Annotated in this window: 47 protein-coding genes (2 of these 47 only partly in view); 20 read left to right on the top strand and 27 right to left on the bottom strand. The window is 34.2% G+C overall.

What is annotated here, in order from left to right; translation table 11 throughout:
* Positions 1 to 838: the 5' portion of a tetratricopeptide repeat protein gene (locus GQ40_RS08590; RefSeq protein WP_156115558.1), read on the bottom strand. 371 nt of this gene lie to the left of the window's left edge; only the first 838 of its 1,209 coding nucleotides appear in the window; it begins with the start codon at positions 836 to 838; its stop codon lies beyond the left edge, outside the window.
* Between the two features lie 36 nt (positions 839 to 874).
* On the opposite strand from GQ40_RS08590, the gene GQ40_RS08585 reads away from it, so the two are divergent.
* On the top strand, positions 875 to 1,531 hold the full coding sequence (locus tag GQ40_RS08585) for a TrmH family RNA methyltransferase (protein ID WP_047547542.1): 657 nt from the start codon (positions 875 to 877) through the stop codon (positions 1,529 to 1,531).
* A 15-nt stretch (positions 1,532 to 1,546) separates the two neighbouring features.
* On the opposite strand, the gene GQ40_RS08580 is transcribed toward GQ40_RS08585, so the two are convergent.
* The 5 genes from GQ40_RS08580 to GQ40_RS08560 all read right to left on the bottom strand — a co-directional run bounded on the left by GQ40_RS08580 (position 1,547) and on the right by GQ40_RS08560 (position 6,460).
* On the bottom strand, positions 1,547 to 2,347 hold the full coding sequence (locus GQ40_RS08580) for a carboxypeptidase-like regulatory domain-containing protein (protein WP_047547541.1): 801 nt from the start codon (positions 2,345 to 2,347) through the stop codon (positions 1,547 to 1,549).
* Positions 2,348 to 2,474: 127 nt separating this feature from the next.
* Positions 2,475 to 4,361 carry a DEAD/DEAH box helicase gene (locus GQ40_RS08575; RefSeq protein WP_047551743.1) on the bottom strand — a complete coding sequence of 629 codons (1,887 nt, stop codon included), beginning with the start codon at positions 4,359 to 4,361 and terminating at the stop codon, positions 2,475 to 2,477.
* Positions 4,362 to 4,721: 360 nt separating this feature from the next.
* Positions 4,722 to 5,213: a hypothetical protein gene (locus tag GQ40_RS08570; RefSeq protein WP_047551740.1), complete on the bottom strand. Its 492-nt coding sequence runs from the start codon at positions 5,211 to 5,213 to the stop codon at positions 4,722 to 4,724.
* A 19-nt stretch (positions 5,214 to 5,232) separates the two neighbouring features.
* Positions 5,233 to 5,691, bottom strand: a complete 459-nt coding sequence (locus GQ40_RS08565; RefSeq protein WP_047547539.1) for a DUF1772 domain-containing protein — start codon at positions 5,689 to 5,691, stop codon at positions 5,233 to 5,235.
* Between the two features lie 4 nt (positions 5,692 to 5,695).
* Positions 5,696 to 6,460 carry an SDR family oxidoreductase gene (locus GQ40_RS08560; RefSeq protein WP_047547537.1) on the bottom strand — a complete coding sequence of 255 codons (765 nt, stop codon included), beginning with the start codon at positions 6,458 to 6,460 and terminating at the stop codon, positions 5,696 to 5,698.
* A 110-nt stretch (positions 6,461 to 6,570) separates the two neighbouring features.
* Between GQ40_RS08560 and GQ40_RS08555 the strand changes: the two genes are divergently transcribed.
* The 3 genes from GQ40_RS08555 to GQ40_RS08545 all read left to right on the top strand — a co-directional run bounded on the left by GQ40_RS08555 (position 6,571) and on the right by GQ40_RS08545 (position 9,680).
* Entirely contained in the window at positions 6,571 to 6,972 is a 402-nt protein-coding gene (locus GQ40_RS08555; RefSeq protein WP_047547535.1) for a winged helix-turn-helix transcriptional regulator, read from the top strand.
* 745 nt (positions 6,973 to 7,717) lie between these two features.
* Positions 7,718 to 8,536, top strand: coding sequence for a hypothetical protein (locus tag GQ40_RS08550; RefSeq protein WP_156115557.1), 819 nt, complete (start codon positions 7,718 to 7,720; stop codon positions 8,534 to 8,536).
* Positions 8,537 to 8,648: 112 nt separating this feature from the next.
* Positions 8,649 to 9,680, top strand: a complete 1,032-nt coding sequence (locus tag GQ40_RS08545) for a transporter substrate-binding domain-containing protein (RefSeq protein ID WP_231565559.1) — start codon at positions 8,649 to 8,651, stop codon at positions 9,678 to 9,680.
* 239 nt (positions 9,681 to 9,919) lie between these two features.
* Here the strand turns inward: GQ40_RS08545 and GQ40_RS08540 are convergent, their stop codons facing one another.
* Both GQ40_RS08540 and GQ40_RS08535 read right to left on the bottom strand, forming a co-directional pair.
* Positions 9,920 to 11,041, bottom strand: a complete 1,122-nt coding sequence (locus tag GQ40_RS08540; protein ID WP_047547530.1) for a PepSY-associated TM helix domain-containing protein — start codon at positions 11,039 to 11,041, stop codon at positions 9,920 to 9,922.
* A 56-nt stretch (positions 11,042 to 11,097) separates the two neighbouring features.
* Positions 11,098 to 13,521 carry a TonB-dependent receptor gene (locus GQ40_RS08535; protein WP_047547528.1) on the bottom strand — a complete coding sequence of 808 codons (2,424 nt, stop codon included), beginning with the start codon at positions 13,519 to 13,521 and terminating at the stop codon, positions 11,098 to 11,100.
* Between the two features lie 564 nt (positions 13,522 to 14,085).
* Between GQ40_RS08535 and GQ40_RS08530 the strand changes: the two genes are divergently transcribed.
* Positions 14,086 to 14,583, top strand: a complete 498-nt coding sequence (locus GQ40_RS08530; protein WP_047547525.1) for a hypothetical protein — start codon at positions 14,086 to 14,088, stop codon at positions 14,581 to 14,583.
* Positions 14,584 to 14,651: 68 nt separating this feature from the next.
* Here GQ40_RS08530 and GQ40_RS08525 read toward each other — a convergent pair whose 3' ends face one another.
* The 5 genes from GQ40_RS08525 to GQ40_RS08505 form a co-directional block, all read right to left on the bottom strand.
* A complete protein-coding gene (locus tag GQ40_RS08525; protein ID WP_047547523.1) occupies positions 14,652 to 15,527 on the bottom strand; it encodes a hypothetical protein in 876 nt (291 codons plus the stop codon).
* A gap of 35 nt (positions 15,528 to 15,562) precedes the next feature.
* A complete protein-coding gene (locus tag GQ40_RS08520; RefSeq protein ID WP_047547521.1) occupies positions 15,563 to 16,678 on the bottom strand; it encodes a DUF2914 domain-containing protein in 1,116 nt (371 codons plus the stop codon).
* Between the two features lie 128 nt (positions 16,679 to 16,806).
* Positions 16,807 to 17,379, bottom strand: a complete 573-nt coding sequence (locus GQ40_RS08515) for a non-canonical purine NTP diphosphatase (protein ID WP_047547513.1) — start codon at positions 17,377 to 17,379, stop codon at positions 16,807 to 16,809.
* Between the two features lie 92 nt (positions 17,380 to 17,471).
* Positions 17,472 to 18,503, bottom strand: coding sequence for a hypothetical protein (locus GQ40_RS08510; RefSeq protein ID WP_047547510.1), 1,032 nt, complete (start codon positions 18,501 to 18,503; stop codon positions 17,472 to 17,474).
* Positions 18,504 to 18,625: 122 nt separating this feature from the next.
* Positions 18,626 to 19,939 carry a hypothetical protein gene (locus GQ40_RS08505; protein ID WP_047547504.1) on the bottom strand — a complete coding sequence of 438 codons (1,314 nt, stop codon included), beginning with the start codon at positions 19,937 to 19,939 and terminating at the stop codon, positions 18,626 to 18,628.
* 484 nt (positions 19,940 to 20,423) lie between these two features.
* On the opposite strand from GQ40_RS08505, the gene hpf reads away from it, so the two are divergent.
* Positions 20,424 to 20,723 carry a ribosome hibernation-promoting factor, HPF/YfiA family gene (gene hpf, locus GQ40_RS08500; RefSeq protein WP_047547502.1) on the top strand — a complete coding sequence of 100 codons (300 nt, stop codon included), beginning with the start codon at positions 20,424 to 20,426 and terminating at the stop codon, positions 20,721 to 20,723.
* A gap of 4 nt (positions 20,724 to 20,727) precedes the next feature.
* Here the strand turns inward: hpf and rlmH are convergent, their stop codons facing one another.
* Positions 20,728 to 21,201, bottom strand: coding sequence for a 23S rRNA (pseudouridine(1915)-N(3))-methyltransferase RlmH (rlmH, locus tag GQ40_RS08495; RefSeq protein WP_047547496.1), 474 nt, complete (start codon positions 21,199 to 21,201; stop codon positions 20,728 to 20,730).
* Positions 21,202 to 21,389: 188 nt separating this feature from the next.
* Between rlmH and nadC the strand changes: the two genes are divergently transcribed.
* From nadC to GQ40_RS08480, 3 genes are read left to right on the top strand one after another with little or no spacing between them, the layout of a single operon-like run.
* Positions 21,390 to 22,250: a carboxylating nicotinate-nucleotide diphosphorylase gene (nadC, locus tag GQ40_RS08490; protein ID WP_047547495.1), complete on the top strand. Its 861-nt coding sequence runs from the start codon at positions 21,390 to 21,392 to the stop codon at positions 22,248 to 22,250.
* A gap of 46 nt (positions 22,251 to 22,296) precedes the next feature.
* Positions 22,297 to 23,271 carry a YihY/virulence factor BrkB family protein gene (locus tag GQ40_RS08485; RefSeq protein WP_316931468.1) on the top strand — a complete coding sequence of 325 codons (975 nt, stop codon included), beginning with the start codon at positions 22,297 to 22,299 and terminating at the stop codon, positions 23,269 to 23,271.
* Positions 23,264 to 23,686 carry a DUF2147 domain-containing protein gene (locus GQ40_RS08480; RefSeq protein WP_047551733.1) on the top strand — a complete coding sequence of 141 codons (423 nt, stop codon included), beginning with the start codon at positions 23,264 to 23,266 and terminating at the stop codon, positions 23,684 to 23,686. Before GQ40_RS08485 ends, GQ40_RS08480 begins: the two co-directional genes overlap by 8 nt.
* On the opposite strand, the gene GQ40_RS08475 is transcribed toward GQ40_RS08480, so the two are convergent.
* The gene (locus GQ40_RS08475; protein ID WP_047547494.1) at positions 23,683 to 24,417 is read right to left on the bottom strand and encodes a LytR/AlgR family response regulator transcription factor; all 735 of its coding nucleotides are present in this window, start codon (positions 24,415 to 24,417) and stop codon (positions 23,683 to 23,685) included. The genes GQ40_RS08480 and GQ40_RS08475 overlap by 4 nt on opposite strands.
* Before the next feature lies 1 nt (position 24,418).
* A complete protein-coding gene (locus tag GQ40_RS08470) occupies positions 24,419 to 26,170 on the bottom strand; it encodes a histidine kinase (RefSeq protein ID WP_197052661.1) in 1,752 nt (583 codons plus the stop codon).
* Positions 26,171 to 26,365: 195 nt separating this feature from the next.
* On the opposite strand from GQ40_RS08470, the gene GQ40_RS08465 reads away from it, so the two are divergent.
* The 5 genes from GQ40_RS08465 to priA all read left to right on the top strand — a co-directional run bounded on the left by GQ40_RS08465 (position 26,366) and on the right by priA (position 32,028).
* Entirely contained in the window at positions 26,366 to 27,505 is a 1,140-nt protein-coding gene (locus GQ40_RS08465; RefSeq protein ID WP_047547492.1) for a T9SS type A sorting domain-containing protein, read from the top strand.
* A gap of 69 nt (positions 27,506 to 27,574) precedes the next feature.
* Positions 27,575 to 28,108: a hypothetical protein gene (locus tag GQ40_RS08460; RefSeq protein WP_047547491.1), complete on the top strand. Its 534-nt coding sequence runs from the start codon at positions 27,575 to 27,577 to the stop codon at positions 28,106 to 28,108.
* A 53-nt stretch (positions 28,109 to 28,161) separates the two neighbouring features.
* Positions 28,162 to 28,611 (top strand): hypothetical protein, encoded by a 450-nt coding sequence (locus GQ40_RS08455; RefSeq protein WP_047547489.1) that lies wholly within the window; start codon positions 28,162 to 28,164, stop codon positions 28,609 to 28,611.
* A 12-nt stretch (positions 28,612 to 28,623) separates the two neighbouring features.
* Entirely contained in the window at positions 28,624 to 29,502 is an 879-nt protein-coding gene (locus tag GQ40_RS08450) for a hypothetical protein (protein WP_047547488.1), read from the top strand.
* Between the two features lie 72 nt (positions 29,503 to 29,574).
* Positions 29,575 to 32,028 (top strand): primosomal protein N', encoded by a 2,454-nt coding sequence (priA, locus tag GQ40_RS08445; RefSeq protein WP_047547487.1) that lies wholly within the window; start codon positions 29,575 to 29,577, stop codon positions 32,026 to 32,028.
* A 152-nt stretch (positions 32,029 to 32,180) separates the two neighbouring features.
* Here the strand turns inward: priA and GQ40_RS08440 are convergent, their stop codons facing one another.
* On the bottom strand, positions 32,181 to 32,876 hold the full coding sequence (locus GQ40_RS08440) for a LytR/AlgR family response regulator transcription factor (protein ID WP_047547486.1): 696 nt from the start codon (positions 32,874 to 32,876) through the stop codon (positions 32,181 to 32,183).
* A gap of 200 nt (positions 32,877 to 33,076) precedes the next feature.
* Here GQ40_RS08440 and rpsF point away from each other — a divergent pair, with 200 nt between their 5' ends.
* The 4 genes from rpsF to GQ40_RS08420 all read left to right on the top strand — a co-directional run bounded on the left by rpsF (position 33,077) and on the right by GQ40_RS08420 (position 34,824).
* The gene (rpsF, locus tag GQ40_RS08435) at positions 33,077 to 33,415 is read left to right on the top strand and encodes a 30S ribosomal protein S6 (RefSeq protein WP_047547485.1); all 339 of its coding nucleotides are present in this window, start codon (positions 33,077 to 33,079) and stop codon (positions 33,413 to 33,415) included.
* Entirely contained in the window at positions 33,415 to 33,714 is a 300-nt protein-coding gene (rpsR, locus tag GQ40_RS08430) for a 30S ribosomal protein S18 (RefSeq protein ID WP_197052702.1), read from the top strand. The genes rpsF and rpsR overlap by 1 nt, the downstream gene beginning before the upstream one ends.
* 13 nt (positions 33,715 to 33,727) lie before the next feature.
* On the top strand, positions 33,728 to 34,189 hold the full coding sequence (gene rplI, locus GQ40_RS08425; protein ID WP_047547479.1) for a 50S ribosomal protein L9: 462 nt from the start codon (positions 33,728 to 33,730) through the stop codon (positions 34,187 to 34,189).
* A 161-nt stretch (positions 34,190 to 34,350) separates the two neighbouring features.
* Positions 34,351 to 34,824, top strand: coding sequence for a DUF6495 family protein (locus GQ40_RS08420; RefSeq protein ID WP_047547477.1), 474 nt, complete (start codon positions 34,351 to 34,353; stop codon positions 34,822 to 34,824).
* Positions 34,825 to 34,939: 115 nt separating this feature from the next.
* Here GQ40_RS08420 and GQ40_RS08415 read toward each other — a convergent pair whose 3' ends face one another.
* Positions 34,940 to 35,848: a GyrI-like domain-containing protein gene (locus GQ40_RS08415; RefSeq protein ID WP_047547475.1), complete on the bottom strand. Its 909-nt coding sequence runs from the start codon at positions 35,846 to 35,848 to the stop codon at positions 34,940 to 34,942.
* 21 nt (positions 35,849 to 35,869) lie between these two features.
* The gene (locus GQ40_RS08410) at positions 35,870 to 37,108 is read right to left on the bottom strand and encodes an ABC transporter permease (protein WP_047547473.1); all 1,239 of its coding nucleotides are present in this window, start codon (positions 37,106 to 37,108) and stop codon (positions 35,870 to 35,872) included.
* 192 nt (positions 37,109 to 37,300) lie between these two features.
* Between GQ40_RS08410 and hisS the strand changes: the two genes are divergently transcribed.
* Entirely contained in the window at positions 37,301 to 38,671 is a 1,371-nt protein-coding gene (gene hisS, locus GQ40_RS08405; protein WP_047547471.1) for a histidine--tRNA ligase, read from the top strand.
* A 104-nt stretch (positions 38,672 to 38,775) separates the two neighbouring features.
* On the opposite strand, the gene GQ40_RS08400 is transcribed toward hisS, so the two are convergent.
* Complete coding sequence (locus GQ40_RS08400; protein ID WP_081990192.1) at positions 38,776 to 44,805, bottom strand: LamG-like jellyroll fold domain-containing protein; 6,030 nt, start codon at positions 44,803 to 44,805, stop codon at positions 38,776 to 38,778.
* Positions 44,806 to 45,133: 328 nt separating this feature from the next.
* On the opposite strand from GQ40_RS08400, the gene GQ40_RS08395 reads away from it, so the two are divergent.
* Positions 45,134 to 45,568 (top strand): hypothetical protein, encoded by a 435-nt coding sequence (locus GQ40_RS08395; RefSeq protein ID WP_047547469.1) that lies wholly within the window; start codon positions 45,134 to 45,136, stop codon positions 45,566 to 45,568.
* 154 nt (positions 45,569 to 45,722) lie between these two features.
* On the opposite strand, the gene GQ40_RS08390 is transcribed toward GQ40_RS08395, so the two are convergent.
* The 7 genes from GQ40_RS08390 to GQ40_RS08360 all read right to left on the bottom strand — a co-directional run.
* A complete protein-coding gene (locus GQ40_RS08390) occupies positions 45,723 to 47,765 on the bottom strand; it encodes a T9SS type A sorting domain-containing protein (protein WP_047547467.1) in 2,043 nt (680 codons plus the stop codon).
* Positions 47,766 to 47,917: 152 nt separating this feature from the next.
* A complete protein-coding gene (locus tag GQ40_RS08385; protein ID WP_156115556.1) occupies positions 47,918 to 49,930 on the bottom strand; it encodes a hypothetical protein in 2,013 nt (670 codons plus the stop codon).
* 19 nt (positions 49,931 to 49,949) lie between these two features.
* A complete protein-coding gene (locus GQ40_RS08380; RefSeq protein WP_047547460.1) occupies positions 49,950 to 51,161 on the bottom strand; it encodes a T9SS type A sorting domain-containing protein in 1,212 nt (403 codons plus the stop codon).
* Between the two features lie 18 nt (positions 51,162 to 51,179).
* Positions 51,180 to 53,429 carry a beta-glucosidase BglX gene (gene bglX / locus GQ40_RS08375; protein WP_047547458.1) on the bottom strand — a complete coding sequence of 750 codons (2,250 nt, stop codon included), beginning with the start codon at positions 53,427 to 53,429 and terminating at the stop codon, positions 51,180 to 51,182.
* A gap of 4 nt (positions 53,430 to 53,433) precedes the next feature.
* Positions 53,434 to 54,801: a glucoamylase family protein gene (locus GQ40_RS08370; protein WP_047547456.1), complete on the bottom strand. Its 1,368-nt coding sequence runs from the start codon at positions 54,799 to 54,801 to the stop codon at positions 53,434 to 53,436.
* A gap of 19 nt (positions 54,802 to 54,820) precedes the next feature.
* Complete coding sequence (locus tag GQ40_RS08365; protein WP_047547454.1) at positions 54,821 to 56,260, bottom strand: RagB/SusD family nutrient uptake outer membrane protein; 1,440 nt, start codon at positions 56,258 to 56,260, stop codon at positions 54,821 to 54,823.
* A 10-nt stretch (positions 56,261 to 56,270) separates the two neighbouring features.
* Positions 56,271 to 57,671, bottom strand: the 3' portion of a protein-coding gene (locus GQ40_RS08360) for a SusC/RagA family TonB-linked outer membrane protein (RefSeq protein ID WP_047551729.1). 1,572 nt of this gene lie beyond the right edge of the window; 1,401 of the gene's 2,973 nt are visible here — the last part of the coding sequence; its start codon lies off the right edge, out of view; the stop codon is at positions 56,271 to 56,273.

Raw genomic sequence — 57,671 nt, 5'->3', positions numbered from 1 at the left:
ATATGTGGTAATCAATTTTGTTGAGTGCTATGGTTTGGTCCTGTGGAAATGCAGAAATCAAATCTTCTAGTGATTTCAAATATTTGTCGTCATCAAGTTGTCCAGCAATGAGAGTCTTTAAAATAAGAAGGAATTTTTCTTTTGATAAATCTGAAGTGATGCCATCAATTATTGAATACGCTTTTTCATAATCTCCATTTTTATTATACAATATGGCTTTAAAGAGTTCCTTTGAATCTGGATTGTCGACTGGATCTATTCTTTTTAAAATTGAGTCCTCTGGGAGTGTGTAAGACATCACCCTGCTAATGGTACTTGTAAAATGCTCTCCAGTTAAATAAATATAAATATCTGAGAACTCTAAGCCTTCATCGCCTTTGTGAACTCTAAAATCGTGATAATTCATTCCAGATTCCGCAGAAAAAAATCTAAACAAGGCGTAATATGTTTGGGCCTCAACATCATATCTATAATTTATAAAATCATAATAGGCGCCATTTTCTACCTCCATAATAATCTCATTTGGAAAAGATTTTAGACCTTGTACCATCCCAATCATATATCCTTTTATAAATGTATCTTCACGATCAAAAGGTTGGTAATCATTAAAAACACGATCAAAAAATTTATCTTTATTTAGTTTAGAGACAAACGTTTTAGCATCACTCTCATGAACCGATGTCTCGATCAATTGTCCAAGTTCAATCACTTTTTGTGAGTTTTCCTCACTGTAAGACAAAGTGTCTAGGAACACTGTTTTAATATCATCCTGAGCATGCATTTTAATTTGAACATTACAAAGAATTAAAAAAAAGAAAAGTAGGTTTTTTAGTCTCATCGAGTTTAATTATTTTCATAAATATAATAGTTTTTAATGACAGATATCAAACTTTTAAAACATCTCGAGGGGTATTTAACTGAACAGCGAAAGGAAAAATTCTTGAAAATTTTGTCCCATCGCACCAATCATTTTACGGTTGCTACTGAGGATGTTTACCAACTTCACAATACGAGTGCTGTTATGCGTAGTTGTGATGTGTTCGGGATACAGGAATTGCATATTATTGAAGAACAAAACTCTAAGGATATTGACCGTGAAATCGCGATGGGAGCACAAAAATGGGTCGATTTAAAGCGGTACCATTCTGTTAAGGAAGCTATTAAAGCTCTAAAACATAACGGATACCAAATTGTTGCAACGACGCCTCATGGCGATGATTGTGAGCTGGAGAATTTTGATGTCACTAAAAAATCCTGTTTTTTCTTCGGAAGAGAGGCACAGGGTTTGTCACAAGAAGTGATTGATGGAGCCGATTGTTTCCTTAAAATACCAATGTTCGGTTTTACTGAGAGTTTGAATATTTCGGTATCTGCAGCCATTATTTTGCATGATGTCACTACCAAACTAAAGTCTAGTGATGTGGCTTGGCAACTTTCCGAAGAAGAAATTCTAGAGAAGCGTCTGGATTGGTGTACCAAGACGATAAAGAGCTATGAAGAGATTATAGAGCGTTTTTATGAGCGCGAATAATGTTTATGACAACTATTAAAATCTGCCAGATTTATTTCTATTTAGAATTTTGTACTCTTCGTAACACTCACTAATAGCATCGAGCATTTGAAGATCATTGGCGGAGTTTATGAAATCCTTGGAGTAGTTACACTGGTTAACGATCTCATCTAGATCAAATTTATCTACTTGCAATAAAACCGTAAGCATTTCCCTGTCAAAACGAGAGGCTAGAAGATTTCTTATCTCGTCATCTTTTTTCATTTTTTTGAGCTTACGAAGTTCGTTAGGCTTTTTTCCGAAGATATTATGCAAAAAATCTGCTGGATTAAAAATGGCGCCCAAAACCTTGTTTACCGCATTTGGTCTGCGATCTCCAGCCTCGTAACCCGTATTTGACAATCCTGAAATACTATAGCGATAATTAGATTTTATTGGGACTTGCTTCACATCTATTTCTAGATATCCTGTTAGCTTTAATTGATTTACTACCACTTCTTCAAGTGCCAAAGCTAACTCGGTCATTCCAATTTTGGTTTCTCCAAATTTAAGCCAATCGTTTGTCACTCTTACTTTGATGGACTTATAACCTAAATAAGATAAGTGTAAGGTATCATTAAGTTTGGCTTGAATTTCAAAGTCACCTTCATCATTAGAAGAGGTACCTATTACTTGATTTAGGTTTACAATATTCACACGATCTATAGGCTTATTGGTTGATAAGTCTATAATAGTTCCCTTTACAGATGTTTCTTCACCATCATTGGAGTTTTCCTCCTGTGCAAAGCAAATACCTGTAAAAGTCATAAATAAAAAAAGTGTGATAATGTATCTCATATAATCCTTTAAGGAGTTAAAAATAATAAACAAATTGCACAACAGTATGTTGGTAGTCGTAAATTTGACTAAATATTAACAAGAAGGTTTAAAAAAACCTCGCAACAATGTTACGAGGTTTCTATATTTAATCTCTACGTCTAGAACGTCTAGGTCTATCTGTACTTGATGCGGTTTCAGAGCGTCTTGGTGCTCTAGATTCGCCTCCAGAACTTCGTCTGTCACTTCTATTTCCAGATCCTCCACTTGAGCGTCTATCGCTTCTGTTTCCAGATCCAGAGTCACTGCGTCTTCCGCTTGATCGTCTTTCGCCTCTTGGCTTATCATCGCGTCTGCGTCTTCCGCCTCCACCATCTCGACGTCCGCCAGATCGTCCTCCGCGACTTCTTCCGCCTTTATCTTCACTCACTTCAACATTAACAAAACGTCCGTCGTGCTTATAATCTGTGAAAAAAGCGAGTACTTTTTCTTGGATTCCTTTTTCAGTATTAAAGAAAGAGAAGCTATCTTTTACATCTACTTTAAAGACATCGTCACGACCTAACTCTAACACTTCCTTTAAGAAATCTTTGAGCTTCATCCAATCATAACCATCTTTGCTACCAACGTTTATGAAGTAACGTGTTTCGTTTGCACTTCCTCCATAATCTCTTCCGCCAGAGTCACCTCTTTCAGAATCCCTTGAAGAACTCGCCACATTTAGATTTTGGGATTTTTGATAATAATTGAAGAAACGTGTGAATTCTACAGAAAAGAATTTTTTGATCAGTTCATCTTTATCGGTATCTGCAAAAAGGGTGTTGATACTATCTAGATATTTATTGATTTCAGGATTGATCTCTGTATTGTGTATTTTATTTGCGAGAGACATTAACTGTACTTCACAAATTTCCATTCCATCAGGAATTTCCTTTTTCTCAAATTCTTTCTTAATAATACGCTCAATACCTTTGATTTTACGTACCTCACTTTTAGAAACAATTACCATAGAAATACCAGTTTTACCTGCACGACCTGTTCGTCCAGAACGGTGTGTATAGATTTCTGGTTCATCTGGCAATTGGTAATTGATAACGTGGGTTATATCATCTACATCGATACCACGAGCAGCAACATCTGTTGCAACCAGCATTTGTATTTGTTTATTTCTGAATGATTTCATCACCAAATCTCGTTGGTTCTGGCTCAAATCACCGTGTAAAGCGCCAGCGCTGTAACCATCTTCAATTAAGTTTTCTGCCACTTTTTGCGTATCACGTTTGGTACGACAAAAAATTACCGAAAATATATCTGGATTAGCATCACACAAACGTTTCAATGCCTGGTAACGATCTCTAGCGTTTACTAAATAATATTCGTGAGAGACTTGACTTGTACTTTCATTTTTATTACCAACAGTAATTTCTATTGGGTCATTCATAAAATCTTTTGCAATTCTAGACACCTCTTTTGGCATCGTTGCAGAAAATAACCACGTGCTTTTATCTTTAGGCGTGTGGGACAGAATATCTGTGATATCCTCGTAGAATCCCATATTTAGCATTTCATCTGCTTCATCTAAAACCGAATATTCAATTTTAGAAATGTCTACCATATTTCTGCTAATCATATCTTTCATACGACCAGGAGTAGCTACAATAATTTGCGCACCACGTTTTACTTGGCGAGCTTGATCTGTTATGCTTGCACCACCATAAATAGCGGTCACATTTAAGCCTTTACAATACTTACCGTAAAGTTTAAGTTCATTTGCAATTTGCAAACATAGTTCACGCGTAGGTGATAAGATCAACCCTTGCGTTGTACGACTGTTAACGTCAATTTTGTGAAGCATCGGGAAACCAAATGCTGCAGTTTTTCCAGTACCTGTTTGCGCCAGCGCAACAAGATCTGTTTCTTTTTCTAATAAAATTGGGATTGCTTTAGCTTGTACGTCACTAGGATTTTCAAATCCTAAATCGTTAATAGCAGCCAATAGGTCTTCATTAAGACCGAGTTCTTTGAATGTGCTCATTCGTTTGTTTTGTATTCGATTATGTTCTTTGGTGTTACAAAAGAAGCGAATCGACATACTAAACACTTAAACTTCTAGGTAACACATCCTCACTCTGAGGAATTTAACTTTCCGACACTTCGGAAATTTTCAAGGTGCAAAGGTACGCTTTTATTTGGATTGATGTTATAATTTGCTCAATATATTTCTATGACGGATTTTAGGGTGTTCGTTTAACGTTTGGTGTATGAAAAGTAGCGGATTAAATAGCACTTACTTTTCAATAAGCAAGATACTTAATTAAATAGAAAAGTGATTCAGGTAAGCACCTAAACCGCTATTTTTTGTATACAATGCTTGCTGTAATTTTTTTCCGAATGTTTATTCTTTCTTTTTTAAGTTTTTGATTAGTCTACTGAAAATATAGATATGACTTATCATATTCACAACTCCAATGGTAGTAAATGCCCACCACATTGTTCCTAAATCGTAATTATAGAATTCTATTTCAAAAACTTGTGGAAATGCTACAAGTAGGTCAGTAAATCCAAAAATATTAAATATCCATGTTAGTGATATGGCATATTTCCATTTATTTTTCAAAGCAAAAGCGGTAATTATTGCAAGTATTGCTGTACTATAATCCCAAATACCGACCGTAAACGCTAAATCATCTGGAAATTCATCATAAACTTGTGTGTCTACCATAAACACCATCCCTAAATACCGAAGTCCGTGAATTAAGACCATTGGTACAAGTGCGTCATAAATTGAAAGTTTGCTGAGTTTTGGAAAGACAAACCATTTAAAGGCGAAGTAAAATGTGAGCAAACCTGCAACAGTTTGCATATTGAAAATTGTAAAATTGTCCATATTTGTTTCTTTATCTTGTTTAATTATTAGTAGATAATTCAAATGCTTTTACAGCAAAAATAGCAGCTATGAAAACCACTACAGTTCTAACCCAATGCAGCAACATCCAAAGATTGAGTTTGCTTGTCGCTACCTCTGCCGAATATTCTAACTCCATGAAACCTAAATTAGTTGGTAAATGATACGCAGTTGTTATGGTACAAGCAATCACTAATCCTGCAAGTGCAATACTCCAATTTTTACATACTTCTTTTTGCCCTTTGGTGTTTATCACTAAAGCTATTGTAGCCAATAATGCTGGCAATAAAATCCCCATTGTGGGCGGTAAGAGATTGGGAAATTGAAGTGTAAATTGCTTCATAAATTCCATTGGCTCTAAGCTTTGCCAAAAAGCGCCAAATCCAAAACCGATAACAAGCATATTGCCTACGAAAGCAGCTATGCCGATAATTGAAATATAAGGAAGATATTTTTTCATAATATTATTGTTTTGGAATCGGTTGTTTATTAAGTTGTTTGAAAATGAATTTTGGTGCTAACCTGCTCATTAATTTAAGTTGAGAAGACATACCTGGTGTAATTTCTTCTTTTCCTTTTATATAATCTTTCCAAAAAATATCAGCTAATTTTTGAGGAAGAATAGGTTTAAAATCCGCCTCACTTACATCAATACCATCAAATATTTCTGTTTTTACCACAGGAGGCAAAAGTTCTACGACTTTTATATGATGTGGTTTTAGCTGTGGACGAATGGATTTTGTCCAAAAATGCAAAGCTGATTTTGTACCCGAATACACGGGTGCTTGCGCAAAAGGAATATAAGCCAAGCCGGAAGAAACATTTACTAATACTGCATGGTTGCTTTTTTTGAGTTGTGGAAGAAAGTAATGAAGTAATCTTATGGGCGAATTGTAGTTAATTTCAATTTCTTGCATTTGTTTCTGCAAGTCGTTTTCTTCATTTCCAGCATCTACCAAATTCATGACTCCTGCATTGTTTACAAGAATATCTATACCATCAAATTTTTCTTCAATATCATCTACCAGCATTCTAACCTCTGCATCGTCTGTTACATCAATTTGGAAAATATGTATTTTAGGATTCTCGACTTTTACTTTTTCAAGTTTGGATAAATTGCGACCTATGATGATTACAATATTGTCATTTTCTATAAACTTTTTGGCGAGGGCAAGCCCAATTCCAGAACTTCCTCCAGTGATTAGTACTTTTTGGTTATTGTATTTCATTTTACTTTTGTAATTTTGCTATTGAATTGAAAGCAAAAATAATAATTACTATTGAATTAATAGTAAAAAAGATATAAAATGTGAAAAATAAATTTAGGTCAAGTTGCCCAATGGCTTCTGCACTTGATATTATTGGCGATAAATGGTCGTTACTAATTATTCGAGATATGTTGCTTGGACACAAAAAAACATTTAAAGAAATTTCAGATTCAGAAGAAGCCATTGCGCCAAGTATTTTGTCGGCAAGATTAAAACTATTGGAATCTTTCGAGTTGATTACAAAAAGGAAATTGCCCGAAAACTTGAAAGAAAATATTTATTTATTGACTGAAAAGGGAATTGCTTTAGCTCCAATGCTCATAGAAATAATACTTTTTGCAGACAAAAATTTTCGTCAGTTCAATCCAAAAATGTTATCTATTTCAGATAAAGGATTTAATCTTGATAAGTCAATTGTTATTCGAAATATTCAGAATGGTTACCGTGAATTGGTTCAAAATACGATAAGTTAATTTAGTGTTCTGGTTTTTTTAATTAGAGCCAATGTTCTGATAAAAAATCGTTTTAATGTTTTTTATCAAATTTAAACGAAGTTCGACTAATTTATTTACAAAGTCATGTTATATATTTCAATGCTCTTTTTAGGTTTTGTTTAAGAGTTCATCTTTCCGAAGAAAAAAGTCAAAAATAAAAATTGATCTACTTTTGTTTGGATTGATCTAATCATTTAGAAGCTGTTTTTCAAACTGTGAATTTTTGGGTGCTTGTTTAATGCTGGTCTATATGGTTTTTTACGTGTTTCAATAATGAATTTAATGAACAATAACGAACGATAGAAATTTTGGAAGGTATTTTCCAGATTAACATAAACCGAAGCAACTAATTGCACATAGCGTTCTGCATAGTATATTCCTCTAAATCAATGAGAGCTTAAGTTTTTAAATTATAAGATAATTTGCGACTACCAATTTTCTTACTTTGGATACATTTTTTTAAAGCCTTGTTTTCCGACTACAAATAACTGAAGGTAATTGTTAAAATTACCAAAAATTCTTTTGAGGAATCATAAGGGGTATTTCATTGTGATCACTAAACTTAACTATAAAATTAATTGAAGAGAGCCACGAGCATTACCGACATATCTGAAATTATAGATATTGTTAAGGAAATTTTAATTTAAAGTGATTCAGAAAATAACAACATCATATGCAAAATATCGATATAATCACTATTTTTATGTTAAATAAAAAAAATATTGTGAATAAAATCACAAAAGTCTTAATGACTGCATATATGGTTTTTGGGTTTTCAGGAATTGTTAAAGCTCAAAATGACATCATCCTCAAAACGGACGGTACTGAAATGATTGGTAAAATTAGTGCTATTAATGAAGTAGATGTAAAATTCACCCATCAAAATGAAACCATTGAATACATAGTTCCAAAAAATAAAATATCTAAAATCACATTTTCCTCAGGTAGAGTTGAATTTTTCAATGAATCATCAGAGTTGAAGGACCATCACAATAAAGTGGCCATTTTGCCTTTTGCATTCATCAAGGATCAAGATGATGGCTCGAGTTCGATGTCCAAAAAGATTCAGCAGGAAACATATTCTATTTTTAATGCTAAAAAAGGTAATTTAACAATTCAAGATGTGATGACTACGAATAGGCTTTTAAGTAAAGCTGGTATCGGGATCAATGACGAACAAAATTACTCTATGGGTGAACTGTGTGATATCTTGGGTGTGGAATATGTAGTGCAGGGCATGGTATCTATTGAAGAGACCAGTCAATCCACCTATTCAACATCTAAAACGAATATACAAAAAAATGATAAAAAGCCTGCGAAAACCTTTGTGGGCAAGTTGTTTGATGATTCGGGCACTAACGTTAAATCTGGCGGGTATAGTTCTACAACCCAAAATTATGAAACTACAATTACTATGAACATTTTTAATGATAAAGGCGATAACATTTTCAGTAAAGATCATGAATCCTTTTGGCAAAATGAAGATGCATACAAAGTAACATTGAATTTTTTAGCAAAACGGACACCTCTTTACACTAAATAAGTTTAAATTTTTATACGTAATGTATGCTTGGTAAATTAATTTACTTTTGAATTTATAATAATGAATGGTTAAAAAATTTTCATTCTTACTATTTGTTTTTTGCGTTTTCCTATTGAATGGACAGACGGTTAAAGATGATGTAGTTTCAAATAAAATGAATGTTGGTGTCTACATTAGTCCTCCATTTGTGATAGAAATTGAGGGCGAGTTATCTGGAATGTCTATAGATCTTTGGCAACAAATAGCAACACATCTTAATATAGATTCTAATTATAAAATATATAATAGTTTTCAGGAATTGGTAGAGGCTACGAGTAAAGATTCAGTATCAGTAGCAGTTACAAATCTTAGCATTAATAAAGAACGTGCCCAATTAATTGATTTCACCCAGCCTTGGTATGACGCTGGCTTGACCATTATGATTAGCGAATCTAAAGGTGCAGATTCCAATGAACTTCTCAAGGGATTAAAAGAAGCTGGCTATATAAAATCATATCTTTTTTTAGGTGTTCTGGTTTTTTTGCTTACAATTTTGATGACCTTTTTTGATAGAAGGTTTGATAAGGAATTTCCCAGAGGTTGGAAAGAAGGATTATCAGAAAGTTTCTATCAGGTTATGCTCATGGTCACATCTGGAAAGCTAACTAGAAAAAACTTATTCGGTTGGGTTGGAAGAATTGTCTCTGCAATCTGGCTGGCTGTTGGAATTTTGGTTGTGGCTTATGTCACCTCGACCATTACCAGCGTCATGACGAGTTTGCATTTATCCAGCGATATTAGCCAACTGTCTGATCTTAATGATAAAAAAATAGCTGTTCTATCTGGTAGTAACACAGAGGCCTTTATTCGTGGTATTGGTTTTGATTATATTTCTTATCCAAATCTTAACGATATGGTTGATGGGATCAAAACTAATCAAGTTGATGCCATTGTTGGCGATGCGCCTGTATTGGAATATTATATTTTTAACAATCAACAAAATGAACTTGAGATTGTAGGCAATCTTTTTAAGCCCGATAAGTATGGTTTTGGGCTATCTCCTAACAATATATTAAAAAAGGATATAACCTTGGAAATCTTGAAAGCCCAGGAATCTGGTTTATTGAGAAAATTGAAATCTAATTATTTTGGATCATCAGAATGATTTTTATTAACTTTATAAGCAATGTTTTAATAACAAAGTATTTAATTGTTTTTTATCGGCTTTTTTTTGAAAAGTAAAGTTGTGTATCATTGGTTTTTATAGATGTGTCTATTCAAGAGTTGATATTTCCGAATAAAAAGTCAAAAATAAAATTTGATCTACTTTAATTTTTACTTGGATTTTGGGTTGGCGTACAAGTGTGTGGAATGGTAATTTATGGACTACACTTTAATGCTTTCTCAAACTTTTTTCTTTTTGTAATTACGTCCGTACCATAATAAAACTCCGGTAACTGGTAAACTTGCAGTTAGCAAACTCACTAAAAACGCAATAATTTTTCCTGCAATTCCACCAATTGCTCCAATATGGATATCGTAATTCATTCGCTGAATTTTGTCCGCAACTTTTGCATTTTCGTATTTTCCATAAATACTTGGTGTTTCAATTTCCTTCAAGGTATTTTGGTCGAAAAATCTAAAATCGGAATCGTAATAAAGTCCTTTGCTGTTGGAGATTTCTATGTAAATACTTTCTTCCGCAGTAGTAGGGTAGTGCAATTCAAAACTTTCTGCGTTTGGGTTTTCTTTTGAAAGTTTTGTAATTAAATAGTCCATTGGAATTCTACTATCTTTTTCGCTAATTTCACTTTCATTCTCAGGAATAATAAAACGAGCCTCTTTGTCACCACCTGTTGATTTATAGACTACATATTTCAACCAATTGTAAGACATCATTGAGCCTGTAAAGGCTAAGATTAAAGCGAGTGAACAAATGTAAAAGCCAACTACAGTATGTAAATCAAAGTTTTTACGTTTCCAGCGTGTGGTTTTTTTCCAGTCAAATTTTAAACGCTGCTTTAGATTTTTACGCTTTTTTGGTAGCCAAATAATAAAACCTGAAACGATGATTAAAATGAAAATTAAAATTGAAATACCAACAACTTGTTCGCCAATGGTTTTTGGCAACCAAAGTCGCATATGACCTTTTAGAATAAATGCAAAAAATCCCGAGAGATGATTATCTACTTGAATCACTTCGCCTGAATATGGATTTAAGAAAACACTTTGATAAAATTCTGGTTGAGCATCATAGAATATGACTTCAATTGCATCATCATTTTTTTTAAATAGTGTTCCGTGAACTGTGTTGCTTGGAAATACCTCTTTGGCAAATTCCTTTGCTTTTGTTGGCGTTAATATAGGTTCGTCTTGTGGTGCAACTTTTTTATAGTCATCGTAAAGGCTTTCAATCTCGTCTTTAAAAGCCCAACAGCAACCCGTAATAGCAACTATAAAAACTACTAAACCTGTGGATAAGCCTAAAATTTTATGTAATTGAAAGATGAATTTTTTAGTCGTCATTATTTAAAAATTTAAAAAAGAGCAACCTTAAAAAAGTTGCTCTCTTCTTTGGATAATTAAAATTGATATGAAATGTTTGCCAATAAAGCTCTTGGCGTTTGTGGTGTTATTGTTGTCCAGCCCTTGTAATATTCTTTGTTAAAAGCGTTATTTAACTTTAATCCAATTCTATATTTATCTGCTTGGTAAAAAACGGAAGCGTTTGCAATCGTATAATTTGGTAAGATGAATTCGCCAGTCGATTGGTAGTTGATCGCAAAACGTTCACTTGCTCCATTAAATCCTAGACCAATTCCAAAACCATCTAAAGTTCCATCTTGAAATTCATAATTTGCCCAAAAATTGTAAAGCGTTTCTGGTCCTGCCTCAAGTGGTCTTCTATTTAGGATTTCGGTATTATCAGATTTCGTAGTTTCGCTATCGTTATTGCTATAGCCAGCTCTTATGTTTAAGCCTTTTATTGGGTTGGCGTTGATTTCTATTTCAAACCCTTTGCTTACCACTTCGCCACCCTGAATTTTATTAAATATTGAAGAGGGGTCAGTAATTACACGGTCTTTTACTTTGATGTCGTAATAACTTATTGTGGCATTTAATCGATTATTGAAAAGATTTGTTTTAATTCCAAATTCTAATTGATTCGCTTGTTCTGGGTCAAATGTTTGTAAAGTTTGTGGACCTTCATCAGGGTTGCCAACTAATTGAGGTGCTACATTGGTAAATCCATTTTGGTAGTTTCCAAACACAGACAGTTTATCTTTTATGGGTTGATAAAGTATTCCGAATTTTGGCGATACTGTTGTTTGGTCAAAATCATCTTCAAGGTTTGCTACATCACCTTCATTATCAAAATGGTCTAACCTCAAACCTATCATTGCTGAAAGGTTATCTGTGAAATTGATGACGTTAGAAGCATATAGACTATAAATGTGGAACTTGGATTTTATATTGCTAACACCTTGTGATGCTAATACAGCGTCAACTCCCGATGTAGAAAGTGGAAATAAATCGTCCTCTACTTCTGGTGTAAAAGGACTATCTCCATTTGAACCACCATTTGGCGTCACATTTCCGTAAAAGGCATATCCTGTGCTATTGTCTGATTGAGTTTGATTGAAATAGTCGATACCTACAACCATTCTATTTCGTAATGAAGCGATTTTAAAATCTCCAATAAAGTTTTGCTGAATATCCGTCGTTTGAGTATTTGCATTTTGTTTGTTGATAAAACGAGAGTAGGTATTGCCCTCCAAGATGCCATAATCAAACAAATAAGAATAATAGCCTTTTGTAGAAGTGGAGCTCTTTGAAAGTAAGGTTTGGGATTGCCAAGCATTAGACAGTTTGTAATCCATTTCAACCCTATAATTCTGCGTCGGATTTTGTAACGTTAAATCGTTGCTGGTAAACGACAATTTGTTATTGTACCCTAGTTCGGTGAGATTTGAAGCCACCGTTGGTGCACTTCTGTTTAAGAATAAGAATGTTGGGTTTGTTTGTTCCGCTTGGGTAATTTCTCCGTAAAAAGAGAAAGATAGTCTGTTGTTTACTTTGTACGATAATGATGGTGCGATAAAAAATGATTTTCTAAAACCAGCATCTTGAAAACTTTGCTCAGTTGTGTACGCTGTATTTAGTCTGAAATATAAATTATCTTCCTTACTCAAAGCAGTATTAAAATCTCCAACGATTTGATTTAGACCGTAGGTCCCTGAAGTGAAAGACAATTCGCCACCAGTGCCAACGTACGGTTTTTTAGTAACCACGTTTATAAGTCCGCCATAAGAACTTACAGCATTCCCAAACAAGGTTGCAGAAGGACCTTTTAGTACTTCAATGCGTTCAATGTTAGCAGGATTTATGGTTCCGTTTGTAAGACCTGGAAGTCCGTTAACCAGTTGTGGTTGAACGGAGAATCCACGAAGCGAGAAATAACCAGCACCATCGCCACCTCGACCTGTGGACGTCCAAAGTTGTTCAACCCCTGTTGCGTTTTTTAACGCATCGTCAAAATTTGTAACAATTTGAGACTGTAAAATTTCGTTGGTAATTGTACTATAAACTTGCGTGTTTTCAATATCCTTTAAAGGAAGTTTTGAAACATAGGCAGTTTTCTTTCTTGAAAATTTGTTGCGACGTTCTCCGTCAATAACAACCTCGGTCAAAATTTCATTTCCCTCGTAAAGTGTAATTGTTTTTAATGTAGTGCTTTCATTGTTTGATACTGAAATTTGAATTTCTCTTGTTTTGAAACCTAAATATGAAATTACGAGCGTGTAATCGTCATTTGCTACATTAGAGATTATGAAATCTCCATTTTCGTTTGTTTGAGTGCCTTTAGTGGTGTGTTTTAACGAAATATTTACCCCAAAGAGTGGTGTTTGATTATTGTCTTTTACTGTTCCGGTAACGGTTCCATTTTGTGAAAACGCAAAGTTTGTCAGCAGAAATAAAGTTAATATTGATACTAGATTTTTCATTGTTTTTATTTAGACTTATTATAAATAATTGATTTTCGACAAAAATATACTTGTCTTTTGAGATAACCAAATTATTTATAATAAATCTAAATAAGGATTTTTAAGGGTCTGATTTTCTGATATTAATAGTGCGTTTTTTTTGGTTTGAAGACAAAAGCAGGAAGTGCAAAGGGTTTTTTTGAAAAGTAATTTCTTGCCTTTTGAGTAATTTGCGAAGAAATATTTAAAGATAGAATGTTGATCTACTTTTGTTTGAAGTGATCATAGCATTTGGAGGATCTCTTTTTATGGTTGGGTTTTTTGGTTGTCGTGTAATGCTCTAATAAAAAAACGCTTTAATGTTTTTTCAACAGTTGTTAAACGAAGTTCGACTATTTTTTTGATAAAGTGAATTTGTGTATTATTGGGTTTTATTGATGCGCTTTATTTGAGAGTTGATATTTCCGAAGAAAATATTACAAATAAAATAGTGGTCTGCTTTTTGATATTCAGTAAAAAAAATAATGGCAATATAAATTTCAAATGAATGGGATTTGCTAAATTGTCGACCTAAACAAAAATATTATGAAAAAATTACTTATCGCTCTTTTAGTCTTTACAATGGGAGCACAAATGCATGCTCAAGACACTGAGGCTCCAGAAATGGACGAAAAACAAATGGCTCGTATGATGGAGCTTATGGGGCAAAAGATTGAAATGGATGTTGATGATTCACTTTTTATGGCTGTGAGCACAAATACCTACGTTTCTGAAAACCCAAAAGCTGTGATTATGGCAATGATGGTACCTGAAACTTATGCTAAGGCTAAAGAGAAAATGAATACTGATGATTCTGCACAATTTAAAGTGTCAGACAGAGGTGAAAAGACTGTAAATGGAGTGAAGGTGTTGTTTATGGAAGGCACATCTGAGGCTGAGGGGTCTACGCTAAACAATATGGTATATTGTATGGAGATTGATGCTGAAACCTGCTTAATGTTTATTGGTATGGTTGATGAGACTGCAGATGCCAAGTATACTGAGGCTATTACAAAAACAATGAACTCGGTTATTAAGAAATAATTAGAGCTTACATATTACAATAAAAAAATCCAGCTATAGCTGGATTTTTTTTGTAAAACTTATTTATATTATTTTAAATCCTCACTGCGGTATCTTGGTTGTCTTGTGAGCTTCATTGCACGCAATAATTCTAGATAGTGGTCTTTCATATATATTCTATCTATGTCTTTGGACATAGTACCATTAAATCCAGAAACCATCATTTCGTTTTGGTCGTTTTTGGTAAATACGATAGTGGTTTCTTCATTGTAGAATCGAAATTCTATGAGTCCGTTATCATTAAAGTAATCTCCTACCATAAAGTTGGGTTGGCTCATTTCGGTATGGAGTACTTCTAATCCTGTACGTTCTTTTGCATAAGCATAAAATTGTTTGATGAAATTTACGGTAGCGTCATCACAAATGGTTTTAAGAGGTTCTTGATTTTCGGTAAGAAAATAATCTTTTACTGTTGGTAAAAATATGTTTACAGCTTTTAGTATGGAGTCTGTAATTGGTTTTTGGACATGCTTCTTTTTGTGATCTATGATTTTTTGTCGGGCTTTTGCTAGTCTTTCTGCTGTTGGGTAGATGCTATTTTCTCCCTGTACTTTCCAATCTTCACCGTCTTTGCAGAGGTGTATTTTGTAATATTCTATTGATGACATTTCGCAACTTGCACAATCTTCTGTGATTTCTACAGATTTCACGCTCATTCTCAAATCTGCATTTACAATTGGAGCGTCCAACATTTGAGCATAGTTGTGATGGAGCATGAGTAGACGATAAAGAGAGTCTTCAGTCACTGCTTTGATTTGTGTAGAATCATTTCTTCTTAGATCTATTCTCCCTTTAATAAATCTGTTGCAGGTTTCCTTTACTTTTGAAGATTCGCTTTGCGCACAGCTAAAAAGCATGGTTGTTATTGTGGCTAATAATATGTTTTTTGTTTTGAACGTGTTCATGATAATTTTGTGTTAATGGAAAACAAAATTTATAATTATTTCTTTCTGGTTACCAATTTTCGCTTTTGGTTTGGGTCGCTAGCAATAATCTCAAAATCAACGACACCTATTACAAGCTCTTCTTCGGTGATTATTTCAACCTTCCATAACCCGTATTTTAAATTTGATTTATAGGTATATGCGCGATAGCCTTCATTTCTTCCGCCAGTAATATCAAAATCAATATCTTCTGTTTTTTCCCATTCTTCTGTATCTGGATTAAACCATTGCCAACGATGAGCTATCCCTTTTTTAATATCTGTTGGGGCAAATATTGAAGAAAATACATATACTTTTTCTCCTGGATTAAACATGAATTTATGTTTGTGATTTCTCCAGAATATGTACCATTCTTCAGCTTCATAGGTAACCAGATAACGTGAATTTGTTTTTTGAACATTATGCGCCACGATACCACTATCAAGCGCAAGTGGTACAGGAGGAATAAGGTTAAAAATATAAAACAGATTAAAACTAACGTACATCGTTACTATAATGCTGATGATTTTAAATCGATTTAATTCTAAGCGTGTACTTGGACTGGATTGATAGATGAAAATAACGAGTATTAAAGTTATAAATAAACTCACCATTCCCGAAATGAAAAATACCGTAGTATTCATTTCTTTCGTTAATACAGGAATCATAAACGTGCAGAACGTGAAGTTAACAAAGAAGTACACACTAAACTGAAGGTATTTATTAGAGATTCTTTTTTTAAGAAACTCATTTGCAAATAACAATGCTAAGAGAAGTACAAAAAAGGAAATCGTTTTTGATAGAGATACACTTCGAGAAAAATAAATCACAAATGCACTAGAAAGACCACCAAAGAAAAACTGGATGGCTAGAGGGAAGTAAATTTCATAACGCTCCAAAAATGTATTCTTCCATTTACCATCATCTGCTAAATTATATAGATATAAAACGATAGTTAAAGAAATCATGTGTAGGTTTAATACAATCAAATCATATAACCTATCAATGCGACCCAGTGTTAGCGTGTCAAAAATAAAACCACCAATAAAAAAAACGACGGGAGCATATTTTTTATGTCTGGTAAAAAATTTGTGAATTTTGCTTCTTCTAAGTCTAACAAGATGTCTTTTCATATAAGAGTTGCGCTTATGCTAATCAATAAAGTGATAAAAGTACTTAATATGTTCCTGTTATCAATTTCCTTAAAAGGTCTTAATGTTTTTTTGCTGATTATAAAATCCAGCAATATTAATTCTTTAAATTATGTATTCAAATAATTAACCAACATTCGCACAGCTTTACCTCGATGGCCTATTTTGTTTTTCTCTTCTAGGGAGATTTCAGCAAAGGTTTTATCGTAACCATTTGCTTTAAAAATTGGGTCGTACCCAAACCCTTTCTCTCCTTGTTTTGTTATGGTGATTTCACCTTCACAAATGCCAGTAAATGTATCTAGATTATTATTTAAGTGCAGTGCAATTACTGTTTTGAATTGCGCATTTCTATTGAAATTTCCGTCTAAATTCTTAAGCAGTAAATCCATATTATTATTAGCGTCTCGTTGTTCACCAGCATAACGTGCACTAAAAACGCCTGGTTCTCCTTTAAGGGATTCAACCTCAAGTCCTGTATCATCTGCGAAGCAATCGTAACCGTAATTTTCTTTAATGTATTTTGCCTTTTGTATGGCGTTACCTTCAATGGTTAGTTGTGTTTCAGGGACATCCTCAAAACAGCCAATATCTTTTAAACTCAATAATTGGATATGCTCAGGAATAAGTAATTGGACCTCTTTTATTTTGTTAAGATTATTGGTTGCGAATACGAGTTTCATTTTTGATTATTTGCTTAAATCAAAAATAGTAATAACCATAATTTATTTATGACATTTACTGAAATTAAAAAAATAACGAAAATCAACATACACTAATATTCTTTTAAAATCACAGCAATTATGTAAGCCTTGTTTTCGTGTGAAGTTGAGGTTCTTGCTGCGAGTTGTAGAGTGTTGCAGGTGTTAGTTTCTAAATTAATACTTGCGCCATTCATATCTTTAAGAATCTCATGGCTACTTGATTTATTATAATTAAATCCTGCGATGCTTAATTTATTTATGGAGTTTTCTATAATATTATTGGATCTGGCAAATTCTGAATTAATAGTTATTGAAGCCGATGGCATATAGGCTACTATAAATTCTGAAATTCTACTCTTTATGCTGCCATTTGGACCGAGTGCAATATTAAGAAAAGAGGGTTTCAAAAAAACAGATTCGTTTCCCTTAGCTAAAGATATTACAGTGCTTCCAAACCAATCTCCTGGATTTACGGTTATTCTGCCCCAGACACTAGCGGTAATAGTTACTTTTTCTATCTGGTCTTTTGGTACCGTGATGTTTTCAGAATTTGAAAGAACTACACTGGCAGATGTGCTATCAAAAACTAAGTGTAAAGGTACATTTTGACTATTAGCAGCAATATTGCCAAGCCAATCCGAAGGACTCATTGAAACTCCCCATAGTCCTTTCCAACTTAAAACTTGGGCAGCATTTGGTACTCTGGTCCAACCTTTAGGTTGTAAGGGACTGCTAATTGCTTCAGTAGGAGGTTTATTGACGTCAATGTAATTTATTAATATTGATTTAGGGATGAATGTATCTTTATTGAGTAGAGATAAAAAATCTGAATAATTATTTGAAAAACTGTTTCCGCTAGGATTAAATTCTCCTGGTAAAGCACTAGAGGGCATTGAATCACAGAATTCAAATTGTGCTTTAGTTATTGAACCCATAGGATTTGTGTCCCAATTCCAAATTTCAGGAATTGGTAATGTTTGAATTACCTCGCTTTTAATTTGGATGGTGGTAGCATCTTCATTGCTAGGGATGGATCTGGATAGATTGTTTATTGATGGTGTTTCATCATCTATTAATTTTTTAATGGCTTGACTAAAATCCATGAAAGCAATGTTTAAATATAAAATATGTTGTAAAACTTAAATAATTAAAGAACTTCTTTTACTTATTGTAAGCAAAAGAAGTTCTTATGTCAATTTATAATTGGTTGTTGATTAGCATTGGTTTACATTCCTGGAAAAGCTAAATTAACTCCTATTATCTGTGGATCTGTAGAAGTGTCTTCAATAGTAAGAGTTGTTCTATTTCCTGTTGTATGCTCTGTAAAAGAAGAACTTCCTGCATTAGCGCTAAAAGTAAAAGGCCCTATGCTGACACTTGTAGATGCATTCCAAGAAGACGCTGCACTTTGGTAAGTTGATGAGTCCATTTCTAGAACTACTTTTTTTCCAAAAACAACAACAAGACCTCTAACTCTAGCACTTAAAATACCGTTGTTTCCAAAAACAACATTAGATCCAGAACCTTTAGCCTGCCAAGGTGGTAAAAAGCCAAACCCACTTCCATCTGCATTAGCAGCAAGTTTTTTCATGAAACCACCATCGTACCATGGTCCTGGATCAATAGGGATTACCGTAGATGCTTTTACACTTATCGTGGCTTTCACACTGTTGTCGGATTTAGAAATATCGGTTTTTGACCATCCGCCAGATGCTTTTGCTCTCCAAAACCATCCGCCAGCAGACACTGAACCACCAGCGTAAGCGCTAGACATATTTGTATCTGTCTTACTAGCATCCAATGTTACTGAAAATCCTCCAGCTGTACCAGTTGTTAATTGTTGGAGTAATTGCTGTCCGTTTCCAGTAATAGTAAAACTAGGTTGCCATTGTAGTGTGCCAGATGAGTCTGGTACTTTTACCCAAGCACCGTCAGAAGGAGCAGGTCCTGAAACAGGATCTGTAGGTCTTACCATCATCTTTAAAATATTTTGAAGTGTAGGATCTGTGGTAAGATTTATAACCATTTGGTTATATTGAGTGTTTAATTTTTGCGCAGTACTATTAGCTTCTGCTAAATCGCTTTTCCAGTGAGTTGCCTTAAAATAGTCGGCAAAAGTTCCACCTGGAGGATAGAATGCTTTCATGCCATCAGCACCATTATTACTTAATTCAGTATTATACGCAGACTTTGCATTTGTTGTAATTTTTGAAACATCGTTGTTTGCAGATATTACTGAATTTTGTAAGTCCTTAAGGTTTTGTTGCTGAGCGGGACTTACCTTAAAAGTTAAAGTGTGCAAGGTTTGTTGGTAATTGCTCCAAAAGGTAGAGTCACCGAAATCTAGTGTTCCAATAGCTTTATAGTTGGGTGCCATATTCATAAAAGCAAATGCATTTGGTGAAATTTGACCAGTAGGTGCGGTTGGCCAATTAAAATCAACAGGGTTTGCTAACATTTGAAATTTAGATCCATCACCTCCTAAAACATTGCTTACAATCTGATTATAGGATTGAGCGAATAAATTTTGATTATCCATTTTATTATGTTTTTAATTTTTTTCCTACTCTGTTTATTAACTTAAAAAAGTTGTTTGGTTTTTCGGATGACACCTTAATAATATGAGAACGAATTGTAGCTACGTCATTATAATATTACAGTTCAAATATCTGATAATCAAATTGTTTTATGGAGGAAGGATTAACTGTTTTAAAAGATTGGGTATAATTACGTAGCCTTAGTATAATTATACTTGCTTTTAAAATCGATAGATTTTTTAGCATAAAATGAATGATTCTAAATACAATCTTAACTGGAAATTGTGTTTTTAATTAAGAAACTTGATGAAGTTAGATTATGATTTATATGAATTGGCCAGCCTATGATGAAATTACAGAACAATAAATACAATGAATTTAATTTTCCGTAGAAAAAATTACCAATACTTTAAGAGTTTGATAGGTCTAGTATGTTTGGATTTTTGTAAATTTAAATATCAAAATTAACCAAAAAACAGAACTATTATGAGTGTAAATTTTCAATATGTAGATGTAGATGTAAGCGAAACATTAAGCGCTTTTACCGAAGATAAATTAAGTAAGTTATTTAATAGATATGAATTTATAGTTGGTGCAGATGTCTTTTTCAAGAAAGATAATAATGAACCGGAAGATAATAAAATCTGTAATATAAGATTGAGCTTGCCAGGTCCAAGATTGTTTGCGACCTCCAATAAAAAACAATATGAAGTCGCGGTAAGGGAAACGATTAGTGACCTGGAGCGACAACTTAAAAAACGCAAAGAAGTTTATAAAACACATTAATTGGCTATCTATGGTGATAGGGTTCATTTCTTAAGATTGTGAATCCTCGATACAACTGCTCAATCATAAATAAGCGAATCATTTGATGGGAGAATGTCATTTTAGACAATGATATTTTCCCATTTGCTTTTTGGTAAATTTCAGGTGAGAATCCGTAAGGTCCACCAATCACAAAAACGAGTTGTTTTATCCCAGAATTCATGTGTTTTTGCAGATAGTTAGAGAAAGCGACTGAGTCGTACTGTTTTCCGTTTTCATCCAAAAGAATTAAAAAATCTGTTGTGTTGAGTTTGTTTAAAATGAGTTCGCCCTCTTTTTGTTTTTGCTGGTCTTCGCTTAGGTTTTTGGTTTTTTTTAAATCTGGTATGATTTCAAACTCAAAATTTATATAAAAGCCCAGTCGTTTTTTGTACTCTTCAATGAGTGATTGTAAATCTTTGCTGTCTGTTTTGCCTATGGCAAGGAGTTTTATTGTCATTATGCTGTCTGGTCGAGCGTAGTCGAAACCTAATTTAATAACCTCTCGACTACGCTCGAGGGGACAGAACCTGTCAATTTGGTCATCAAATTTAGCAAATTTAAATTATTTGCCTTTTTGAAATTTGAGACTTTAAATTCAATTTTTTTTAAGTTGCAATTGCTATTTTTACATTAAATATTTTAAGTATGATTTCAAAAGAACAGTTCGACAAAGAAATAGAACTCATTATCTCTAATGCTATAAGAGAAGATGTTGGTGACGGTGACCATAGCTCTTTGGCGTGCATACCAGCATCTGCAAAAGGGAAGGCAAAGCTCTTGGTTAAGGATGAAGGGATTATTGCTGGCGTTGAGTTCGCAAAACAGGTTTTTGCATATGTAGATAAAGACATGAAGATAGAAACACTTATCAATGATGGCAGTCCTGTTAAATATGGAGATATCGTGTTTTATGTTGAAGGTGCTTCGCAATCTATTTTGAAAGCGGAGCGTTTAGTGCTCAACGCTATGCAACGCATGAGCGCTATAGCTACCAAAACAAAGCAATTTGTTGATTTGTTGGAAGGTACTGGAACCAAGATTTTAGATACCCGAAAAACAACACCTGGCATTAGAGCTTTAGAAAAATGGGCAGTAAAAATTGGAGGAGGAGAGAACCACAGGTTTGCACTGTATGATATGATCATGCTCAAGGATAACCATATTGATTTTTCTGGCGGAATCACAAAAGCAATTAACAAGACCAAACAGTATTTAAAAGATACCAATCGTGATTTAAAAATCATTGTTGAGGCAAGAAATATTGAAGAGATCAAAGAAATACTTGAGGCCAAGGGTGTCTATCGTATATTAATTGATAATTTTAATTATGAAGATACACGCACTGCTGTTAAATTAATTGGCAACCAGTGCTTAACAGAATCCTCTGGAGGGATCAACGAGAAAACAGTTAGAAAATATGCTGAGTGCGGAGTCGATTTTATTTCCTCTGGCGCATTAACGCATTCGGTTTATAATATGGATTTAAGCCTGAAAGCAGTAGATTAGATGTCTACTCTAGCCTTTTAAAATTTCCGAAGAAAAAAAGCACTACGTGACAGAACCTCAAGAAGAAAATATTGAAGATCAAATTGAAAACAAGCTTTGGAGACTTCCTGTTTTTAAGCAGATTTTTAAATTGCTCAAATTCATTAAACTCCCTGCTCTAGAGGGTTTGACGTTGTATGATTTTTTGAGGATTTATATAAAGGGAATCATCAAAGGCGCTGTCACATCACGAGCAAGTGCTATTGCTTTTAGCTTTTTTACTGCGATTTTTCCGTTTCTATTGTTTGTGATTATTCTTATACCGTATATCCCAATTGATAATTTTGAAACCGAATTTAGAGGATTTCTAGATTCACTATTACCTCCTCAAACCTCAGAGTTTTTCTTTGATAATATCTTTCAAAATATCATGACAGATGGGAATGCTGGATTGATTTCCGGTGTTTTTCTCTTGTCACTTTTATTGATGGCAAATGGTGTAAATGCGCTGTTTTCTGGTTTTGAAAGTTCGTATCACCAACAGTTAACTAGAAGTGTGGTCAAACAATATCTCTATGCCCTGGGAGTTGCGCTTATATTGGTTTTTCTCCTTATTCTAACCGTTATTGTACTTGGATATTTTCAAATTTTTGTGGTTCAGGAATTGCTGGAAGCTTATCATAGGCAAGGGTTTGGAGCTCAGGCAAATGAAGTCTTTTGGTATAATTTTGCTAAGTATGTATTTTTTGTAATTATGCTCTATTTGGCAACCGCCACCTTGTATTACTACGGAACAAAAGAAGGTAAGTACTCTAAGTTTTTTTCAGCGGGCGCATTATTAACTACAATTTTAATAATCATATTTTCGTATCTTTTCGGAGTTTATATTACTAATTTCGGAAGATATAACGAGCTTTACGGGTCAATTGGAGCATTATTGATTATTTTGTTCTATCTATGGCTCAACTCCAATTTATTATTATTGGGATTTGAACTAAATGCCACAATTAGACGTTTAAAAAGAAAAAATGACAATGAATAAATTCACGATAATAATTACGCTTTTAGTTTCGATCAATTTAAATTCCCAGACTGTCTTCGGAAAATGGAAAACTGTAGACGATAAGTCTGGAGAAGAAAAATCGATCGTAGAGATTTATAAAGAGGATGGTAAAGTTTACGGAAAAATCATAGAGATTTTTGATGAGTCAAAACGGGATTTGCCATGTAAATTTTGCGAAGGAGAAGATGAAAACAAACCTATTTTAGGTTTGGACATCATCAAGGGTTTAGAAAAATCTGGTGACGTTTACAAAAACGGAACCGTCACAAATCCCGAAAACGGTAAAACTTACGATTGCAGGATCAAGCTCGATGAAGATGATCCAGACCGCTTGCAGTTACGTGGTTATGTGTCTTTTTTCTACCGTACTCAATATTGGATAAGAGTAAACTAATCAAACCGTCTCAAAAAATCGTCTTTTTTTCTTACTGAAATTGGCACTTTCGCATCATTAGACATCACCACATAACTTTGCTTGCCTTTATAGAATTTCTTGACATGCTTTAGGTTAATTAAATGTGATTTGTGAGTTTTAAAAAAATCTGTAGTGCCTAAAAGATCTTCATAATATTTAATAGGTTTTGAAACCATCACTTTACTATCTTTTGTAAAAATATGAGTGTAGCTCGTATCTGCTTCCAAATGAATAATGGCTTCAACTTTTAGAGTTTCAAATCCTGTTAGTGACGGAATCGTAATAATTTTACTCTGATCAGGTTTTAAATTATTAAATAGATTTTGAATTTGATTTTCAATCGTTTTTTGATGACTCTCACTTTTTAAGCGTGCTACAGAGTCGTTAAAATCATCTACATCTATCGGTTTTAATAAATAATCAAACGCACTAAATTTAAATGCTTTAATCGCAAAATTATCAAAAGCAGTAGTGAAAATAATTTTAAAATCAATGGTGTCAAGAGCTTTCAAAAAATCAAAACCTGTTTGGTCGTGAATTTTAATATCTAAAAAAACCAAGTCTGGTTTTAATTTGGTAACCATTTCAATAGCTTCTGGTACTGTATTGCAAGTCACCAAAACATCAAAAGTTTTCGGATGTCTGTTAATTAAATCCATTAAACGTGTAATGCAATGTTGCTCGTCGTCTACAAGTATCGTTCTAATCATATTAATAAGCGAGTTGTAATGGTAAAGTGACTTCTATACGTGTACCTTTATCTTTATCGATAATAGTCACTTTTCCTTTGGTGTTTTTTAGCTTGTTTATAATTTCAATTCTACTTTTGGTAATAGCCATTCCCATAGATTTTTTATCTTCCGAAGTCACACTAGAAATTGCTTTTTGTCGTCCAATACCATTGTCTTCAACACTACAAACTACCATATTGCCTTGTTCTTTAAAGGCGATGATGATATGACCTTTACTATCGGTTTTTGATAGACCATGAATAATACTGTTTTCTAAAAAGGGCTGAAGAATCATTGGCGGAATTAAAATAGTATCTGCATCCAAATTCTCATCAACGTTTATCTCATATTCAAATTTGTGTTCAAAGCGTTTACGTTCTATATCTAAATAGGTTTTGAGAAGTGTAATATCTTCGGAAAGTAGAATAGATTTACGTTCAGAATTTTCTAAAGTCATTCGCATTAATTTGGCAAACTTGCCCAAATAGTCACTTGCAGATTGTGTATCGTTTTTCAGAATATAATCACCAATAGAATTTAGCGAATTAAAGATAAAGTGAGGATTTATTTGCGAGCGCAAAGCCTTAAGCTCAGTATCTGAAACCTTAGCATTAAACTCTGCTTCTTTAGATTTAGACACAGCATCTTGCTTTCTTCTATAGAGGAAAAATCCTATTAGAGAGGCGAAAACAATACCGCCTCCTCCAATAATAGAAGCGTTTTTAATAGATTTCTGACGTTCAATTTCAACTTCTGCAATGGCATTATTCTTATCTGCTTTATATTGAATTTCCTTTCGTGAAATCTCTAATTTTCGATCTGCATTAATTAAACTATCATTTAGAACAATATGTTTCTTATAGTTTATAAAGGCATTTTTATAATCTTCCTTTTTCTCGTAAACATTTGCAAGTGTTGCTAAAGCGCTACTTTGGGTCGCTAAACTATTTGGAGAGCCTTCTTGATTTAAACTTTGAGACGCATAGTATTCTGCTTTTTCAATATTGTTGTTTTTTAAATAAACTTCTGCAGCATTAACAAATGCAGATACTTTGAGCAAATCAAAATTGTGTTTTTCAACAAGATTTATGCTTTCAATAGTATTTGCTAAGCCTTCCTCTGTATATCCAGCCTTGGTTTGTACCAATCCTAAATTACTTTTAATATTTGCTATATGCAGAATTTGTTGAATTGTATCTGCACTAATAATTGCTTCTTTATAATAATAAATAGAAGAGTCTGCCTTTTTCTGGTGTCCGTAAATATTTCCAATATTGAAAAAGGTATTGGTCTTGTATTGAGGATATTTTAAGAGCGTTTTATAACTTTTCAATGCTTTTTCATAATCTTGTTGCTCATAATGTATAAGCCCAATATTGGTAAGAACTCCAACGGTATACTTCTCGAGCTTTGGGTTCTTTTCAATAATAGCATAAGCATCTTGATAATGATCTAACGCTTTTAATGGGTCAGACTTAAAATAATGCTCAATAATCCCAATGCTATTTAGGGCAAGCATCATTCCCTTATCATAATTGAGCTTTTTGGAGACCTCTAGAGTTTTAAGATTATAATCCATCCAAGTAGAATCTGTAGGTGTTATAAACATCTTTCTAGCAACGAATTTCGTTCTTAAATCGACATAAGTCGTGTCTTCAGTTTTATAGTTTTCAATGACGTTTTCAAGCGAATCAATGACCGCATTTTGCGAATAACAAAATAGAGAAGTCATGAAAAAGATGATTGGTATAAATCTTTTCATAAAGGATCGTAATAAATAATAGCTGCTTAAAAGTAGCAATTAAATGTCAAAAACAACCTACAAAAGCAACGTTAATATATTCAAAGTCAACGATAATAAGTTAGTTGTGGTTTTTTTGAGTGAAATGTGATTGCTTTATAATTATTAATCGAAAAGACCTTAGAAATGAAAACAAAATTACTTCTCATAATTATTTTTATCATTTCAAATGCTACAGCACAGCAACAAGCTCCACCAGTTCCAGAAACATGGGAAACAGATATTTGGCTCGGTACAGAATGGAAACATATCTCAACAGTAGATTATACATTTAATTCAGCTTGTTTGCCAAATTATGCACTGCTGCAAGCTCTGGATTTTCCAACAGACATGTTTGTGAACAGTATACAACTGGAGATAAGCTACAATGCTAATTCTCAAATGGAGACAAGTACAAATGAACTTTGGGATGTAAACCTTCAAGATTGGGTGAATGATCGACGTTCAGATTTTACATATATAGGAAACAACTTAACATTAATTGAAATTTATATTTGGGAAAATGATGATTGGCAAATCAATGAAACCATTGAGAATACCTACAACAGCAGTAATTTATTAGTAGAAGCGCTCTATCAAGAATGGGATGTAATGTCAAGTTCTTTAGTAAATAGGGAGAAAAACGATTTTACATACACAGCATTTCCGCAAATTGATACGATTGTAAATAGTACATGGGATATCGATAATTCAATTTGGATAAGTAATTCTAGAGTGATATATGTTTATAATTCTAATGATATGGTGTCTTCGGAAATCTCCCAAAACTGGAATACCATCGAATGGATCAATAACAATCTAGAAACCTACACTTATGATGGTAATGGGTTTTTAATTGAGTGCCTTAAATCAGATTGGAACCCAAGCACAACAGTCTACGAGCCAACTCAAAGAGAATTTTACACTAATAACAGTGAAGGTAGTCCAACTGTGGTAGTAGATCAAGCTAATATTTTTGGGACTTGGACAAACACAACACGTGACCGTAGAACTTACCCAAGTTGTCAAACACTTGATATAGAAGAGGTTGTTTTTGTTGATTTTGAAATCTATCCAAATCCAGTACAAGATCAATTGATTGTGAAAACTAGTTTAAATTCAGCTATCACTATTGAGGTTTTAGATATTAATGGTCGATTAATCCATGCTCAAAGCCTGACAGATAGTATTAATAAGGTGGATTTATCAGGACTAAATTCTGGAATGTATCTGTTGCGAATTTCTCATGACAAAAGCATATTTACTAAAAAAATAATAAAACAGTAGCTGATTTTTTTTTCTTCGGAAAGTTTCAGACTCAAAACCCTATCAATATTAAAATAAAAACCATAAATCATGAAAACAACATTCAATTTTATTAAAGCCTTAATACTAACACTCCTAATTATTGGTTGCTCTGGCGATGATGATTCTAACTCAAGTGGTAATTTGATATTTGGTACGATACAATTATCTGGACCAGATACTACAATAGTAGGGAGCTCATTAACCGTTGGTAATATTGATCCCAATGGATTGGATACTACTGGTACAAATAGTTCTGTTACACTGTTAGACGAAAATACGACCATAGAAAATGGAGAATTAGTACCAACCAATTTTTCAAATGCTTTTGTCATCGTTGCAGCTCAATTTACAATTGGCGATAATGCAGATGTCAATAAAGTGATCTCTATGGTTATTATTAGTGATGGCGTAGAATATAGATATGTGTGTTCAACACCTCCAACAAGTTCTGCAGATAATACAGATTGTGGCATAGGTTTTAGCGTAGATAAGATTTCAAAAACCATTGTGTTTGACGATACTACTGTTATCAATGTAGATTCAGAAACCATTCTAACCATGAACGGAACAATCAATTATTAATCCTTTAGTCTGTAATCTCCTTTAAATAATTAACTGTTATTAATCCAAAACTCATGAAAGCAATATCTAAATTACATCAGTACATTTCCGCAGTTATAGTCGTTATATTTTTAATTCCGCTCTTTGGATTTTCACAACCTAAACGCCAAAAACCACCAAAACGCGCTTCAAAAATTAAAAGTGTTGATCAATTTGTAGACAACACCTTTGATCTTTATCATAAAGTTTTTGTGTATGACAGTTTAACTCAAGCTGGTGTTGAGGTGCCTTCTGAGATTGAAGATGCGCTTGTTGAAAGAGCAGAGAGAGATTTAGATAGTTTATGGCAGGTATTACCAACAATCGTGGATGATATGACCAGCGGAAATGAGAATATTATGCGAAAAGGTAAAGCAACAATTAATCTCAATAAATCTAAAAAAGCGTTAAAATACTGTATAAAAACAGTCAAAGCTTATTTTGTGGGAACAGATGAAGAGGATGAAGAGGACGATAAAAATTAAAAGAATCATAAAATGAAAATTAAAAACACCATTGTTGTATTGAGTGTTGTTTTCTTAGGAAATTTAGCCTCAAGTCAAGCATACAAATCAGCATTTAGAACAGATATGTGTGATTGTCTCACGCTCGAAAGTCAAAAGCGAAAGCTCACAGAAAATGCGTATAAAGCCTGTTTTAGAGAAACTTTGCCAACATATGCGATACAAATTGATGCGCAAATAGTAGAAGAAGACATCAATAAAAAAATGCTTTTGGGTCAACTCGCTAGAAAAGATTTGATTGTTGCTATGCAGTCGGAATTAGTCTACACATGCAAGGCCTATTTTGAGCATTTAGAAAGAGAAAAATTAAGTAAAAAGCTCATTGTGAGAGAACAAGCTAGAGAAAGTGATTTGGAAAAATTTAACCAACTCGTAGCTATGTCACCCAACACCTATAGTTATTTTAACAGAGCACAGTTGCATTATAATTTGGGAAATTTAGCAGAAGCAGAAGCAGATATTAAATCTTGTATAGAAACAAATCCTAATAAAGATAATGTAAAATCTAGGCGACACGAATTGCTTTTAATGGCCTTAATTCATGAAGAAAACAAAAATTATACTGAAGCTATTGTGCTATATGATTTGGCTTACTTTGGAGAGCTAGATGCTCAAGTTGCCATTTTACGAGCTATTGCAGATAAAAATAATGGTGGTACAATTGCGAATATCCCAAAACGAGGTACAGACCATCCAAATCCTTTAGATGCTAATAAGAATAACAGAAGGGCTCAATCTAAAGTGAGAGGAAGAACAACTACAAAAAACACAAAAAGTAAAGCGAAAATAGAAACTAGAACCAAGAAGACAGATACGTCATCGCTTAAAAAGTTATTTAAAATAGATAATTAATAAAATAATTTTCAATGTAAAACCATCACTCACAAAGATGGTTTTTTTATGTAAACCTATTACCTTTGGCGTATGGGTCATTTTATTAATGTCATACTGCCAATTCCCTTAGAAAAAAGCTTCACCTATGCGATTACAAAAGCTGAAGCCGATTTTCTGCAACCAGGAATTCGTGTCTCTGTTCCCTTCGGGAAATCAAAGATTTACACAGCGCTCGTTATTGATATTCATACAAATGCACCTTTAGTGTATGACGCGAAGGAGATCCATCAAATACTAGACGAAATACCTATCGTCACGGCTCAACAATTACAACACTGGCAGTGGATTTCTAAATACTATATGTGTACGCTTGGTGATGTGATGCGAGCAGCTTTGCCAAGTGCTTTTATACTAGAGAGCGAGACCATTATCACTAAAAACGACGAACAGGTTATTAATGATACCGATTTAAAAGATGATGAGTTCGTGGTTTACGAAGCATTACATCATCAATCATCATTAAAAATACAAGACATGATGTCCATTTTGGATAAGAAAAATGTGTTACCAGTTATCAAACGTTTATTGGAGAAAAACGCCATTTCTGTTCAAGAGGAAATCTATGAGAAGTACAAACCAAAATTAGTTAGATACGTTAAAATTACAGCTCAGTTTTCTTCGGAAAATGGCCTACAAAATTTAATGGAAGAGTTGAGTAGAGCTCCAAAACAAAGGGACGTTATTATGACGTTGTTTTCTATTTCGGCGCAAACAAAAAAACCGATAAAAGTTTCTGATTTGTCTGCGGAAAGTGATGCGTCTTCATCTATTATTAAAAGTTTAATTGATAAAGGGATTCTTGAAGAATACCACATTCAAATGGATCGTGTTCTGTATGATGACGACGAGAATGAAGATTCAAAACAGTTAAATGAATATCAAGAAAAAGCTTTAAGTGAAATAACTAAAAGTTTTGATAGTCAAAACATTACATTAATTCATGGAGTGACTTCTTCAGGAAAAACAGAAGTCTATGTCAAACTCATTGAAGCTCAAATAGAAAAGGGGAAACAAGTTTTGTATCTCTTACCAGAAATTGCATTGACCACACAATTGGTAGAACGACTTCAAAATTATTTTGGAGAAAAGGTAGCGGTTTATCACAGTAAATATTCCACAAACGAACGTGTTGAAGTTTGGAACAATGTACTCAATAATTCGCCAACAGCTCAGATTATTTTGGGAGCGCGTTCTTCGGTATTATTACCGTTTAAAAATCTTGGACTAATCATCGTAGATGAAGAGCATGAATCGTCATACAAACAGTTTGATCCAGCACCAAGATATCACGCAAGAGATTCGGCAATTGTGTTGGCAAATATCTTCAAAAGTAAAACTCTTTTAGGATCTGCTACACCAAGTCTAGAAAGTTACTATAATGCACAGCAAGGTAAATATGGTTTGGTAGAATTAAATCATCGTTACAACAATGTGATGATGCCAGATGTAGAGCTTGTAGATATTAAAGATAAGCAGAAACGAAAGCGTATGAAAGGTCATTTTAGTGATCGACTCATTGAGGAAATGACCGAAACACTAGAAAATGGGTATCAAATTATACTGTTTCAAAATCGACGTGGCTTTTCTCCAATCATAGAATGTAATTCTTGTGGTCATGCACCTCAATGTCCTAATTGTGATGTGAGTTTGACGTTTCATCAATATAGAAATCAGTTGCGCTGCCATTATTGTGGTTATAACTCGGTGATGCCAAAAAGCTGTGAAGCTTGTGGTAGTGTAGAATTGGATAGCAAAGGTTTTGGGACAGAGCAGGTAGAGCAGGAGGCAAAATTATTATTTCCAGACCATGTTGTAGGTCGTATGGATCTAGATACCACACGAGGAAAATACGGTTACGAAAAAATTATAACTGCTTTAGAACAAGGTGAGATTGATATTTTGGTTGGTACACAGATGTTGACAAAAGGTTTAGATTTTAGAAATGTTAAGCTTGTTGGGATCATGAATGCAGATAATATGCTCAACTTCCCCGATTTTAGAGCACACGAACGTAGTTATCAGCTAATGGCTCAAGTATCTGGTAGGGCAGGACGAACGGAAGAACGTGGGAAGGTATTGATTCAAACGTATAACCCATATCATAAAATTTTGCAGCAGGTCTCTACAAATAGCTATTTTGATATGTTTGAAGAGCAGTTGGGAGAGCGTCATGTGTATAAATATCCGCCAGTGTTTAGGATGATAAAAATCACATTGAAGCATAAGGATTATCAAAAAGTTGACGTTGGAGCAGATTGGTATGCACGCTCATTGCGAACTGTTTTTGATAAACATGTTCTAGGCCCAGAATTTCCGCCTGTGGCAAGAATTAGAAATCAGTATTTGAAACACATTTTGGTTAAGATTCCCCAGAAACAATCGTTGGGTAAAACCAAAGAAGCGATTTTAAAAATCAACACTAGTTTTTTGAGTGTGAAGGATTTTAGGCCTATTCGTGTGATTTTGAATGTGGATAATTATTAGTGGGAAAGGTGTTATCTTAAAGACTATAATGCAGTACAGCCCATTTCCGAAGAAAAACAGTAAATAAAAAATCCCACTGAGCGGTGGGATTTTCAACAAATGTTAGTTAGTCATTAGGGCAATTAAGACTGAAATGTAATGTTATTTCATCCTTAAATATTGTTTAATGCGTCAACGAGTTGGGTTTTCTTATTTCTGCTCAATGGTATTTCATAAGCACCAACTTCTACATTTTTACTGTTAAATCTATCCACCTTATCAAGGTTTACGATATATGATTTATGGATTCTTAAGAATTTGCCTTCTGGCAATTCTGCTTCAAAAGCTTTCATAGTAGATAAAACGACGAGGCTGTTTTCTTCGGTAACGAGTTTTACGTAATCACCGAGGGCTTCGATCCATTTGATATCTTTTATGTAAACCTTACGTTTTTTTAGGTTACTTTTGACAAAGATGTGTTCGCCATCAGTTTCATTGAAATCTAGCTTTAATTTATGCTGCTCCAGCGCTTTTTCTACAGATTGGTTAAATCTTTCTCTAGTAATAGGTTTTTGTAGATAGTCGGTTGCGTCATAGTTAAAAGCTTTAAATGCGTATTCAGTTTTACCTGTAACGAAAATAATTTGGGGTTTGTTGTTGAGTACGTCGAGTAGCTCGAAACCGTTAAGTACAGGCATCTCAATATCCAAGAAGATTAAATCTACTTTATGGGTATTAAGTCCGTTTTTGGTCTCTAATGCGCTACTGTATTCTGCTATAAGGTTAAGTGAGCTATGATTCTCAATTAACTTTACAATGGATAACCTTTGAATCGCAGAATCATCAACTACTACACAGTTTAAAGTCATAACATTATTGTATTTTAGGTTAAGATATCGACAATAGTACGAAAAATTCGGTTAAAAACCAAAAAACATCGGTAAACCGTAAATTTTAACATAATTTTAAGATATCGTTTTCTTCTTGAATTTTAAATACAAAAACGTTGCCAGAATTAGAAATAATGATTATTTTTGCACTCATTTTTAACACAATAAAATAGATTTTTATGAATCATTATGAAACTGTTTTCATCTTAAATCCCGTTTTATCTGAAGATCAGATAAAGGAAACAGTACAGAAATACGAAGATTTTCTTGTTTCTCGAGGAGCGAAGATGATAGCCAAAGAAAATTGGGGCTTAAAAAAATTAGCTTACCCAATCCAAAACAAAAAAAGTGGTTTCTACCACTTATTTGAGTACACTGTAGATGGAGAGCATATCACTCCATTAGAAGTAGAGTTTAGACGTGATGAGCGTTTTATGCGTTACTTAACAGTAGCATTAGACAAGCATGCGATTGCTTGGGCAGAAAAGAGAAGAAACAGAGATAAACAAAAAGCGTAATTATGTCTTCAATAGAACAACAAGCAAAAGGAAAGAAAGATGGAGAGATTAGATATCTTACTCCATTAAATATAGACACGAGCAAAGCGAAAAAATACTGTCGTTTTAAGAAATCTGGTATCAAGTATGTTGATTACAAAGATGCAGATTGGTTATTAGGCTTTGTAAACGAGCAAGGTAAAATTTTACCAAGACGTTTAACAGGAACATCATTAAAATACCAAAGAAAAGTATCTGTCGCTGTAAAGAGAGCACGTCACTTGGCGCTAATGCCTTACGTAGCAGATTTATTAAAATAAAATACCAATAACTATGGAACTTATATTAAAACAAGACGTTGATAATTTAGGATTTAAAGACGATATTGTATCTGTTAAGAACGGTTATGGTAGAAACTTTTTGATTCCTAATGGTCACGCTGTAATGGCAACGTCATCTGCTAAAAAAGCATTGGCAGAATTATTAAAACAAAGAGAGTACAAAGAGAAAACAGTTATTGCAGAAGCAGAGAAAACAGCAGAAGCAATCAAATTGTTGGATATTAAACTTACAGCAAAAGCTGGTACTGGTGCAACTGCTGGTGATAAATTATTTGGTTCAATAACCAATATGGATTTAGCAAACGCACTTAAAAACGAAGGTCACGATATAGATAAGAAATTTATCTCTATTGTTGGTGGTAACATCAAACGTTTAGGACAGTACGAAGCTGCAATTAGATTACATAGATCTGTAACTGTAGATTTAACTTTTGAAGTTATTGCAGAAGCATAATCTAAAAGAATAATTTTTTAAAAAGCCTCAATCCTTTACGGAATGAGGCTTTTTTCATAACCAACCTATTCGTGTAAAATCAAAGGCTGGCTCAATTCAGTTTTTCTTCGGAAAATTAAAATTAAAAATCATTTCTCCATTTAGGAAATCAAGCTTGTAATATGAAATACTCAAGACTTACAAAAGAACAATTTGAAGAATTACACCAAGAATTCATCAATTTTTTAGCAACGCAATCCATAACCGCAGAGGAGTGGAAAGATATTAAAGCAAACAAACCAGAAGTTGCAGAACAAGAACTGGATGTATTTAGTGATTTGATTTGGCAAGGCGTGTTATCTAAAGTTAATTATTTAGAACATATCTCTGCGCAGCAAATGCATTTATTCCATTGCGCAAAAAAGCAAATGCGATTGATAGCCTTAAAAATTAAGAACAAAGATATCGACATCACCACAAAAGAAGGCTATGCTTGGTTTAAGGATAACCTGTTATCTGATCATGTTGAAATGTTTACAGCAGTAAAAGAATATTCCGAAGATAAAGGTCAAGACAAATTTAAGCTCATCCAAGAGGGAGCCAATATCACAAAAGGAGAACTATATCAATATTTTGAGAATTTGGTAGGGAAATAAATGTTGAGTTTTGCTTTTTCTGAAAAACTAAATTTTGAGCTTACTCAATTGTTATTACGCTTTTGATGCAGAATTTTTTAATTATAGATCTCTCCATTCGCAGCATTGACAATAGTTACGCCACAGGAATATAAAAATAAACAATGCATTTCTTCTCAGGATGCGTGTTAAAATCATTGTGGTAAATTTCAAAAGGCGGTTCGTTGCGCATTTTGTAACCGTTGGTATTCATCCAAATAAATAGCTCAGTCCAAGCGCGCTCAAACTCACCAATATGTATCTCGTGATGAGCAATGATGTGCAATCCTTTTGTTAAGGTAACTAACGACATGTCGCCATCAGTATTTAAAGGCTCATCAACAATTATGCAAGCTCGCATTCTCACCTTATTTGGTGCAGTAATTTTAAAACTATCATAATAGGCTGTTGCCATTTTAAAGTTTGGATCACGCAATAAACCTTTTGGTCCAGCCCATTCCAGAACATCTTGAAATGTTGATGATACATTTTGGACACCAATACAGGAGGTTCCAATAGTGTGAATGTCGGCTATAGATTTTACTTCAATAGTTGATTGCATCTGATTCGTATGTTGATTGGTGTCACAAACATACGCTTCAAAATGTGTTGATGCTTGTCCGATCTTGCTTTTCACTTGACGTATCTTGCTATATTTACCTTTTCCTTTTCTTCGGAAATCACTCGGATTTTCACCATAAAACTTTTTAAACGCTCTCGTAAATGAGGAATTACTGGTAAAACCAAACTGCAACGACAATTCTGAAATTGTCACTTCTTTCTTCCGAAGTAACACAGCAGATGCTTTTTCTACACGTTTTCTAGCAACGTATTGATTGAGTGTTTCTTTGGTAAATGCTTTAAAAATGCGATGAAAATGGTAAGGCGAGTAGTTTGCGATTTTAGAAACGCACTCTAAAGTCAAATCATTTTCTAAATGGTACTCAATATAATTTAAAGCTTTGTTTATACTTTTTATGTGGTGTTTGGAAAGTGGAATGGACATGTAATAAAATTCATTTATGCATTACTCATATCTCAAAGACTCCACAGGATCCAGCTTAGCAGCTTTTATGGCAGGATAAGAACCAGAAACCACAGCGACGATAAATGTGATGATACTTGCCCAGATCATTGCAGCCCAAGGGATCACAAAGTTAAACTCTGCAAGGTAAGCAAATCCGTACCCTAAAAGAATCCCTAATAAAATACCCAGAATTCCTCCAAACTGTCCAATAATTATCGTTTCAATAAAAAACTGAAAAGCGATTGTTCCGCTTTTTGCTCCCAATGCTTTACGAACTCCAATTTCTCTCGTACGCTCAGATACTGAAACCAGCATCATATTAAACAGCGCAATGGTCGACCCAAAAATGGTGATAACACTTATAATCCAAGCAGCCATAGACAGCACGCCTGTAATTTCACCAATACGGTTGATGAGGTCGTCGCTTCGTTCTATTCCAAAATTGTTTTCTTCAATTGGGTTTAATCCTCTAATATTTCTAAACAATACAATGGCTTCGTCTTGAGCGCCTTCAAGCATATCTTTTTTATCGGTTTTTACGCTTAAACTGTAGTTGATATTTGCATTTGTAAAAATAGTTCTAGCTTTTTGAAGTGGCATCAACACTCGTAAATCTTGGTTATTACCAAACGTAGAGCCTTTTTCCTTAAGTACACCAATCACTTTAAATTTTGCGCCTCTAATGCTAATTGTCTTGTTTATTGGGTTGACATCATCCAACAAAGCCTTTTTTAAATCACTCCCAATCACACAAACGCTATTGCTGTTTTCAACATCAAAATAATTTAATGCACGTCCTGCGTCTACTTCCAATCCAGAATTTGAAATAAAATTCTCATTAACGCCAAAAACCTGAACTTCGGGATCTGTCTTTTCATTCTCGTATTTAACTTCTGCGGAATTTGTGCCTTGAAAAGAAAGCGACACATTGGTAAACGGAAAATTATACTCCTCCTCAAATTCTTTTACCTGCCTGTAATTAATAACAGGATTTACTTTTTGTTCATCGTTTGAGCGACGTTGCGACGTAAAATCATAACGTTGTAGATTAAACGTATTAGCTCCCATAGACGAGAAATCACTCGAAATCGTATTTTCCAATGCAGAAACAGCGCTTAAAATCCCAACCAAGGCAGTAATACCAATAGCGATAATTAAAATGGTAAGTATCGTGCGAAGCAGTTGACTTCTAATAGAATCAAAGGCAATGCGAATATTTTCTCTAACTAATGAAAACATATGGATCTTTAAAGTGGGTTGCGTTTTACAATAAGACTACAAAACACCCATAAAGTTACTATAAAATTGAAATAACTTTCGAATGCCCATTAAAATTATAATATTTTTGTGACGAATTAAACCTCATTTTATTTCTTCGGAAATGTTAAATGACAGAAAAAAAGAGATTCCTGCTTTCGCAGGAAGTTGACTATGGCACAAAAACCAAGCATACCAAAAGGAACGAGGGATTTTAATCCGCAGGAGGTCGCAAAGCGAAATTATATTTTTAATACGATACGGTCTCAGTTTGAGATTTTCGGATTTCAACCTATCGAGACACCAAGCTTTGAAAATTCAGATACCTTGATGGGTAAATATGGAGAAGAAGGTGATCGCTTGATCTTTAAGATTTTGAATAGTGGTGATTATTTGGGCAAAGTAAATGATGACTTATATAATTCAAAAGATTCTAATAAGATTACTTCTAGTATTTCAGAAAAAGCCCTTCGTTACGATCTAACAGTACCTTTTGCAAGATACGTGGTTCAACACCAAAACGAGATTGACTTCCCATTTAAGCGCTATCAAATTCAACCGGTTTGGCGAGCAGATCGTCCGCAAAAAGGGCGTTTTAGAGAATTTTACCAATGTGATGCCGATGTGGTTGGGAGTGATTCACTGTGGCAAGAAGTAGAGTTTGTTCAGCTTTATGATTCGGTTTTTACCGCTTTACAATTAGAAGGTGTTACGATAAAAATCAATAATCGTAAAATACTTTCGGGAATTGCAGAAGTGATTGGAGCTCAGGATAAGCTTATTGATTTTACTGTGGCTTTAGATAAGTTGGATAAAATAGGAGAGGAGAAGGTAAAGGACGAAATGCGAGGTAAGGAAATTTCCGAAGAAGGGATTACAAAACTGCAGCCATTGTTTACGCTTAAAGGTAACTTTGGAAATCAAATTGAAGAATTGAAAACAATTCTCAATGCTTCCGAAGAAGGAAAAAAAGGAATTGAAGAATTAGAGTTCATAAATAAAGGGATTGCAAGCTTAGGTTTAAAAACTGCAAAACTGCAACTGGATGTTACACTCGCTCGCGGACTCAATTATTACACAGGCGCTATTTTTGAAGTTGCTGCGCCAGATGGTGTAAAAATGGGATCGATTGGTGGAGGAGGTCGTTATGATGATCTCACAGGAATTTTTGGACTTAAGGATATGAGTGGTGTTGGGATTAGTTTTGGTCTCGATCGTATTGCTTTGGTACTTGAGGATTTAGATTTATTTCCAGAAACGATTACTAATACCGTTAAAGTATTATTCATCAATTTTGGTGAAGCAGAGGCTATGGCAAGCATGAAGGCCATTAAAGCGTTGCGGGAAAACGGAGTGAGCGCAGAGTTATTTCCAGACAATAAGAACACGAAAAAGCAATTTAATTATGCCGATAAGCGTGATATCCCGTATGTTGTTCTTTTGGGTGAATCTGAAATGAACAATAATGTGTACACGTTAAAGAACATGAAAACTGGAGATCAGCAAGAAGTCTCTTTAGAACAGTTGATCGCTAGTTTGAGTTAAAATTTCCGAAGAAAATTTATTATCTATAAAATTAAAAAGCCTCTTTCCAATTAAGGATCGAGGCTTTTTTCAAGTTAAGATTATGATAGATTTGGGATCTATTTTTACTTGACTAGAACTTTTTTAGATATCAAACCGCTTAAAGTATTTATCTTAATAATGTAAGTTCCAGTACTAAGGTTCTTAACTTGGTATTCAGAATAGTCCGATTCTGAAATGTTTTCAATTTTTGTAATCTCTTGTCCGATGAGATTATATAAAGCTATGGACTTCACATCGATAAAGTTAGGGTTATATAAGGCAATACTCTCTGATTCTATGTTATAGAATGCATCTATTGAATTTAATTCGAAATCATCTACTCCAAGAGAATTTTCACTTGCATTGCTGAACGTTAATGTAAACCTGTCTAAATATTCTCCCGCAGGAAGGAAGAATTCGAAATCTCCTTCTCTTAGGTTATGATACGTATCGTTTTCTAGATCATGAATAAAGATATTGATATTATCTGGAACATTTTCTAACTTATCTATAGTGATTGTATTGAGACCATCATCCTCTGTATTAATGCCTAAAGGATATACAGTTTGTGGCTCAACTTCATTACTACCTTGAATGGTGTACTTCTCATTATCGATCAACCAATATAGATCATCCATTTGGTTATCATAAATTTTAGCATCATAAGCCCAGTCGTAACCAGTTGTAGTCGCATCGTCGATAGTTAGTAACAATTGTCTGTGAATTGTATTGATGGAATTAAAACCAATTCTAAATCTCATACGCTCGTCAACAATCTCATTTTCATCTTGAGTGCCTGATGAGGTGTCTGCACTTCTAATAAACACAGAGTCATCTGCTCCTGTTGTTTTTTCTCTTTTAAAGTCACGTTGACCATTATTAAATTTAATGGTTCCTGTATTTTCTCCAACTACGAAGAATCCTTGACTTACTGGTATAAATCTTCCAGGTACTTTGGTAGGTACTCCACCTGTACCAACATCTGGATCGTTTGTGCCTAATGATGGTGCAGCAACACCTCCAGAGAAGTTATAGGTCGCATAACCACCTTGGTAATCTGCAAGGTTGTGACTTCCGCCACCCCAATGCTCCCAGAAGTAAAGCGTACCGCTAATTAAAGGATTAGCTCCTTCACCTTCTAAAGTTGGTCCATTATCTGTAATAAACGTATTGGCATCAATTGCAGAAGGGTAAGGGTTACCAACCAGGTAGTCGTTACCTGCATTAAGTGTTAAGGTTATATCTCCATTATTTGGTTTTCCAAGGAAAACATAATTCTGCCGGTCTGAGATAGCCCCAGAGCCAGGACCTTTCATTGTGAATCCTTCACCAGTTAGTAATGTACCGTTTCTTCTCACATGTTGCCAAGCGGAGTAGTCGTCATCTAATTGATTGGCGAATTTCCAAATCCAGTAATCTGCAATTGTTATGATTCCACCATCAGACCCATTATAACCAGTATTGATAAAGTTAATAGGGTTAACACCATCAAACATGACATCTGTTACAGAATATGAGTTATTATTTGTTGTCGTGTTGGTTTCTCCAACAGGAGAAGACCAATAATTATATGTAAAAACATCTGCTGTACCTTGTTGGTCTTTTTCAAGAGAGCCAGAAGAAGTTGGATCTAAATCACTACCGAGTGTTTGTACAAGTTGAGATTGACCTTCTAAATCAATTTTGCCATCCAGTTTCAAATAGTGGGAAACTGTAAAACCATTCCCAGCTGTGGCATCTGTATTATCACCATCAATAGTAAGTGTTCCAGAATTTACATAGAGTCCTAATACTTGTCTTTCTCGACCTAATACAGGTTGAGTGTCTACTGTTATATCATGGCTCATGCTTACAATGTTCCAATCAATAGGAGTAGAATTATCTACGATTGATAATGAATTTGCTAAGGCTTGAGTATTACCATTTAACCAAGTATCGGTATTTGACCAATCACCATTAGATTGTGATACGTAAGGTAATGGAGCGGTTTGCCTGTCAACAGTGTTTAGATTTCTTAAAGCGCCTTGATTACTGTTACCCGAAGCGTCTTCAGTATTTGTGTAGGTATAAACAGACATTGGATAGTATCCTGCAAGCTGTGACCAAGGTATTGTTGCCACATCATTCTTAGTGATCGTTGTTGGTAATACTTTACCAGCTACAAAATTAGAATTATTTTCAATTTCTTGATTCATTATAAATCTTAGCTGTTCTGGAGTTAAGTCAATATCCCAAACTCTTACTTCATCTATATTTCCTCGGAAATGTTGCGTCGGTGAGTTTTTAGCTGCTGCACCAATATAAAATGACTCATCTGTATCTATAGGTGGGACACGATTACGCTGACTATCTAAAACACCATCAATATAGAGAAATGATTGTGATCCATCATATATTGCAGCGACATGATGCCACTCATCATCAGGAATACTTACATTAGTCGTATTTGTTTGGAAACCACCATTTACCCATCTCAATTGTACTCTATTATCGTTTAATATTCTAAAATCATAACCATTGTTGAAGGCAACATCTCTTTTGGAAATTATTGATTTAGTTCCACTATCTGCAGCATCTCTTTTTATCCAAGCTGAAATAGTAAATCCAGTTGGATCAAGATTTAATGCATTCTCCATATCAACATAATCATTAACTCCGTCAAAATATATTGATCGTGTTACTTCTACTCTTGGGGCATATCCAAAAGTGATATATTTTGTTCCGTCGAAATCATAGTCGGTTTCTAGGTTTCCGTTACCGTCTGATGTCATTATCCTGTAATCTGCTGTAGGATCAAAAACACCAGTGCTAGATATGAACATATAAAAGTTACCAGGAGGTGTAATGTTTCTAACAGCATCTTGTGGGATTCTTATTTTTACTGAAGGAATATCTCCTCCAGTCTCAACCACTTTCCAGATACGCTGCATAGCTACAAAAGACACATCAGTTGAAAGTGATGGAGTTATGCCTGAACTCATGTTTACAGCTACTTCTGTTGCCGGAAGATTAAGATTTACTCCATTATTTCCCCAGACTAAGAAATTTTTATTGTCAAAAGTTGTGGCATTTGAAGATACGTGTTCGTTATTGGTGGTGTAAATTTCGTTCAATCCCATTGTAATTAGTCCTTGAGTACGACCTATTCCATCATTTCCATTGTTTACGCTTCTAGATTGTTTTTGGTTTAATTCAGAAGCATCATCACGTCCAATACCTGCGATATCATGGTTATAGCCAACGTTAGAAGATTCATCCCAAATGACATTACCATCGCTATTAACGTAATCCTGAGAAATTCCATTTGTTCCTAATGTGATTCCATATTTGATGGCTAAGTATGATTGAATTTTATTGCGTTCTTGTGTAAGATCATTGTCTGATTTTCTACTAGAATAAGTAATCACCTCTGCTATTCTTGCGTTGATTGTTGCTTTACTTCCTTCAGTTCTACCTAGCCAAAAGCGGGTATCATCACTTTCTAAATATTCAGCAATATCATTTTGTGTAGTACCAATATTGTTGGCGTTATAAAACAGCTCTTGTAGGGTACTAGAAGTATTAGCTCTTGTGTTTAAGATGCCAACATTATCATAAGTTGATCCAGTGCCTATCTCTGCTACACCATATCCATCATCAGGATTATTGTCATAGGTGTCATGTGCATAACATATAATTTCATTTGAAAAACGACCTGTTAAGTTGCCAAATGCCATACCTGTAGTATCAACAGCATTTAGTTCAGAATCTGAGTCACCACAAATAATATACATCGAACCAAATGTGCTGTTCACAACTGTATCATCAGGTATAATGACTACAAACACTTCTTCTGTATAATATCCAAAGTCGCCTCCTAAAAATTGTTTCGAAGTGTCATCATACCTAAATTGGGTGTCAAATTGAGAATTGACAAAATTATTATCAAACTCTACAACGGGATTAAAATTGACATTTTTATTAATATTATCTCTAAAAGTAGGTTCTTGTCCAGGGGTATGAACTCGTACATCGCTACCAAGTCCTTGATCTAGCCATTGGCTAACAATTCCTCCATCAGAGACACTTAATCCAGCATCTGCTTTTAGCCAAGTTGACAAACCAGATATTACGCCACCAGGAGCAGTTGTTGGATCAGGTCGATCTGAAAGTACTAAATTATCTATTGACATATCGCTCGCATAATTGTTGCCAGTAGTACCTTGGAACCTAAATTTTATTGTCTGACCAATATAATCCTTGAGATCTATACTAATTGGTATCCAAGCTGAGACAGTGTTGTTTTGTACTTGTCCTGTATTTGTCCAGAGGACGGTATTATAATCAGCACCACCGTTTAAGCTGAGTTCAAGGGTTAGTGTCCCCATATCCTCTCCAAACATATGATGAAAAAATGTAAATCTTGGATTTCTAGCAGAGGAAAGGTCATAACAAGGACTCGTTAAATTTGAGACATTATTAAAGTTGCTTGTAGCTTCTGTAAAATAATAGAAATTACCATCTTTAGCTCTGCTAGGACCAGTGTTTCCACTTGGGGTATTCAAATTGGTTCTTGACCAGTTAAAGTCATCAACGATAACATTTAAATCTTGAGTCCATGACGAAATAACAGATTCAAAGCTCTCTACATGTGGGAATGATGAAATAGAAGTTATACAAACAGTTGATGATCCTCCATTTCCAGAAATAGTAAAATTATAAGGGTCTTCATCACTGTCATTATTTGCAATGCTCACAGTCGCAGTTCTAAAACCGTTTGCACTTGGGTCAAATGTTATTGTAAAAGAAGAGGTGTTGTTTGCAGCGATTGGTGAAGACGGAGCAGATGTTAAAATAAAATCACCAGCATTGGCACCACTTATTACTACATATGGATTAGCACCTGTTAGAATTAAATTTTCACTTCCACTATTACTTATTGTAAAACTATTTGAATTCGTTCCAGTTGCAACATTTACGTTTCCAAAATCTGTATTATCTGCGAAATTTGGTGTTGTATCACCGTCTGAAATAGTAATTGAGTTACCAGTAATTTCAATTTCAGGTTTAGGAGCAGTGAAAAAAGACAAATCATCAATTGCCATATCACTTTGATAAAAATCTGAAGTTTCCCCTCTAAAACGTAAGTTTACGGTTTGACCTACATAGGCATCTAAATTAACAACTTCTTGAATCCACGCATCCGTATCATCTGTTTGAACTTGACCTGCAGTTTGAGACCATAAAACCGTAGGAAAGGTGGACCCACTATCTGTACTGATTTCTAAAAACAAATCTCCCATTTCAGATCCAAACATATGATAGTAAAACGAAAAGTTTGCACTTGTTTCTGCGTTTAGGTCAAAACATGGACTTACTAGATTAAATGTATTGTTAAAGTTTGGGCTACTCGCCTCAGTAAACATATAGAAGTTGCCTTCGTTGGCAGAGGAAGGACCGGTATTTCCACTAGGTGTTCCACCAGATTGTCTTGTCCAATCATTATCATCATTTATATCCTGAGTCCAATCGCCAATACCTGTTTCAAAACCTTCGGTATACGGAAAACTATTTATAGTTTCTCCACAACCTTGAGCAATTATTGATATATCATCAAAAACAGAATACTCATTAGTCTCACTCATTTGACCAATGAAACGAAAAGCTGAGTTTGTAGAAAATATATGAGTAGAACTATCTAACGTATATGAAAATGAATAATTTGTACCATCGCTATTTGCAAAGTCCGTTCCTCTTCTGTAAGTTTCAATTGTGCTCCAGTTAGAACCGTTAAAATATTGCAAATCAAAGCCATCACCATTATCTAAATTTAGCGATGTTAAACAAAATGAGAATACAATTTCATTATAACTTGTTAAGTCTATTGTAGGAGATTCAATTCTACTTGAAATATCATCATCAAAATCGTATTGTATAAAAATTGCTCCAGCGTTAGAGCATCTATAGGTGCCACTAGTTGTTCTTCCTGCATAAGTGCCAGTGTCTGTCCAACCTTGAAAGTTAAAGTCAAAATCGTAAGAATCGATAATAATTTGTGAGTTCGATATGCCAAAGGTCATTATACAAATAACTAATAGGGCATACTTTTTCCTAATAAAAGTAGAAATATTCATAAGCGGTTAAGTTTTAATTTGGGACTAATAAATTAACGGTACAAATCTAATTACAATATCCACGAAATGCAAATAAATTCGACGAAATGCAATTATAATCTTCAAATAATTGATTTTCAGTATATTATAAAATGTAAAATTTAATGGTTTTCTTGCAGTTATCGACGCTAATTATTAATAAGAAAATATTGATGATATATTTAATAATTTTAAAAAGTTGCTAAGCGCATGAGTTATCTATAACACTTAAGATTAATTCCGCAGTTATCATTTGAGTTAATATTATTTCTTTTACCGTTTATGACTTGGAAATACTAGACTTAATTTTATGCTTAATCTAAAAATAAATACAATTATGGGTTTTTTAAATAAAGTGTTATCTATATCTGCGGTTCTTTTAGGGACAGCAGTAATTTATAAAATGTCGAATAGCAAAAGACAGTTAAGATTTGAGAATTTGCCAAACCAATCGAATGTTAGTGCTGATAACAATTACAGCACTCAATCAAATCGATATGAAGAATCGACTGAATCTGATGATAGAGTACAGAAAATGTTCAAGGATTTAGAAATGACTGAAAATCAAAAAGAGCGTTATAACAGAAGTATTAAATCGGTTTTAAGTGATTGGAAGTTAAATAATCCAAACGTTGACATCGATAGCAAAAGTCTTTATGCGGAAGAAGATAAATCTCTCAAAGCTGTTTTAAATGAAGTTCAGTATGGGATGTATCGCGACTGGACTGAAAAATATATGAACTAGAATTGTTTAAATTTCAGAAATTTTATTTTCTGAAAAATAGAGTAGAGGCCAGTTAGTTGCATCTAATAAAAAGCTAAACTGAAATTAACAATATAAAAACCCTTTAAAATCAATCGATTTTAAAGGGTTTTTCGTTTCAATGTGAGTAATTATACTATTCTTTAGCTACAATAAATCTCTTAATCAAAACTTTATTCTTGGTTTTTAAATGAATAAAGTAAATGCCTTCAGCTAAATTTTCAATATTTAATTTTTGGTTAATTTCTCCAGTTTCAATGTGATTTTTTGAAAGAGATTGGATTTCTCTACCCATTGTATTATAAATTCGATATTCTATATCGCTCTCATTTTCAAGATAGAAATCCAATTGAATCTCCTTAGAGGCTGGATTAGGGCTTAACGTTAAATTGTCAATATGATTAACAACCTTTGGTTGGTCTTCTAATTTGATATTTGAGTTCCTATTTGTTTCCGAAGATCTATAAACCCTCATTTCAGCTATGTTTCCCCAACCGTTATTTGGAGAAAGGTAACGTATATATCTTGCAGAAACTCCGTTTGTGCTTCCAGTAGAAATAAAGTAATTCTGAAAATTTAAATTAGCATTCGAGGGAATCGTATAGATTGTCGTTGGATTACTAAAATTAGCATTATTGCTTATTTGAAATTTACCACCACGCATTCTGTACCCAAAATTATTACGTGGTCTAAATCGAATACATGTGATGTTTTGATTGCTTAATAAATCCATGCCAACCCATTGGTTATTTCCATTTGGACCATCAAAAAAGGTGTTATTATTACTGTCAAATGGCTTGTCCCTGGTTGATGAAGAGCCATTATAAGAACCCGTAGTTCCTAAAACAGGTCCATAATAGGCCTGAACACCTGTGACGCAGGAATTAGTACTACTAAAATTTGGTGTCGGGAAATCGTAATTATTGTTCGTTGTAAAAAAGTTGGTCCCAAACTTATTTGCAGCCAGACCATAGAGCATTGTTGAATAATCAATGCCTTGAATTTGATCTGAATTCCAGTTTACCTCATCCAGACTGTATCTCCATAGCAATTTTTCTCCAGTTCCTAAAGTATAGATACCCTTTGTTCCATTCATCATTTGTTGAAGGTCATTTCTTGCACTTGCCTGTATAGGAATGTAACCAGCCACTATATGAGGCGACACAATGCGTGCTGGGTGATTATTAATATGATCTGCATTGTAACCATATGGCGTGTAAAAATTACCATTAAATGTTGCTGGAGAATTTCCTGCTCCCAATCCCCATTCATAAGCATTCAAGTTTGGATACATTCCAGCTATTTGGCCATAATAAAACTTATCTGCAGATGCCATATTAGACATATACGTTTTATATAAGGTGCTGTTATGAGCCCAAAACATAAGGTAATAAGGAAATTGAACGGTAAAGTCAGATTGAAATGCATTTACATTGTTACTATCGGCTAAAAGATCATAGCCCCAATAATTTGCATTCGCAAAATTATTTAGTTGTTGCCAAACATTCCAGGCTGAAGTGCCTACACCTCCCGAATTACCTTCAGATTTCATTGCAAAATAGGCAACGATTATATATTCATTAAATGGTAATGCACTTGTACCTTGGCCAGCTCCATTAGGCTGGAGCTCTCTCCATATAGCACCTGTAGAGGGATTGCTTATTGCTGCAGACCATTCTACAGATAAAAATAACTCATCTGCCAGTGCAGAAATTTCAGCATCATTAAAATATTTTTTAGCAAATAGGGCACCTGCAGCTAATAATGCAGTATCGATAGTACTATATTCTGAATTCCAAGCCTGTTGTCCATTATCTATTTCTAGGAAATGTCTATAAAACCCTTTGCTGTTTCTATCAGGATTAAACCCAGCAGTATAGCCTAACATTGTTCGTAATGTTTGAGCAGCTAAATCTCTTCCAAAATTAATATAACCAGCTTCTTCTGCTATACATAAAGAAATCAAACCGACTCCTGTATTTGCTGCTGAACTTGGATGATAATCTGTCCCGTTGATTATTTTTGAGTCACGATAAACACCATTGTATTGCCTTTGGTAATCATATAATTTATAGGTGTTTTCTAAAAGTTGATCTGTTGTTATTTGAGCAGATGTATCATAAAAATAAAACTGAAAAAACAATATAGTTATGGCTTTGAGAAATAAAGATGTCTTCATAATATTTTGAATTAAATTAATATAAAATGTATCGTTAAGTGCTCATCATAAGCAATACGGATCTGGAGTTTTTTTAATGATTTAGATTAATAAAGCATGAATTTTATAGACAATATTGCTTCAGCTTTATACTTAAACACATTTTTATATTATTAAGGTGCTTCGAATCTTATATCATCAACATAATAGATATCTGCTGGAGTACCGTCAATATTTCCTGCATTGAAAAATAGAACTAAAGTCGTGTTGCCATTACCCTGTGCTTCACTAAAGTCGAAAGTATATTCCGCCCACTCATTAACAACTGTAATGTCTGCGAAAATTTCAACAGCTGCACCTCCTTCTAGTTTTGCCAATAAAGGAACTGCCATAGTAGATAGCACTTTTATTTTAAGCTGGTTATTTACAGAAAGATCTATCGGTGCTCCAAAGTTTACCAAAAGAAAATCAAAAGGATCATTCCCGTTATCACTATATTCACCAACATTAGAACTGCGGTTCTCACAGCTAACATTAGGATTTTGAACTACAGGAGCAGCGTCTGGATTAGAGAAATTATAATTTTGCTGACAATCAAAGTCATTGATTATGCTCAGGTTTGGCGTAACACCATCGCAATCTTCAACAATTTGAGAACATGGATTAGAATCAAAACGAAGATCATCAATGTAATATACATCTGTTAAAGTACCTGTATCTTGACCAGCATTAAAGAATAAAATCAATTTATCATTACCTTCTCCTATAACAGGTGAAAAATCAAAACTCAGTTCAACCCATTCGTTTACAGTAGTAACATTGTTGGTTATTTCAAGTGGAGTGGTTCCACCCTCTAACTTAGCCAAAACAGGAATTGGTGCTGAACTATAGATTTTAATTTTAAATAATGAGTTTTCAGATAGATCAATTGGCATTCCATAATCAATTAGCAAATTATCAAATGGTTGCGTACCGTCATCAATATATTCACCAATAAAATCACTTGTATTAATTCCGCTAGGATCTATATTTTCTACTACGGAAATCAGCGTAGGATCTAACCCAAGCGTATAATTTTGTTGACACTCAAAATCTGAAATGATAGATAAATCTTCAGTAATACCAAGACAAGGGTCTATAAATTCTTCAAATCTTAAATCATCAATCAAATATGTGTCTGCTGTTGTACCTGTTGTACCACCAGCGTTAAAGAACAATACCAATTTGTCATTTCCAGCGTCTAAAGCTTCATTAAAATTGAACGTATATTCAACCCATTGGTTGAGCATTGTTATTGGCTTAGTAATTTCAATTGGAGTTGTTCCACCCTCTAATTTAACCAAAAGAGGTCCTGTTGTTGTAGCGTATACCTTTATTTTAAAAAGAGGATTTTCAGCAAGATCAATAGGATTTTCAAAATTGATAATAAGATTATCAAAAGGTTCTGTACCATTATCTATATATTCCCCAACATTTTCACTAAGGTTTATTCCTGAAATAAATGGATTTTCAATTAATTGAACGCTTGTTTGAGTAGGATCTTCACCAAGAAAAAAGTTTTGCTGGCAATCAAAATCGTTGATAATCGATAAATCTGTAACCACATCCTCACAAGGATCAATTGTTGGGTCAAATTTAATATCATCAACTAAATAAATATCAGTACCGCTATTTTCAATTCCGTTATTGAAAATTAAATTGAATTGGGTAAACGTTTCATCTTGTAGATCTATGAGATCTAATTCATATTCATTCCAAAACTCATCACCATCTATAATAATATTGAAGTTAAGTGTGCCATTAGATCCTCCAATTAATTCTACTCTTAAAGTACCTGTTGTAGTAGTTTTTACTTTAAATTTAAATAAAGCATTTGTTGATAAATCTAGACCACCATCAAAATTTATTGTCAATGCATCGTTAGCACTTGCGCCATCAATATATTCCCCAACAAATCTAGACGTATTTATACCAGTTTCACTTGGGTTTCTAATAACGGAAACATCACTGATCTCAATATTTGATTGACATTCAAAATCTGTAACTATAAAAGGATTTACAGTGACATTCTCTAATTCGCATCGCTCATAATTAATTAACTCATAGTTTGTTAATTCTCTTTCACAAGTGTAAAAAAGACTAAAAACCATTATTAAAAAAGATACTCTGATTAGTGATGTTTTCATTATTAAAATATTTTAATTGTTATTTTTTAATAAACTTAATTACCGAGCTAGAGGTGGCAGTATTGAGTCTAATAAAATAGATACCATCTTTTAAATGACTAATTGAAATTTCATTAGATATCATTTCTGTACTAGTTGAAGCGACATTTTTTCCTAGAATATCGAAAATCTTATAGTTTTCAATATTTTCTGAAGAAAAGATGTTTAAAATCTCTCTTGCTGGATTTGGATATACCTTTACTGTATTGTTATTTAAAGACACATTGTTGAGGGACAGAGTCGTATCAAACAATAAGTCATCTATATAATATATGTCAGAAGGTGTTCCTGAAGTAACAGTTGGGTTTACAAATAATACAACTTTTGTATTGCCTTGTCCCGCAAATGCACTAAAGTCAAAAGTGAATTCCTCCCAAGTATTAACTGCACTAAAATCTGAATAGATTTCTGGATTACTGCCACCTTCCAATTTGGCTAGGATTTGTACAGATGTTGGCGAATAGAATTTCAGCTTTAAAATATTGTTTGAAGATAAATCTATTGGCATGCCATAATCTACTACCAATGCGTCAAAACCAGCTGTACCATCATCTGTATATTGTCCAACATTTGCACTTGTGTTAATTCCTCCAGATACTGGGTTGGGTATGTTTACCAACGCTCCAATAATAGTATTTGATGGTGCAGAACATTCAAAGTTTGTTATAACTGGTTGTTCACAAGGAGGAGTAGCTAGTGAATCGAATAAGAAGTCGTCTATATAATAAACATCTGCTGTACCTGTGATAACATTAGGATTAAAAAAGAGTACAACTTTGTTATTGCCTTGTCCTGCAAAAGCACTGAAATCAAACGTAAATTCTTGCCATGTATTTACAGCGCTAAAATCTGAAAAAATTTCTGGATTACTACCACCTTCCAGTTTAGCTAAAATCTGTACTGAAGTTGTAGAGTAGAATTTAACCTTCAATTGATTATTTGTAGATAAGTCTATTGGCGCTCCGTAATCAACAACCAGCGCATCAAAACCGTCGTTGCCATTATCTGTATATTCCCCAATGTTAGGGCTGGTATTTATGCCTCCAGAAACCGTATTTGGTACCGTAACCAATGCACCAGTAATTGGATGAGAAGGTTGAGAGCATTCGAAGTCTGTTATTACAGGATCTGTACATTGTGCATAACCTATATAAGCCATAATGCTAAAAATAAAAAGTAAAGATTTTTTCATGTTGTAAATTTTTAAAGATTAATTATTTATAAGTGTAAAACTATTGGTGAACTCATGGTTTGAGCTACCTGCCACAAACAAATCGTAGTCACCAGGTTCATTTTTGAATTCTAAATTATTGTTGTAAAACTTTAGATTTTCCGCAGAAATGATAAACTCAACGGTTTGGGATTCACCTTTTTTTAATGTTATTTTTTTAAAGTTTTTTAGCTCTTTTGTAGGGCGTGTAACGCTTCCGAAGCGATCCTTGATATAGAGTTGAACAATCTCTTCACCGTTTCTATCTCCAGTATTGGTGATTGTTGTTTTTACTGTTATTGGTTGATTATTTGATAGGGTTTGATTTGAAAGCACTGGTTTTCCGTAGCTAAAAGAAGTATAGCTCAACCCATACCCAAAAGGAAACAATGGTGAATTTTCGACATCAATATATTTTGAGACATAACGTGAATGCGCACCCTCAGCATCTTCTGGTCTTCCCGTATTTTTCATGTTATAATAAATAGGAACCTGACCAACATTTCTAGGAAAAGTCACTGTTAATTTACCTGATGGATTATAATCTCCATACAATACATCGGTAACCGCATGGCCACCACTTGTACCAGGAAACCAAGCTTCTACAATCGCGTCAACAGTTTCATTTTCATAAGAAAGATTTAAAGGTCTCCCATTATAGAGTACTAACACAATGGGTTTGCCAATTTTTTTTATTTCTGAAATGAGCTGTTGTTGCAAACCTGGTAATTTCAAATTACTTCTACTTGCAGCTTCACCGCTCATTCGTTCACTTTCTCCCATAACCATCACTACCACATCTGAAGCTTTGGCTACAGCTATTGCCTCTTTAAAGCTTTTGGTATCACCACCTTCAATTTCACAGCCTTTTGCAAATTTGAACGATTTGTTTTGAGCCTCAAAACCCTCTTTAACGCTTACAGCAGTGCCATCTCTATCTCCTTTGGCTGCCCAATTACCTATAATATGAAATTGATCATCTGCCAAGGGCCCAATTAAAGCTACTTTTTTAGAATTGTTTAATGGAAGAATATTGTTATCGTTTTTTAATAAAACGATTGATTTTCGGGCAGCATCTCGTGCAGTTTCTAGATGATCTTTATGTAAAATGATATTAGCTTCTTCAGCTTCATTGCAATATTTATAAGGGTCATCAAATAAACCAAGTTTAAATTTTAATCTTAAGACATCTCTAACTGCTTCATCCAATCTGGATATCTCAACTTTGCCTTCATCAATGGCTGTTTTTAGATGGTTTTTAAAAACTCCACCTTGCATATCCATATCAACGCCTGCATTCATCGCTAATTCTCCAGCATGCTGAAGATTCTCTGCATACCCATGAAGTACCATTTCATTGATTGACGTATAATCGGTTACAACGAAACCACTAAAATTCCATTCGTCTCTTAATATATCTTTAAGTAGAAATTCATTTCCAGTGGCAGGAACACCATTCAACTCGTTAAATGAAGTCATGAATGTTGCAACATCTGCATCTACTGCAGCTTTAAAAGGAGGTAGATATGTTTCCCTAAGTGTATTTAATGATATGTCAACTGTGTGGTAATCACGACCTGCCTGCGCTGCGCCATAAGCTGCATAATGCTTAGCACAAGCCAACACGGTATGTTTATTGGAAAGATCGTCTCCCTGAAATCCCTTCACTCTGGCTTTGGCAATCAAGCTTCCTAAGTATGTGTCTTCCCCAGCACCTTCGGCAATTCTTCCCCATCTTGGATCTCTTGAAATGTCTACCATTGGAGCAAATGTCCAATGTAAACCTTCCGCAGAGGCCTCTTTAGCAGCAATTCTAGCGGTTTTCTCCATGAGCTCTAAATCCCAACTCGAAGCTTCTCCCATAGGTATTGGGAAAATGGTTTTATAGCCATGGATCACGTCATATCCAAAAATTAATGGAATACCCAATCGTGTTTCTTCAACAGCAATTTTTTGAAGTTTTCTAGTAAATGCCGATCCTGTTGCATTGAAGATAGCACCCATTTGTCCGTTTTTTAGATACGTTGTATAATTCTTGTCTAAAATTGGGCCTGTGACATCTTCTACACTTGAATAAATTACAGTTTGACCTATTTTTTCTTCAATAGTCATGATTGCCAGTAGTGAATCAATCTTTTTTTCGATAAGATCATCGTTTTTAGGTTCTAGAGTATCGACATTTAGATTGTTCCACCCAATAAAGGTGATGCTCAGTATGGTTAAGGCGATATAGAAATGTATTTTTTTCATAAACTTAAAATGTAAATTCTAAAGTATTTAAGCCATTGATGACATCTTGATCCTGCATAAATAAATTCCAAAGCAATTGGCTTCTATAGTTTTCAATCATAGCTACAATTGGTCCTTGGTCTATAGCTAAATACCCATCGTCAAACCAATTGAATTCTTCTGAAAATGCATCATAAAACCCATATTCTCCCCAAAGTCTATCATTAAGATTATAGTAGAAATACTCTAAAGCTTTTTTGGATTGCTCTGGTGTATAAGGAAAAGAGGAAAGTGCTGCGGTTGGTGTGATCACACCTATATCGTTTAAGGGATCATGCACCGCATAACCATTGAAATCATTACTAGCGGTTAGTCCCCAACTATCTCCACCATAACCAATATAATCGTTTGGGTTATTTTTACAATATTCATAGTTGATAAGTGAGTGCGCTACATTTTGCTCAAAATAATTGGCATATTGATCACTCAAGTTAGTTGGATTTAAACCTATAAATGAATAATGTGAGTAGAATAGTGGACCACCAAAATCGACACCAAGTGGTAATACTGTACCTACATAAGTGTTGTTGTTGATCATTTGACCGTTTCGTGCCCAACCATTATCATAAGTTGCTTTAGTAATTGGGAATGTTGGCGATCCAGCAGCTAAGACATAGACCATTAATGCTTCATTCCAGCCTTGTATTTGTAAATCTATTGCAAATCCATTATCTGGCGACCAATGCCAGGTCATGACGTTTTCACCTCTTTCAAAGAAGCTCCATTCTATATTTTCATAAATGGTTGTAATTCGATTTATTAAAAGGGCCTCTTCGGTGTCTGATGCTGACAAATATTGTCTATTGATCAATAGACCTTGTAATAAAAAAGCGGTTTCTACAATATCTGCACCATCATCTAACGCACTAAATTCTCTAGTTACTCCTGTATCTCCAAAATACCAGTGTGAAAACACACCATGGTATGTTTCGCAACCTTCCAAAAAGGTTAAAATTTTATCTAATCTCTCTACAGCTTCCGCTCTAGTGATCCATCCTCTTTCAACAGCTGCAGGAAAACAAGCGATTCCAAATCCAGAGCCTCCAGTAGTTACAATTCTTGCCCCATCTCCACCGAGAGCTGCATCTTGCGACGTTTCTCTTGCCAAACCACTTACAGGTTCAGCAAAATCCCAGAAATAATTGAAGGTGCGTTGTTGCACGAGATCTAATAGTTCTTCAAAAGGAATAGTCTCGACAGTAGGTTCATCTACAGAACCAACATCTGGTGGTGGAGGTGTAATGTCTTGATTAGTACAGTTACTCATCATTAAGAGCGTAATTACTATTATTACTGGTTTGATTAGACTCATTGCTTTTATGTTAATAGTCATGTTTTAAATGTCGTTTCAATTAATAATTTGGGTTTTGGATAAGTGCTCCTCCGCTAATATCGATCTGCTCTTGTGGTATAGGGAATACCTCATGTTTACCTTCAATAAATGGAATACCTTTAGAATTTAGTACTTGTGAAGCTCGACCTTGTCTAACGAGGTCAAAATAACGATCGTGTTCAAACGCCATTTCTAAGCGTCTTTCTTCCCAAATAGCTAAAGTGGTCAAATCTACAGCAGCATTTAATCCAGCTCTAAGTCTTACCGCATTTAATGGAGTTGCGACGTCTCCACCTACGATAGATTTTGCTTCAGCATTCATTAATAAAACCTCTGCATATCTTAAAAGTCTCACGTTTTTACCTGTTTCTTCAGATTCAGTAAGAATACTGGAATACGCCTTTTGGTTATATCTAGGGTTAGGTGCATTTATACTTATAACTCTACCATCATATAAAGTTTCTCCAGCGAACATAATGGTTGCATCCCTTCTTAAATCATTTGCACTATAGGCATCATCTAAGTCTTGAGAAGGTGTGTTAAAACCCCAGCCCCAACCGCCTTCTCCACGAGCTCCTTGGATCGTACTATATTTATCAACTCCTGCAGCAGGATCATTACCTCTTGCTTGAATTTCAAATATGGATTCTATATTATTTTCTGAAGTTTCTTTCCAAATATCTACATAGTTTGGAGTCAAGCCATATTCTTGAGATGCCATGACAGCTTCTGTGAGCTCTATCACATTAGACCATTTAGACTGATACATACTCACTTTAGCCAACAATGTTTGTGCAGCACCTTTTGTAGCTCTTCCTAATTCTGAAGCTGGATATTCACTTTTGAGAGGTAGTGCGTCAATAGCAAAGAGCAAATCTTCTTCTATGAATGCATAACATTCTTCTTTTGTTTTTCTTGATAAAACATCTGCATTGATTTGGTCTAATGAAGTAATATCTGTGATCAAAGGTACACCGCCATAAGTCTGTACCAATCTAAAATAAAATAGAGCTCTCAAAAAACGTGCTTCACCTAAAAGACGTTGTTGGAGATCTACATCCATTTCAAATTGGGAAATTCTATTTATGGCTTGGTTAGCGCGTTGAATCCCGTTGTAATGACCGCTCCATACTTCTCCAACTGAAATTATTGTTGGTGTTATATCCAAAGCATCCAATAAGGCTTTGTCCGCACCAGTATCACTTGGTATACTTCCTTTATCTGCGTCATCTGAAGCTATACTTGTCAACCCTGTCCAACCAAACGAACTCATTTCCCATGCTAAAAGACTATTGTAAACAGCGTTTACTAGTTCTGGAGCTCTGTCTGGTGTTAGGGCATCTTCCGTTTCCTGATTAGCTTCAACGTCTATAAAATCATCAGAACAAGACTGAAAAATTAGAAAAGAGACCAATATAATCACAGAAAGTTTTTTGGGTATGTTACTTATTGTTTTCATAATTTTTTAATTAAAATGATGTATTTAATCCTACGTAAAATGATTTAAGGGTTGGGTAAGCATCGAGTTCTATACCTGCATTACCTAGAGGTGCTCCTGGTAATTCTGGAGTGAAACCTGTAAATTTTTGAAAAATAAATGGGTTTTTTGCGGTGGCATACACACGAATAGACTTGAAAAATCCTTTTTCGTTATTTGGAAGCGTATAGCCAATAGTAATATTATTTATTCTGAAGAAATCTCCATCTTCTAAATAATATGTTGAAGATAAAGGCACGTCATTAAAAGCTCTTGGTGTTGTATTACTTGGTCGACCTGTGGTATAGCGACTGTTGAAATCTACGAGTTCTATGTTTTCGTTTCCAAAGCGTTGGGCTTTTTTACCATTGTAGATCTTGTTTCCGAAGTTAGCAAACGTATCTACATTAAAATCAAATTGTTTGTATTGAACTCCCAAATTGAGTCCGCCAAAAACTTTTGGTAAGTACGATCCAAAATAGTCTCTGTCGCTTTCATCTACGACACCGTCACCGTTTAAATCTTTATAAACCAGGTCTCCATTGTCATCGATACCCGCAACGTCATATAAATAGAAACTACCTAAAGGTTGACCAACAGCGATTTTTTTGGTATACTGCCCATTATTTATAAAACCACCTAGCTGTTCGCTAAAAAAGGGATTTGTTACTTTTGAAATCTGGTTTTTATTATAGGACACATTGAATCCTATATTATACTTTAAATCTTGGCCTATGTTATCTTTCCAGTTTAGTGCAAACTCAATTCCTTTGTTTTCAATTTCTCCCACGTCGGAATTAAAGGGGTCAAAGCCAATAATATCTGGTAATTCTATAAGTAAAGTAGCATTTCTATTTAATCGTCTGTAAGCATCAATTTCTCCAGATAATCTATAATCTAATAGCGTAAACTCTAGTCCTAGATTAAACTCCTCTGTCGTTTCCCAAGTTAAGTTTTCTTGTATGGCGCCAGTAATGGTAATACCTTGCTGTAAATCTTGATTTTGCCCAAACGCATAAAAACCTGCAGCTCCCGTTGTAGCAGCGAGAACATTTAGCGGAACATTTTGATTTCCCAATTCACCGTAACTCCCTCTTAATTTTAGGATGTTGAATATGCTATTTTCCATAAAACTTTCTTCGGTCATTACCCAACCTGCACTTAGAGCAAAAAAGTTACCATACTGTTGACCTTTTTGAAACTTACTAGAGCCATCTCTTCTAAAAGAACCACCCAGCAAATATTTATCCTCATAATCATAATTTATTCTTGCAATGTACGAGTACAAGCGGTCAACAACGCTTAATGCGCCCGAGTTGAGTTGTGTATCATCTTCATCTCCAGTATTTAAATTGAAGTTTAAATTGCTACTTAAAGGGACATTATTTCTAGT

This window comes from Psychroserpens sp. Hel_I_66, assembly GCF_000799465.1.
Lineage (GTDB): Bacteria > Bacteroidota > Bacteroidia > Flavobacteriales > Flavobacteriaceae > Psychroserpens.
The sequence above is the reverse complement of the archived record's forward strand: the minus strand, read 5'-3'. Positions and strand labels throughout refer to the sequence as shown.

Excerpts from the sequence above, each read along its gene's own strand:
- GQ40_RS08440 (WP_047547486.1), bottom strand. The coding sequence starts at position 32,876 with ATGACTTTAAACTGTGTAGTAGTTGATGATTCTGCGATTCAAAGGTTA.
- GQ40_RS08390 (WP_047547467.1), bottom strand. The coding sequence starts at position 47,765 with ATGAAGACATCTTTATTTCTCAAAGCCATAACTATATTGTTTTTTCAG.
- GQ40_RS08455 (WP_047547489.1), top strand. The coding sequence starts at position 28,162 with ATGAAAGCAATATCTAAATTACATCAGTACATTTCCGCAGTTATAGTC.
- GQ40_RS08565 (WP_047547539.1), bottom strand. The coding sequence starts at position 5,691 with ATGAAAAAATATCTTCCTTATATTTCAATTATCGGCATAGCTGCTTTC.
- rplI (WP_047547479.1), top strand. The coding sequence starts at position 33,728 with ATGGAACTTATATTAAAACAAGACGTTGATAATTTAGGATTTAAAGAC.
- GQ40_RS08475 (WP_047547494.1), bottom strand. The coding sequence starts at position 24,417 with ATGATTAGAACGATACTTGTAGACGACGAGCAACATTGCATTACACGT.
- nadC (WP_047547495.1), top strand. The coding sequence starts at position 21,390 with ATGATTTCAAAAGAACAGTTCGACAAAGAAATAGAACTCATTATCTCT.
- hpf (WP_047547502.1), top strand. The coding sequence starts at position 20,424 with ATGAGTGTAAATTTTCAATATGTAGATGTAGATGTAAGCGAAACATTA.
- GQ40_RS08380 (WP_047547460.1), bottom strand. The coding sequence starts at position 51,161 with ATGAAAAAATCTTTACTTTTTATTTTTAGCATTATGGCTTATATAGGT.
- rlmH (WP_047547496.1), bottom strand. The coding sequence starts at position 21,201 with ATGACAATAAAACTCCTTGCCATAGGCAAAACAGACAGCAAAGATTTA.
- GQ40_RS08460 (WP_047547491.1), top strand. The coding sequence starts at position 27,575 with ATGAAAACAACATTCAATTTTATTAAAGCCTTAATACTAACACTCCTA.
- GQ40_RS08540 (WP_047547530.1), bottom strand. The coding sequence starts at position 11,041 with ATGACGACTAAAAAATTCATCTTTCAATTACATAAAATTTTAGGCTTA.
- GQ40_RS08385 (WP_156115556.1), bottom strand. The coding sequence starts at position 49,930 with ATGAAAACATCACTAATCAGAGTATCTTTTTTAATAATGGTTTTTAGT.
- priA (WP_047547487.1), top strand. The coding sequence starts at position 29,575 with ATGGGTCATTTTATTAATGTCATACTGCCAATTCCCTTAGAAAAAAGC.
- GQ40_RS08400 (WP_081990192.1), bottom strand. The coding sequence starts at position 44,805 with ATGAATATTTCTACTTTTATTAGGAAAAAGTATGCCCTATTAGTTATT.
- GQ40_RS08415 (WP_047547475.1), bottom strand. The coding sequence starts at position 35,848 with ATGTCCATTCCACTTTCCAAACACCACATAAAAAGTATAAACAAAGCT.
- GQ40_RS08575 (WP_047551743.1), bottom strand. The coding sequence starts at position 4,361 with ATGAGCACATTCAAAGAACTCGGTCTTAATGAAGACCTATTGGCTGCT.
- GQ40_RS08560 (WP_047547537.1), bottom strand. The coding sequence starts at position 6,460 with ATGAAATACAATAACCAAAAAGTACTAATCACTGGAGGAAGTTCTGGA.
- GQ40_RS08570 (WP_047551740.1), bottom strand. The coding sequence starts at position 5,213 with ATGGACAATTTTACAATTTTCAATATGCAAACTGTTGCAGGTTTGCTC.
- GQ40_RS08480 (WP_047551733.1), top strand. The coding sequence starts at position 23,264 with ATGAATAAATTCACGATAATAATTACGCTTTTAGTTTCGATCAATTTA.
- GQ40_RS08530 (WP_047547525.1), top strand. The coding sequence starts at position 14,086 with ATGAAAAAATTACTTATCGCTCTTTTAGTCTTTACAATGGGAGCACAA.
- GQ40_RS08510 (WP_047547510.1), bottom strand. The coding sequence starts at position 18,503 with ATGGATTTTAGTCAAGCCATTAAAAAATTAATAGATGATGAAACACCA.
- GQ40_RS08370 (WP_047547456.1), bottom strand. The coding sequence starts at position 54,801 with ATGACTATTAACATAAAAGCAATGAGTCTAATCAAACCAGTAATAATA.
- GQ40_RS08470 (WP_197052661.1), bottom strand. The coding sequence starts at position 26,170 with ATGACTTCTCTATTTTGTTATTCGCAAAATGCGGTCATTGATTCGCTT.
- GQ40_RS08410 (WP_047547473.1), bottom strand. The coding sequence starts at position 37,108 with ATGTTTTCATTAGTTAGAGAAAATATTCGCATTGCCTTTGATTCTATT.
- bglX (WP_047547458.1), bottom strand. The coding sequence starts at position 53,429 with ATGAAAAAAATACATTTCTATATCGCCTTAACCATACTGAGCATCACC.
- GQ40_RS08420 (WP_047547477.1), top strand. The coding sequence starts at position 34,351 with ATGAAATACTCAAGACTTACAAAAGAACAATTTGAAGAATTACACCAA.
- GQ40_RS08505 (WP_047547504.1), bottom strand. The coding sequence starts at position 19,939 with ATGGATAATCAAAATTTATTCGCTCAATCCTATAATCAGATTGTAAGC.
- rpsF (WP_047547485.1), top strand. The coding sequence starts at position 33,077 with ATGAATCATTATGAAACTGTTTTCATCTTAAATCCCGTTTTATCTGAA.
- GQ40_RS08585 (WP_047547542.1), top strand. The coding sequence starts at position 875 with ATGACAGATATCAAACTTTTAAAACATCTCGAGGGGTATTTAACTGAA.
- GQ40_RS08555 (WP_047547535.1), top strand. The coding sequence starts at position 6,571 with ATGGCTTCTGCACTTGATATTATTGGCGATAAATGGTCGTTACTAATT.
- GQ40_RS08525 (WP_047547523.1), bottom strand. The coding sequence starts at position 15,527 with ATGAACACGTTCAAAACAAAAAACATATTATTAGCCACAATAACAACC.
- GQ40_RS08450 (WP_047547488.1), top strand. The coding sequence starts at position 28,624 with ATGAAAATTAAAAACACCATTGTTGTATTGAGTGTTGTTTTCTTAGGA.
- GQ40_RS08520 (WP_047547521.1), bottom strand. The coding sequence starts at position 16,678 with ATGAAAAGACATCTTGTTAGACTTAGAAGAAGCAAAATTCACAAATTT.
- GQ40_RS08365 (WP_047547454.1), bottom strand. The coding sequence starts at position 56,260 with ATGAAAACAATAAGTAACATACCCAAAAAACTTTCTGTGATTATATTG.
- hisS (WP_047547471.1), top strand. The coding sequence starts at position 37,301 with ATGGCACAAAAACCAAGCATACCAAAAGGAACGAGGGATTTTAATCCG.
- GQ40_RS08465 (WP_047547492.1), top strand. The coding sequence starts at position 26,366 with ATGAAAACAAAATTACTTCTCATAATTATTTTTATCATTTCAAATGCT.
- GQ40_RS08535 (WP_047547528.1), bottom strand. The coding sequence starts at position 13,521 with ATGAAAAATCTAGTATCAATATTAACTTTATTTCTGCTGACAAACTTT.
- GQ40_RS08395 (WP_047547469.1), top strand. The coding sequence starts at position 45,134 with ATGCTTAATCTAAAAATAAATACAATTATGGGTTTTTTAAATAAAGTG.
- GQ40_RS08580 (WP_047547541.1), bottom strand. The coding sequence starts at position 2,347 with ATGAGATACATTATCACACTTTTTTTATTTATGACTTTTACAGGTATT.
- GQ40_RS08515 (WP_047547513.1), bottom strand. The coding sequence starts at position 17,379 with ATGAAACTCGTATTCGCAACCAATAATCTTAACAAAATAAAAGAGGTC.